Source organism: Phocaeicola coprocola (assembly GCF_041333015.1).
Taxonomy (GTDB): Bacteria; Bacteroidota; Bacteroidia; order Bacteroidales; family Bacteroidaceae; genus Phocaeicola; species Phocaeicola coprocola.
In genome coordinates this window covers 1,730,143-1,787,813 of sequence record NZ_JBGKGM010000001.1, presented here as the reverse complement: position 1 = coordinate 1,787,813, position 57,671 = coordinate 1,730,143, and the positions used below count along the sequence as shown (strand labels likewise).

General features: G+C 41.4%; 50 protein-coding genes and 2 tRNA genes (1 of these 52 running past the window's edge). 15 read left to right on the top strand and 37 right to left on the bottom strand.

Annotated features, from left to right (window positions below):
• Positions 1-207 precede the first annotated feature (207 nt).
• Entirely contained in the window at positions 208-531 is a 324-nt protein-coding gene (locus ACDG22_RS07390) for an FtsB family cell division protein (RefSeq protein WP_007566844.1), read from the top strand.
• Positions 524-868, top strand: coding sequence for a hypothetical protein (locus ACDG22_RS07385; protein WP_007566846.1), 345 nt, complete (start codon positions 524-526; stop codon positions 866-868). Before ACDG22_RS07390 ends, ACDG22_RS07385 begins: the two co-directional genes overlap by 8 nt.
• A gap of 144 nt (positions 869-1,012) precedes the next feature.
• Here the strand turns inward: ACDG22_RS07385 and ACDG22_RS07380 are convergent, their stop codons facing one another.
• Together ACDG22_RS07380 and ACDG22_RS07375 are read right to left on the bottom strand one after the other, a co-directional pair.
• The gene (locus tag ACDG22_RS07380; RefSeq protein ID WP_270243075.1) at positions 1,013-3,175 is read right to left on the bottom strand and encodes a S46 family peptidase; all 2,163 of its coding nucleotides are present in this window, start codon (positions 3,173-3,175) and stop codon (positions 1,013-1,015) included.
• A complete protein-coding gene (locus tag ACDG22_RS07375; RefSeq protein WP_007566851.1) occupies positions 3,175-5,340 on the bottom strand; it encodes a S46 family peptidase in 2,166 nt (721 codons plus the stop codon). The genes ACDG22_RS07380 and ACDG22_RS07375 overlap by 1 nt, the downstream gene beginning before the upstream one ends.
• A gap of 192 nt (positions 5,341-5,532) precedes the next feature.
• Here ACDG22_RS07375 and ACDG22_RS07370 point away from each other — a divergent pair, with 192 nt between their 5' ends.
• Positions 5,533-6,231, top strand: coding sequence for a DUF4369 domain-containing protein (locus tag ACDG22_RS07370; protein WP_270230695.1), 699 nt, complete (start codon positions 5,533-5,535; stop codon positions 6,229-6,231).
• A gap of 252 nt (positions 6,232-6,483) precedes the next feature.
• Here the strand turns inward: ACDG22_RS07370 and ACDG22_RS07365 are convergent, their stop codons facing one another.
• Genes ACDG22_RS07365 through ACDG22_RS07345 form a run of 5 tightly spaced genes read right to left on the bottom strand, consistent with a single transcriptional unit; the run spans position 6,484 to position 11,420 of the window.
• The gene (locus ACDG22_RS07365; protein ID WP_022124887.1) at positions 6,484-7,239 is read right to left on the bottom strand and encodes a lysophospholipid acyltransferase family protein; all 756 of its coding nucleotides are present in this window, start codon (positions 7,237-7,239) and stop codon (positions 6,484-6,486) included.
• A 23-nt stretch (positions 7,240-7,262) separates the two neighbouring features.
• Positions 7,263-8,414, bottom strand: coding sequence for a metallophosphoesterase (locus ACDG22_RS07360; RefSeq protein WP_007566859.1), 1,152 nt, complete (start codon positions 8,412-8,414; stop codon positions 7,263-7,265).
• A gap of 7 nt (positions 8,415-8,421) precedes the next feature.
• Complete coding sequence (locus ACDG22_RS07355; protein WP_007566862.1) at positions 8,422-9,327, bottom strand: vitamin B12 dependent-methionine synthase activation domain-containing protein; 906 nt, start codon at positions 9,325-9,327, stop codon at positions 8,422-8,424.
• Between the two features lie 3 nt (positions 9,328-9,330).
• The gene (locus ACDG22_RS07350; RefSeq protein WP_007566865.1) at positions 9,331-10,674 is read right to left on the bottom strand and encodes a dihydroorotase; all 1,344 of its coding nucleotides are present in this window, start codon (positions 10,672-10,674) and stop codon (positions 9,331-9,333) included.
• Between the two features lie 2 nt (positions 10,675-10,676).
• A complete protein-coding gene (locus tag ACDG22_RS07345) occupies positions 10,677-11,420 on the bottom strand; it encodes a polyprenol monophosphomannose synthase (RefSeq protein ID WP_007566867.1) in 744 nt (247 codons plus the stop codon).
• A 119-nt stretch (positions 11,421-11,539) separates the two neighbouring features.
• Here ACDG22_RS07345 and ACDG22_RS07340 point away from each other — a divergent pair, with 119 nt between their 5' ends.
• Positions 11,540-13,411: a DNA polymerase III subunit gamma/tau gene (locus ACDG22_RS07340; RefSeq protein WP_022124890.1), complete on the top strand. Its 1,872-nt coding sequence runs from the start codon at positions 11,540-11,542 to the stop codon at positions 13,409-13,411.
• 91 nt (positions 13,412-13,502) lie between these two features.
• On the opposite strand, the gene queF is transcribed toward ACDG22_RS07340, so the two are convergent.
• The 3 genes from queF to ACDG22_RS07325 are packed head-to-tail and all read right to left on the bottom strand — an operon-like array spanning position 13,503 to position 15,340.
• On the bottom strand, positions 13,503-13,958 hold the full coding sequence (gene queF, locus ACDG22_RS07335) for a preQ(1) synthase (RefSeq protein ID WP_007566871.1): 456 nt from the start codon (positions 13,956-13,958) through the stop codon (positions 13,503-13,505).
• 34 nt (positions 13,959-13,992) lie between these two features.
• A complete protein-coding gene (queC, locus tag ACDG22_RS07330) occupies positions 13,993-14,652 on the bottom strand; it encodes a 7-cyano-7-deazaguanine synthase QueC (protein ID WP_007566873.1) in 660 nt (219 codons plus the stop codon).
• Between the two features lies 1 nt (position 14,653).
• The gene (locus ACDG22_RS07325) at positions 14,654-15,340 is read right to left on the bottom strand and encodes a queuosine precursor transporter (protein WP_007566876.1); all 687 of its coding nucleotides are present in this window, start codon (positions 15,338-15,340) and stop codon (positions 14,654-14,656) included.
• Between the two features lie 155 nt (positions 15,341-15,495).
• On the opposite strand from ACDG22_RS07325, the gene corA reads away from it, so the two are divergent.
• Complete coding sequence (gene corA / locus ACDG22_RS07320; protein WP_270230693.1) at positions 15,496-16,545, top strand: magnesium/cobalt transporter CorA; 1,050 nt, start codon at positions 15,496-15,498, stop codon at positions 16,543-16,545.
• A gap of 41 nt (positions 16,546-16,586) precedes the next feature.
• On the top strand, positions 16,587-17,234 hold the full coding sequence (gene nth / locus ACDG22_RS07315; protein ID WP_007566880.1) for an endonuclease III: 648 nt from the start codon (positions 16,587-16,589) through the stop codon (positions 17,232-17,234).
• 6 nt (positions 17,235-17,240) lie between these two features.
• Here the strand turns inward: nth and ACDG22_RS07310 are convergent, their stop codons facing one another.
• The 3 genes from ACDG22_RS07310 to ACDG22_RS07300 are packed head-to-tail and all read right to left on the bottom strand — an operon-like array spanning position 17,241 to position 19,936.
• Positions 17,241-18,017, bottom strand: a complete 777-nt coding sequence (locus ACDG22_RS07310; protein WP_270230692.1) for an MBL fold metallo-hydrolase — start codon at positions 18,015-18,017, stop codon at positions 17,241-17,243.
• A gap of 17 nt (positions 18,018-18,034) precedes the next feature.
• Complete coding sequence (gene murB / locus ACDG22_RS07305) at positions 18,035-19,045, bottom strand: UDP-N-acetylmuramate dehydrogenase (RefSeq protein WP_270230691.1); 1,011 nt, start codon at positions 19,043-19,045, stop codon at positions 18,035-18,037.
• 33 nt (positions 19,046-19,078) lie between these two features.
• Complete coding sequence (locus ACDG22_RS07300; protein WP_040311814.1) at positions 19,079-19,936, bottom strand: DUF4348 domain-containing protein; 858 nt, start codon at positions 19,934-19,936, stop codon at positions 19,079-19,081.
• Between the two features lie 156 nt (positions 19,937-20,092).
• On the opposite strand from ACDG22_RS07300, the gene pheS reads away from it, so the two are divergent.
• Both pheS and ACDG22_RS07290 read left to right on the top strand, forming a co-directional pair.
• Positions 20,093-21,112 (top strand): phenylalanine--tRNA ligase subunit alpha, encoded by a 1,020-nt coding sequence (gene pheS / locus ACDG22_RS07295; RefSeq protein ID WP_118483328.1) that lies wholly within the window; start codon positions 20,093-20,095, stop codon positions 21,110-21,112.
• A 109-nt stretch (positions 21,113-21,221) separates the two neighbouring features.
• Positions 21,222-22,421 (top strand): MFS transporter, encoded by a 1,200-nt coding sequence (locus tag ACDG22_RS07290; RefSeq protein ID WP_270230690.1) that lies wholly within the window; start codon positions 21,222-21,224, stop codon positions 22,419-22,421.
• A 12-nt stretch (positions 22,422-22,433) separates the two neighbouring features.
• On the opposite strand, the gene ACDG22_RS07285 is transcribed toward ACDG22_RS07290, so the two are convergent.
• From ACDG22_RS07285 to folD, 4 genes are all read right to left on the bottom strand, one after another.
• Positions 22,434-23,564, bottom strand: a complete 1,131-nt coding sequence (locus ACDG22_RS07285) for a hypothetical protein (RefSeq protein ID WP_270230689.1) — start codon at positions 23,562-23,564, stop codon at positions 22,434-22,436.
• Between the two features lie 104 nt (positions 23,565-23,668).
• Positions 23,669-23,742, bottom strand: a tRNA-His gene (locus tag ACDG22_RS07280).
• 29 nt (positions 23,743-23,771) lie between these two features.
• Positions 23,772-23,845 (bottom strand) — tRNA-His (locus ACDG22_RS07275).
• A gap of 123 nt (positions 23,846-23,968) precedes the next feature.
• Entirely contained in the window at positions 23,969-24,850 is an 882-nt protein-coding gene (gene folD / locus ACDG22_RS07270; protein ID WP_270231179.1) for a bifunctional methylenetetrahydrofolate dehydrogenase/methenyltetrahydrofolate cyclohydrolase FolD, read from the bottom strand.
• A 228-nt stretch (positions 24,851-25,078) separates the two neighbouring features.
• Here folD and ACDG22_RS07265 point away from each other — a divergent pair, with 228 nt between their 5' ends.
• Positions 25,079-26,296 carry a transposase gene (locus tag ACDG22_RS07265; RefSeq protein WP_007566665.1) on the top strand — a complete coding sequence of 406 codons (1,218 nt, stop codon included), beginning with the start codon at positions 25,079-25,081 and terminating at the stop codon, positions 26,294-26,296.
• A gap of 219 nt (positions 26,297-26,515) precedes the next feature.
• On the opposite strand, the gene ACDG22_RS07260 is transcribed toward ACDG22_RS07265, so the two are convergent.
• Together ACDG22_RS07260 and mtaB are read right to left on the bottom strand one after the other, a co-directional pair.
• Entirely contained in the window at positions 26,516-27,538 is a 1,023-nt protein-coding gene (locus tag ACDG22_RS07260; RefSeq protein WP_040311836.1) for a glycosyltransferase family 2 protein, read from the bottom strand.
• Positions 27,538-28,854, bottom strand: coding sequence for a tRNA (N(6)-L-threonylcarbamoyladenosine(37)-C(2))-methylthiotransferase MtaB (mtaB, locus tag ACDG22_RS07255; protein WP_007566904.1), 1,317 nt, complete (start codon positions 28,852-28,854; stop codon positions 27,538-27,540). The genes ACDG22_RS07260 and mtaB overlap by 1 nt, the downstream gene beginning before the upstream one ends.
• A 302-nt stretch (positions 28,855-29,156) precedes the next feature.
• Between mtaB and ACDG22_RS07250 the strand changes: the two genes are divergently transcribed.
• Positions 29,157-29,357, top strand: coding sequence for a PG1828 family lipoprotein (locus tag ACDG22_RS07250; protein ID WP_022126018.1), 201 nt, complete (start codon positions 29,157-29,159; stop codon positions 29,355-29,357).
• A gap of 569 nt (positions 29,358-29,926) precedes the next feature.
• Here ACDG22_RS07250 and rplI read toward each other — a convergent pair.
• From rplI to rpsF, 3 genes are read right to left on the bottom strand one after another with little or no spacing between them, the layout of a single operon-like run.
• Positions 29,927-30,376: a 50S ribosomal protein L9 gene (gene rplI / locus ACDG22_RS07245; protein WP_007566912.1), complete on the bottom strand. Its 450-nt coding sequence runs from the start codon at positions 30,374-30,376 to the stop codon at positions 29,927-29,929.
• A gap of 19 nt (positions 30,377-30,395) precedes the next feature.
• Positions 30,396-30,665: a 30S ribosomal protein S18 gene (rpsR, locus tag ACDG22_RS07240; protein ID WP_005841178.1), complete on the bottom strand. Its 270-nt coding sequence runs from the start codon at positions 30,663-30,665 to the stop codon at positions 30,396-30,398.
• A gap of 2 nt (positions 30,666-30,667) precedes the next feature.
• Positions 30,668-31,015, bottom strand: a complete 348-nt coding sequence (gene rpsF, locus ACDG22_RS07235) for a 30S ribosomal protein S6 (protein WP_007563184.1) — start codon at positions 31,013-31,015, stop codon at positions 30,668-30,670.
• 185 nt (positions 31,016-31,200) lie between these two features.
• Here rpsF and ACDG22_RS07230 point away from each other — a divergent pair, with 185 nt between their 5' ends.
• On the top strand, positions 31,201-31,647 hold the full coding sequence (locus tag ACDG22_RS07230) for a MarR family winged helix-turn-helix transcriptional regulator (RefSeq protein WP_007566914.1): 447 nt from the start codon (positions 31,201-31,203) through the stop codon (positions 31,645-31,647).
• 103 nt (positions 31,648-31,750) lie between these two features.
• The gene (locus ACDG22_RS07225) at positions 31,751-31,927 is read left to right on the top strand and encodes a hypothetical protein (protein WP_007566915.1); all 177 of its coding nucleotides are present in this window, start codon (positions 31,751-31,753) and stop codon (positions 31,925-31,927) included.
• Between the two features lie 81 nt (positions 31,928-32,008).
• Here ACDG22_RS07225 and rprY read toward each other — a convergent pair whose 3' ends face one another.
• The 5 genes from rprY to ACDG22_RS07200 all read right to left on the bottom strand — a co-directional run bounded on the left by rprY (position 32,009) and on the right by ACDG22_RS07200 (position 40,929).
• Positions 32,009-32,707: a response regulator transcription factor RprY gene (gene rprY / locus ACDG22_RS07220; protein ID WP_021970280.1), complete on the bottom strand. Its 699-nt coding sequence runs from the start codon at positions 32,705-32,707 to the stop codon at positions 32,009-32,011.
• Position 32,708: 1 nt separating this feature from the next.
• Complete coding sequence (locus ACDG22_RS07215; protein WP_022126016.1) at positions 32,709-34,247, bottom strand: sensor histidine kinase; 1,539 nt, start codon at positions 34,245-34,247, stop codon at positions 32,709-32,711.
• Positions 34,248-34,514: 267 nt separating this feature from the next.
• The gene (locus ACDG22_RS07210; protein WP_007566918.1) at positions 34,515-36,674 is read right to left on the bottom strand and encodes an elongation factor G; all 2,160 of its coding nucleotides are present in this window, start codon (positions 36,672-36,674) and stop codon (positions 34,515-34,517) included.
• 256 nt (positions 36,675-36,930) lie between these two features.
• Positions 36,931-38,967 (bottom strand): M13 family metallopeptidase, encoded by a 2,037-nt coding sequence (locus ACDG22_RS07205; RefSeq protein WP_370858827.1) that lies wholly within the window; start codon positions 38,965-38,967, stop codon positions 36,931-36,933.
• Positions 38,968-38,988: 21 nt separating this feature from the next.
• On the bottom strand, positions 38,989-40,929 hold the full coding sequence (locus ACDG22_RS07200) for an ABC-F family ATP-binding cassette domain-containing protein (RefSeq protein WP_022126014.1): 1,941 nt from the start codon (positions 40,927-40,929) through the stop codon (positions 38,989-38,991).
• Positions 40,930-41,118: 189 nt separating this feature from the next.
• Here ACDG22_RS07200 and ACDG22_RS07195 point away from each other — a divergent pair, with 189 nt between their 5' ends.
• Positions 41,119-44,172, top strand: coding sequence for a DUF6298 domain-containing protein (locus ACDG22_RS07195; protein WP_270672926.1), 3,054 nt, complete (start codon positions 41,119-41,121; stop codon positions 44,170-44,172).
• A gap of 77 nt (positions 44,173-44,249) precedes the next feature.
• Here the strand turns inward: ACDG22_RS07195 and ACDG22_RS07190 are convergent, their stop codons facing one another.
• The 5 genes from ACDG22_RS07190 to ACDG22_RS07170 form a co-directional block, all read right to left on the bottom strand.
• Positions 44,250-45,521: an adenylosuccinate synthase gene (locus ACDG22_RS07190; RefSeq protein ID WP_007566922.1), complete on the bottom strand. Its 1,272-nt coding sequence runs from the start codon at positions 45,519-45,521 to the stop codon at positions 44,250-44,252.
• A 23-nt stretch (positions 45,522-45,544) separates the two neighbouring features.
• Entirely contained in the window at positions 45,545-46,006 is a 462-nt protein-coding gene (locus ACDG22_RS07185; protein WP_007566923.1) for a Fur family transcriptional regulator, read from the bottom strand.
• A gap of 94 nt (positions 46,007-46,100) precedes the next feature.
• On the bottom strand, positions 46,101-46,769 hold the full coding sequence (locus ACDG22_RS07180) for a DNA alkylation repair protein (protein ID WP_178269870.1): 669 nt from the start codon (positions 46,767-46,769) through the stop codon (positions 46,101-46,103).
• 59 nt (positions 46,770-46,828) lie between these two features.
• The gene (locus ACDG22_RS07175) at positions 46,829-48,787 is read right to left on the bottom strand and encodes a dipeptidyl-peptidase 3 family protein (RefSeq protein WP_178269871.1); all 1,959 of its coding nucleotides are present in this window, start codon (positions 48,785-48,787) and stop codon (positions 46,829-46,831) included.
• Positions 48,788-48,951: 164 nt separating this feature from the next.
• Positions 48,952-49,422 carry a helix-turn-helix domain-containing protein gene (locus tag ACDG22_RS07170; protein ID WP_007566926.1) on the bottom strand — a complete coding sequence of 157 codons (471 nt, stop codon included), beginning with the start codon at positions 49,420-49,422 and terminating at the stop codon, positions 48,952-48,954.
• Between the two features lie 214 nt (positions 49,423-49,636).
• Here ACDG22_RS07170 and recQ point away from each other — a divergent pair, with 214 nt between their 5' ends.
• Complete coding sequence (recQ, locus tag ACDG22_RS07165) at positions 49,637-51,457, top strand: DNA helicase RecQ (protein WP_040311837.1); 1,821 nt, start codon at positions 49,637-49,639, stop codon at positions 51,455-51,457.
• Positions 51,458-51,697: 240 nt separating this feature from the next.
• Here recQ and ACDG22_RS07160 read toward each other — a convergent pair whose 3' ends face one another.
• Positions 51,698-52,519, bottom strand: coding sequence for a tetratricopeptide repeat protein (locus ACDG22_RS07160; RefSeq protein ID WP_022126010.1), 822 nt, complete (start codon positions 52,517-52,519; stop codon positions 51,698-51,700).
• Between the two features lie 114 nt (positions 52,520-52,633).
• Here ACDG22_RS07160 and msrA point away from each other — a divergent pair, with 114 nt between their 5' ends.
• The gene (gene msrA, locus ACDG22_RS07155) at positions 52,634-53,119 is read left to right on the top strand and encodes a peptide-methionine (S)-S-oxide reductase MsrA (protein WP_022126009.1); all 486 of its coding nucleotides are present in this window, start codon (positions 52,634-52,636) and stop codon (positions 53,117-53,119) included.
• Positions 53,120-53,233: 114 nt separating this feature from the next.
• Here the strand turns inward: msrA and leuB are convergent, their stop codons facing one another.
• The 4 genes from leuB to leuC all read right to left on the bottom strand — a co-directional run.
• A complete protein-coding gene (gene leuB / locus ACDG22_RS07150) occupies positions 53,234-54,295 on the bottom strand; it encodes a 3-isopropylmalate dehydrogenase (protein ID WP_007566931.1) in 1,062 nt (353 codons plus the stop codon).
• A gap of 257 nt (positions 54,296-54,552) precedes the next feature.
• Positions 54,553-56,097, bottom strand: a complete 1,545-nt coding sequence (locus tag ACDG22_RS07145) for an alpha-isopropylmalate synthase regulatory domain-containing protein (RefSeq protein WP_007566935.1) — start codon at positions 56,095-56,097, stop codon at positions 54,553-54,555.
• Positions 56,098-56,110: 13 nt separating this feature from the next.
• Complete coding sequence (gene leuD / locus ACDG22_RS07140) at positions 56,111-56,707, bottom strand: 3-isopropylmalate dehydratase small subunit (protein WP_007566937.1); 597 nt, start codon at positions 56,705-56,707, stop codon at positions 56,111-56,113.
• Positions 56,708-56,728: 21 nt separating this feature from the next.
• Positions 56,729-57,671, bottom strand: the 3' portion of a protein-coding gene (gene leuC, locus ACDG22_RS07135) for a 3-isopropylmalate dehydratase large subunit (protein ID WP_007566940.1). The gene runs 455 nt beyond the window's last position; the window shows 943 of its 1,398 coding nt (coding positions 456-1,398); its start codon lies beyond the right edge, outside the window — the gene reads right to left on this strand; it ends in the stop codon at positions 56,729-56,731.

Here is a 57,671-nt window from a genome sequence, read left to right as displayed (position 1 = left end):
TGCATAATTATAACATAAAGAAAGATTCTATTCTTTACAAAGTTCTTTATTTCTTCATTCAATTTACAGAAAAGAAAACAGGAGGTTTCATAAGATTATAAAAACGGAAACAACCTTACATCGACAGTTCTGAAAAAATAAAATCAACGAACATATATACTTCATAGATTATCACTATCTTTGCCTGTAAATCATTAAGAACATCATATGAGCAAACTGAAAAAAGCATGGGAATATATCCGTCAGCATAAATACCTTATTACAATACTTGTCTTTTTGCTGATAATCGGTGTATTAGATGAAGAAAACAGTCTGATACAGCGCTTCTCACACTGGCGTGAAATCCAGACATTAAATACGGAAATAGAGCATTACCGTAAACAATATGAAAGGGACAGTCGCGAACTAAAAGAACTGACTTCAAATCCGGAGGAACTGGAAAAAGTTGCACGCGAAAAGTACTTGATGAAGAAAGAGAATGAAGATATTTATATTTTTGAAGAAGATTTGAAAAAGATCAAGGATGAGTAAATACTATTCTGCTATAGCTACTGTAGGGGCAGTAGCACTACTGTTGGGAGCTGCACTGCAAATCACCCAACTGGCATGGGCTCCATACTTATATCTGATAGGAGCCATTATGTTTGCCTATGTACAAGTAATGAGCGGTTACGAAGGGAAAAACATCATTATCCGCCGCCTGCGCCGCCAGCAAATAATCGGAGCAACTTTACTGGTTGTTGCCGGAGTAATGATGATTCTCTGGAAACGAAATGAATGGGTAGTATGTCTGACTATTGCTGCCGTACTGGAAATGTACACCGTATTCCGTATTCCTCAGGAAGAGGAAAAAGAAAAGAACAAATAATCCGGTTCAAGAGCATATACACAAAACAGAGTAAGTTTTTGATAGCACAGTAACCGGTTACTATTAAAATATAAAAGCCATATCAAACTCAGTATCGAGTAATGATATGGCTTTATTTTATCACCGTGATTTTATAAACATGAATCAACGGACAATGGTCAGTTCATCAATCAAATGCTTGGCTCCCGCATATTTATCGATGACAAACAACACATATCGAATGTCAACACAAGCAGCACGCTGCAACTGCGGATTGTAAGCAATATCTCCTGTCAGTCCTTCATAGTTACGGTCGAAACCTACTCCAATCAATTCACCTTTTGAGTTGAACACCGGAGAGCCAGAGTTACCACCCGTATTGTCAGTCGCTGTAACAAAACATACCGGCATACGTCCATCAGCCATAGCATATGGTCCGAAATCTTTCTTCTCGTACAACTCTTTCAGCTTAGGAGATACCACAAATTCAGGATTTTCCGGATCTTCTTTTTCCATTACTCCCTTCAATGTAGTATAGTACAGACATTCTTTGCCATCGGCTGGTTCATACGAACCAATCTTACCATAAGTCAATCGCAAAGTAGAGTTGGCATCCGGATAAATAGCCTTTCCTTCCTTTTGCTTCAAGGCAAGCATACCTGCCACCCATGTCTTATGTGCACGGTTGTAAGCATTGGTTTCTGCCTTCATAGCCTCATCCGTAGCCTTATACCCTTCTTTTACAGATTTAGCATATTGCACCATCAGATCTTTCTTCAGTTTGTCAGCGCTCGGATTCTGCAAGAACGCAGCCAAAGCTTTAGAACTTCTAAAGATAGAACGATCGAAGCAAGCATCAACAAAAGCATCTGTACTGCCAGCAAACTGTCCGTCTATTACTTTAAAAATACTGATACGTTGTCCGGCAGGAATCAGTTGCGCATATAAAGCAAGCAATTGTTTAGACACCTTACGGTCGACTATCGTACTGTAATCCTTGTTAAAGAATTTCCTTCCCTGTTCCTGCAAAGCAGTAATGGCAGCCTTGATACCCTTCTTGTCATTCTTTTCCAAAGCTTCCAACAGCTTATCAGTATCAGGTATTTTAGAAAACTCTGTACCCAGCATCAAAGCTTCATAAATGGCCTGCTGATGATATACAGCGTCATGGCGTTTTGCAACAATCTGCTTGATACTTTCATAAGCCTGACGATAAGATTCATTTCCTGTTTCGTCGCCAAAAGCCAGAAGACGTTTCTGCTCATCTTTCTTACGATCGAGTACCTTGAGCGATACAAGTCCTTCGTTCATACCGATGGCATTCTTCCAGTAATTGGCAGAAGAAGCATACTTGGCTGCATACTGGATGCGTGTCTTGGCATCTTTTGCCATTTCCTCACCCAACACACGCAGACGAACTCCGCGCACGGTATCACGCATAAAGTTGGTAGTCTGCATACGTTCCTCCACTTCATCACTGATCATGTAACGCCAGTTACGTCCGGGGAATCCCATTACAAAAGTAAAATCACCTTCCTTAATGCCATTCATATTGATAGCAAGGTGCTTCTTGACTTTCAAAGGAACATTGTCTGCCGCATAATTGGCTGGTTTACCATCTTTCGATGCATAAATACGGAAGATAGAAAAGTCACCACAATGACGCGGCCACATCCAGTTATCCGTATCAGCTCCAAACTTTCCGATAGAAGAAGGAGGAGCACCTACCATACGAATATCCTTATATACTGTCTTTACAAACAGATAATATTTATTAGCTCCGTAGAACGGTTTCAGTTCGAGAACAGCAAAATCGTCTGTCTTTATATTCTCTTTCTTGGCAAAACGTTTAGCCACAGTCGACAAGTATGAAGGAGAAAGATAATTCAATCCTTCAGGATCCTCATCCTTTTTTAACTGCTCCTGTACATAGTCAGTCACATCGAGGATGCGGTCGATAAACGTAATGGTCAGTCCTTCACAGGGAAGTTCCTGTTCACGGCTCATCGCCCAAAAACCATCCGTCAGATAATCGTGCTCCACAGCACTGTGCTGCTGAATATACTGATATCCGCAGTGATGATTGGTAAGCACCAGTCCCTCTGCAGAGATTACTTCGCCGGTACATCCTCCCCCAAAGTGTACAACAGCATCCTTCAGGCTGATGCTGTCGGGACAATATACCTTATCTATACTGATATCCAAACCCAAATCCTGCATCACGGCAGCGTTCTGCTTCTTCAGGTCTGTCAGCATCCACATGCCCTCGTCGGCATATCCGGCGAGAGAGCATGCGGCAAGCATAGAAAATAATATGGTTTTCTTCATTATTCTACGATAGTCATTTCGTCAATCAGGTTCTTGCAACCACCCAATTTTTCAACGATGAATAATACATAGCGAATATCTACAGCAATACAACGCTGGAGATTGTTGTCGAAATTAATATCACCCGAAAGTGATTCCCAGTTACCGTCGAATGCAGCACCAATCAGTTCACCATTACCATTCAACACCGGAGAACCAGAGTTACCACCGGTAATATCGTTGGTAGTAAGGAAACAAGTCGGCATTTCACCGTTAGGCAATGCATAGCGACCGAAGTTCTTTGTAGCATACAACTCTTTCAGCTTAGCAGGAACGACAAATTCCGGATTGCTCGGATCTTCTTTTTCCATTACACCCTTCAGCGTAGTGTAATATTTATAATGGATACCATCCTTCGGATCGTAAGATTTTACGTTACCGTAAGTCAGACGGATAGTAAAGTTTGCATCCGGAGCTTTCGGAGTTGGAGCATACATTTCACACAAGCCACGTACATATGTCTTATGCAACAAATCGATATTGCCGCTTACTGCATCATACTTTTCATTCAGTTTCTTCGACAATTCATTTTTGCTAGAAGAATATTGTACTGCAAGGTCGTTTTCGATAGCTTTAACGGTAGGGTTGCTGATGAAAGCATTGAAGTTTTTATCGTTAGAGAAAATGCTATTGTCATACAAAGCATCAATGTAAGCATCATAATTGCCTTTATACTTTGTCTGGATAGTCTGATAGAATGCAGGCAAAGCATCAGCTGGTACACTCTCTGCATACAGCGGAATCAAGACTTTAGCTACCTTACGGTCTACTTCATGATCATAATCCTTGTTGTGTACATCGGCATATGCTTCTTTCAGGCTGCTGATAGCTTTTTCAATATCTTTCTTTTTGTTCTTCTGCAAAGCAGTTTTCAAATCGTTGAACAAAACGTATGTAGCGCCAAACTCGATACCGCTTCTGAAAGTTTCACTGAAGTAAATCATCTGCTTGGTAATCGGAGTAGCCTTCTGAACATACTCGTCAATCTGGCTTACAACCTTAGCATAGTCGGCATTGTTCTGTTCTTTTGCAAACTGCGCAAACTTAGCTTCCTGTTCAGCCTTTGCTTCCAATACTTTATTGTCGACGATAGCCTTGTTCATACCGATAGAGTTTTTCCAGTAGTTGCTGGAAGAAGCGAACTTACTTGCATACTGGATACGTACCTTATCGCTGGCAGCCATTTCCTTACGCAATACGTTCTGACGTGCTTCACGAACTTCAATACGAGGAGTGTTTATTCCTTCCATACGCATTTTCACTTCACTTTCAGTCAGGTAACGGCTGGTGCTTCCCGGGAATCCCATAATCATAGCATAGTCGCCTTCCTGCAAACCTTTCAGCGAAATAGCAAGATGCTTCTTCACTTTCAAAGGTACATTGTCGGCACTATATTCAGCCGGGTTACCATCTTTATCGGCATAGATACGGAACATAGAGAAGTCACCTGTATGACGCGGCCACATCCAGTTGTCTGTTTCTCCACCGAATTTACCGATTGATGAAGGAGGAGCAGCTACCATACGCACATCGCTGTATGTCTTGATGAAGAACAGATAAAATCTGTTTCCTTCATAGAACGGAAGAGCTTCGGTAGAAATACCCGGTTTGTCCTTCAAATCACTATTCTTCAGTTCATCAGCAGCAAGCTTATCCAGATATTCTGCACCAAAAGAATTGATTTCAGTCACTTTTCCGTCTTTGATATCCTGGTTCACCTTGTCGGTTACATCTACAATTCGTTCTACAAACTTAAATGTCAACCCCGGAGTTGGAAGTTCTTCTGAACGGCTTTTTGCCCAAAATCCGTCAGTCAGGTAATCGTGTTCAACAGAACTATGCTGCTGGATAGCATCGTAACCACAGTGGTGATTAGTAAGAATCAGTCCGTCTGGAGAAATAATTTCACCGGTACATCCTCGTCCGAATATACCAACAGCATCTTTCAGTGTTACGCTGTTCGGATTGTAAATATCGGCAATATCCATTTTCAAACCTTGTGCTTTCATACGGTCGGCAAGGTTCTGCTCCTTCATCAGCTGAAGAAGCCACATTCCTTCGTCGGCTTTCACCGGTGAAAAGGCAGCACAAATCAGTGCCAATGCTAATACTTTAAGTTTTTTCATTGTTATGATATTTAAAAATAATAATTGATATTTTTTCGTTGTCAGCAAATAGCCAGCAAAGATAGCGAAAAATACGTTTTGAGTAGCTTAATTCAGTAATAATCCTCTATTTAGTTTAATTTTTGATAATTTATTTTCACGTCATTTCTAAACGTTATACCTTTGCCGCAGAAATTTCTAAAGGCTTATTGCATGTACAGATTTTACTTTTTTCTCTTTTGTGCCATTATTTGCGCTTCGTGCGGAAAGAAATATAAAATAGAAGGTATTTCTTCTGTATCGAAACTGGATGGAAAAATGCTTTTCATAAAAGTGCCGTCCGGAGATAAGTTGGTAAATATAGACTCGGCTGAAGTGGTACACGGGATATTCAAGATGAAAGGAAAAGTCGACTCTACCGTAATTGCTTCTTTGTATATGGACGACGACTGCATCATGCCGGTTGTCATAGAGGAAGGAAATATCAGTATCAATATCGACAAAGCAGGTTTTTCTGTAAAAGGAACTCCGTTGAACGACAGTTTCAATGAGTTTATCATAAAGAAAACTTCGCTGGAAGATCGTGCGTATGAAGTGGAAAGAATAGAAAGCCGTATGATTATGGACGGCAAAGATCCTAAATTTATCCAAGAAGAGATGGAAAAACAGCGTACCGCGTTAGGAAACGACATGGACGACCTTGCCAAGACATTTATCCAAGAAAATTACAACAATGTATTGGGAACAGGAGTCTTTCTGATGCTATGCAACGGATTTCCTTATCCGGTATTGACTCCGATTATGGAGGAAATAATAAACGATGCTCCCGATTCTTTTAAAAACAATCCGATGATAAAGGAATATGTATCGGTTGCACGCAGCAACATGGACAAGCTGCAAGCCGTACAATAAAACTCTTTTTCCTTTAGAAGTTCGCCATCTCAGAGAATCAAATAAAAAAAGAAGGTATAATTTTACGGAAAACATCAGCATGTTTTCCGTTTTTTTGTACAAATTTCACCCAACATTTCACGTTGTTTTTTCGCAGATATTAAATCACTCTGTTTCAAGCAATAACAAAGTTTACCCCTTTCATCTGACGCTATCATTCAACAACAAGAATGATCTTTTGTTTAAGCGAAAATGAAAGGGGTAAACTTTTTATTACTGATCGGGATTCTCCATCTTGCCTTTATATTTCTGAGGTAAATCTTTTTCGATAGCCTTATACGATTCAGCCATCAACATTTGCAGATTCTCTTCTCCCTTTTTTCCTAACGGATAAATAGGTTCGTGTATCGTCAGAGTCATCGGATGCCAATGCAAAAGCTTACCTGTGCGGGGAAGAATATCAAACGATCCGTCTATGGTAAGTGGAACAACAGGAAGTTGCAACTGGTCGGCAAGCAGAAAAGCTCCCTTCTTAAAGTTTGCCATATGTCCTGTAAACGTACGTGCTCCCTCGGGGAATACAACCAATGAAGTTCCTCCCTGCAATACTTTTTCCGCACTCTTTATTGTTTCGTATACCTTACGAGGACTAGATTTGTCGACAAAAATAAAGCCGGCAGATTCGCACGCCTTACCAACGAACGGAAGTTTACGAAGGCTTTTCTTCATCATCCATTTGAAGTTACGCCCCAAAAATCCATAAACCAAAAAGATATCGAATGAACCTTGATGATTGGCAACGAATACATAGGATGTTTTCTTATCCAGGTGTTCATGCCCCTTGACTTTTACCGGAAGCAAAAACAAAAAACATGTAAGCTGTGACCACAATTTGCCCGGATAATATCCCCAGAAATGTCCGTTACCCAACCAACATCCCAACATGGTAGTCAAAGCAGTAAGTATAGTTGCCACCAGAAAAATCGGCACCCCGATACAGATTTGATAAATAATGTATAAGAATCTCATTGCTTGTTATAGTTTAGGAATTATTATTTTCTTCGTAAAGTAATGACTGTAATCTCTGGCCATGCTCCCAGCCTCATCGGAAAGAGTACATAACCTAGCCCGATATTGACATAAAGTCCCCGCTGACCTTCCAGATACAGACCTTTATGCTCGGGATAAATAAACTGTGAAAATGAAAAGCCGAATAAGTTGATCTGCATATCGTGAGTATGTCCGGCAAGCATCAGTTGAATATCGGTATCCGGAAGAACGCTTCTTCTCCAGTGAGTTGGATCATGACTCAGCAAAACCCTGAACATACTTTCCGTGCCTTTCTGTGCCCGAGGTAAATCCCCACAATCGGGAAAAGGAGGTTTACCACTGTTCTCTACTCCTATTAAAGCGATAGAATCATTTCCACGATGCAGTATCTGATGGTCATTCATAAGCATCTTCCAGCCCATCTGTTCCTGTCTTGCCAGAAGCGTATCAATATTAGCAAGACGGTCTGCTTCACTGTCCCACTGCACATACGTAGCATAATCGTGGTTTCCCAATACAGAAAATACCCCATCCTTTGCACGAAGTTTTGACAGAACAGGCATAAACTCCTTAATCTCATCGGCCCGACTATTTACCAGATCACCCGTAAACACGGCCAGATCAGGGTGCTGTGCGTTACAGATTTCAACAGCCCGACGGAGTGCTTCAGCATTACCTTTCCAGCTTCCGGCATGTATGTCGGACAATTGAAGAATACGATATCCGTCAAAAGACTCAGGTAAATCGGGTGAAGAAAAGACAACTTGCTTAACCTGGAAATATTCCTTTCCTTTAATTGCTCCGAAAAGCAGATAAGCAAGCGTGACAATTGCTACAACAGACGATACGGTTTTCCCAAACAACGGTATACGAAGAAACTTACGCAACACCTTCATCAGGATATCACATAATACAAAAACCAGTTTGGGAACAGCAGCGCACAATGTAACAATAAGATAAATGCCAAAAGCATCGTGTAACGAATCATGTGCTACGATGAAAACAAGCAATACCATCAGCAACAAAACTGTGGGCAGCCAATATAATCTTTTTTGCCATTTATGCTGGATATACTTTATATATACCTTATATATATACCAGTCGGGCAACAGTAACAACACGATAAAAAACAACGAAACTCTCAGCAATATCATAATCCTATTATTGTTGCAGGTTAGCTACTAAGTATTTTCTGATTTCACTTACCTCACATCCTCGTCGGGCAGCATAATCGGCAAGCTGTTCTTCGTCTATCTTCCCCACAGAAAAATAACGAGATGCAGGATGGGCAAACATCAACCCACATACTGAAGCATGAGGCTGCATCATACCGTTTTCAGTGAGTTTGATACCGATACGCTTCATATCGAGCAGCTCATCCAATAAAAAACTGACCGATATATCAGGAAGAGACGGATATCCTACAGCAGGACGTATACCTTGATAATCCTCATTGAGCAATTGTTTCATGGTGAGATGTTCATCCTTGGCATACCCCCATACGCTTTTCCGGATAGTTTCATGCACCTTTTCGGCCGCAGCTTCTGCCAGACGCTCGCCCAAGGTTTTGACAAGCATCAATTTATAATCATCGCCCTCGAACGGTTGTTCCATATTCTCGTCGATGGTTGTAGCAAAAGCTCCTACTGTATCTGGTATCCCCGATGACAACGGACGCACGAAATCGCTCAAGCATAAAAACGGATCGTCCGGACGAACTCGCGTCTGCTGCCTCAATAGCGGAAAGCGAGTTCCTTCCAACAGCAGGTTATCACCATCCGAATTGGCATTCATGAGCCGGTAAATGGCATATACCTTATATTTTCCGTCCACACTGTTCAGCATACGGTTTGCCTCCTTATGAAGCTGCATAGCCCCGGCAGCTTTAGCCCTATCTTCCACGGGAAAAGAGGCAAGCCAGCTCGCTCTGCAAGCATCGCACCCATGAATATCTGCAATAGCCGCAAAACGAGGCTGAAATCCCCATGCATGAAAAAAATAAATCCAGTTAATATACTCTGTCAAATCGTGTATATCGTAAACTACTGTCGTAATGTCTGTCTGCATTTCTTATCGGTTAAAAGCAAGCGGCTCTCCCCGGTGAAGAGTATCCACCTTGCCGTCGCTGTAAACTAATGTTCCGTTTACAAATGTCTTTTCTACTTTCGCATGGAAGCGTCTTCCTTCCATCGGACTCCATCCACACTTGCTCAAAACACAATCTGACGTTACTTCCCATTCGCTATCCGGGTTAACCAGAACCAGGTCAGCTTTATATCCCGGACGGATATATCCACGCTTTTCTATTTGGAATAACTCAGCAGGAGCATGACACATCTTCTGTACCAGCTGCTCTACGGTCAAAACGCCTTCATGTACAAGTTCCATAATGCTGACCAGAGAGAATTGCAGGCTCGGCATACCAGATACAGCCTTCAAAGCTCCTCCCTCTTTTTCTTTCAACAAATGAGGAGCATGGTCTGTACCAATGACATCAATGCGATTTGTTGTCAGAGCCCGGCGCAACATATCACGGTCGTTCTTTGTTTTAATACTTGGATTGCATTTAATGCGTGCTCCTAACGTTTTGTAGTCTTCATCGCAGAACATCAGATGTGAAACACATGCTTCCGAAGTTATCTTCTTTTCAGATATCGGTTTATCTTCGAAAAGTTCCAGCTCGCGTGCTGTACTGACATGGAGAATATGCAAGCGTGCTCCTGTTTCTTTAGCCAGCTGTACAGCCAACGAAGACGAACGCCAGCAAGCCTCTTCGCTTCGTATGCGAGGATGGAAGAGAATATCCACATCTTCTTCACCATACTTTGATTTTACAAGTTCCGTGTTCCATCGAATTATAGTCTGGTCTTCACAGTGAGCAGCAATCAGTATACCTGCTTCCGAAAAGATTTTCCGCAAGGATTCAATACGGTCAACAAGCATATTCCCTGTACTGGCTCCCATAAACAGTTTTACACCGCACACATGTTTCTTGTCCAGCTGCTGCAACAACTCCGTATTGTTATTGGTTGCTCCGAAATAAAACGAATAGTTTACGATACACTTGTTTGCAGCATCGGCAAACTTGTTTTCCAGAGCTTCCAGAGTTGTTGTCTGCGGATTACAGTTAGGCATATCCATAAACGAAGTTACTCCTCCTGCTGCCGCAGCCGCAGTTTCACTTGCCATGTCAGCCTTATGCGTCAATCCCGGATCACGAAAATGTACATGATCATCTATAACTCCAGGGATGAGGTAACAACCGCGGGCGTCGATTTCGGCATCGCAAGGTACAGAAGGGCGAACTTCTCCTTGTAGCACTTCACAGATAGTATCATCTTCAACGACAACAGAACCGGCAAATTTTAATCCTTCGTTTACAATCGTTGCGTTATAAATCCATGTACGTTTCATATTTACTTATTTTTTAGATAACTTTTAAACCAACTGTCCCATTTCAACCGTATCACTCCGAACACGGCCTCACCAAAAATACTGCTATTCATCTTAGAAGTTCCCAGTTCACGGTTGACGAAAATAACCGGAACTTCCACTACTTTAAAGCCACACTTATAAGCAGTAAACTTCATTTCTATCTGAAAAGCATATCCCTTAAACCGAATATTGTCTAAAGGTATCGTTTCTAAAACCCTACGTTTATAACACTTGAATCCTGCTGTTGTATCATGCACAGGAATACCTGTTATAAACCGTACATATTTCGATGCGAAATATGACATCAATACACGTCCCATAGGCCAGTTCACCACATTTACACCACTTATATATCGTGAACCGATAGCAACATCAGCTCCTTCATCGTGGCAAGCCTTATACAAACGAGGCAAATCATTCGGATTATGGCTGAAGTCCGCGTCCATCTCGAATATATAATCGTATTGATGTTGAATAGCCCATTTGAAACCTGCAATATACGCTGTACCCAAGCCTAATTTTCCTTTTCTTTCTATCATGAAAAGGCGTTCTGGGAATTCAGCCTGCAATTTCCGTACAATATCAGCAGTACCATCGGGAGAATTATCTTCAACAATCAGAATATGAAAACATTTCTCTAAACCGAAAACTGCACGGATGATATTTTCGATATTTTCTTTTTCGTTATAAGTAGGGATAATAACGATACTGTCACTTGTCTGCATAACTTACTTTATTTTGTGACAAAGATAAATATATTTCAGGTCAAGCCCATGAGAAAACCGAGATTTTATGTACTTTTGTATTTCCGAACATAAAAACTATTAATCACTTATATCGGCATATGGAAAATTATATCGTATCGGCACGTAAATATCGTCCCGCAACATTCGATACTGTTGTAGGACAGCGCGCCCTGACGACCACCCTGAAAAATGCGATTGCCAATCAAAAGCTGGCACATGCTTATCTGTTTTGCGGTCCACGAGGAGTCGGAAAAACAACATGTGCGCGAATATTTGCAAAGACAATCAACTGCCTGCATCCTACTGCCGATGGAGAAGCATGTAATGAATGTGAGTCATGCCGTGCTTTCAACGAACAGCGTTCGTATAACATTCATGAGCTGGATGCCGCATCCAATAACTCGGTAGAAGACATACGCTCGCTGATCGAACAGGTACGCATCCCGCCACAAATTGGAAAATATAAAGTATATATCATCGACGAGGTACACATGCTTTCTCAGGCAGCTTTCAATGCCTTTCTGAAGACATTGGAAGAACCGCCTCATCATGCTATATTTATTCTTGCCACAACCGAAAAGCATAAAATTCTTCCTACTATTCTGAGTCGATGCCAGATATACGATTTCAATCGTATCAGTGTGAACGACACGGTAGAACACTTGGAAAATGTAGCCAGAAAAGAACATATTGAAGCAGAACCGGAGGCTCTGAACGTTATTGCACAGAAAGCTGACGGTGGCATGCGTGATGCCTTGTCTATTTTCGACCAGGTTGTAAGTTTTACCAACGGGCATATCACTTATCAAAGTGTAATAGAGAACTTGAATGTGCTGGATTATGAATATTACTTCAAACTGACGGATGCCTTTTTAGAGAACAGGGTTTCCGACTGCCTGCTTACATTCAACGAAGTTCTGAAAAAAGGCTTTGACGGCAACCATTTTATAACAGGATTAACTTCACATTTCCGCGACTTGCTGGTAAGTCGTGATGCTGAAACATTACAGTTATTGGAAGTAGGTGCATCCATACGCGACCGCTATCAGGCTCAGGCTCAGAAATGCAGCCCGCAGTTCTTATATAAAGCCATGAAATTGTGTAACGACTGTGACCTGAATTACCGAGTAAGCAAAAACAAACGTCTGCTGGTAGAGTTGACCTTAATTCAACTTGCCCAGCTAACAGGCGACAATGATGTTCCTGGTGGGGGGCAAGGCCCTACCAAACAGACCTTAAAACCAGCCTTTAATCAGGGACAGCCATCTTCTTCATCCTCTCAGGCCTCAAACAGCCAGCCTTATCCGCAGGCTACCCATGAGGTATCAGGCAACTACGGAAGTACAGCTCCCAAGCAGCCAGCAAAACCATCTGCTCCTAATGGATCAGCTGCGGTACAGCAGCCAGCGGCTCCAACTACCAACGTTTCTGCTGCGGCACATCCCAGTCCGATACCTAAAGCAAATACAGAAAAGAAAATTCCTGTAATGAAAGCAGGAAGCATAGGTATATCAATCCGGCGACAAGCTGTCCAGCCACAAGCTGCAAACAACGGACCGGTAAATACAGCTGCAACTGTACCGGCAGACCAGACCTACGAGGATTATATCTTCAATGAAAAGAATCTGAACTATTACTGGCGGGAATTTGCGACTCGTCTGCCCAAAGAGGAAGCAGCCAATGCTGCACGTATGATGAACATGCAGCCTCACTTGCTCAAAGACCAGACAACATTTGAAGTGGCTGTAGACAACGATATGGTACAGAAATACATGTCGCAACTGGCCCCACAAATAGAAACACATTTACGCCAGCAGTTGCACAACCGAAAAATAAAGATGACAGTCCGTGTAAGTGCAGCCAATGAAAATCTCCGCGCCTACAGTCATGTAGAGCGTTTCCAGATGATGAGTAAAAAGAATCCTAGTCTACTGAAATTAAAAGAGGCTTTCGGACTGGAATTATCTTAAATATTGGAATTATCTTAAAAAAACAGAGGAATGAAAGACGGTTGAAACTAAGTCCGTTTTTCATTCCTCTGTTCTAATATATCTTTACGATTTACAAATCGTGATTCTGCATACGATATTCTGCCAGTTTCTCATATTTCGTACCAGGACGACCGTAGTTACAATACGGATAAATGGATATTCCACCACGAGGAGTAAAGATACCTGTCACCTCAATGTATTTAGGATCCATCAGCTTAATCAGGTCCTTCATGATAATATTCACACAGTCTTCATGAAAATCACCATGATTTCGGAAACTAAACAGATATAATTTCAAACTTTTGCTTTCTACCATTTTCACATCAGGCAAATAACTGATTCGAATTTCTGCAAAATCAGGTTGCCCTGTAATAGGACAAAGACTGGTAAACTCAGGGCAATTGAAACGTACCCAATAATCATTTTCAGGATGTTTGTTTACAAATGCTTCCAGAACTTCAGGAGCATAATCCTGTTTATAAACTGTATTCTTTCCTAATATTGTCAGTTCGTCTTTTCTTTCCATAGCCGTTTATTTATACCGAATAGAGTATCATCTGTTACTTATTCTTTATTGCCAAATATTTTTCAAGTCCCTCACGGCGCAATTTGCATGCCGGACAATGTCCGCATCCATCTCCGGGAATGCCATTATAGCATGTCAACGTTTCATTCCGCACCAGATCAAGAACACCCAGTTCATCTGCCAGTGCCCATGTCTGAGCCTTATCTATCCACATCAACGGAGTATGAATGACAAACTGTTCCTCCATGGCGAGATTCAACGTAACATTCAACGATTTGATAAAAGCATCACGACAATCCGGATATCCACTAAAATCGGTCTGTGATACTCCTGTCACAATATGATTGATACCCCGTTCACGAGCATATACAGCAGCAATACTCAAAAAGAATAAATTACGGCCGGGAACGAACGTATTCGGAAAAGTACCTTCTGGCTTTTCTTCATCCATATGAATGGAAGTATCGGTTAATGAGTTTTTACCCAAATGGCCGATAAAAGAAACATCCATCACATGAAAATCAACTTCTGCCTTGCGAGCTATCTCACGTGCCAGTTCTACTTCTTTCACATGTTTCTGTCCATACAGGAAACTCAAAGCATATACCTTTTTAAAATGTTTCTTCGCCCAGAAAAGACAGGTCGTAGAGTCCTGTCCTCCGCTAAAGACAACAAGTGCAGCATCTTTATTCATATCAAATCTCCTTTATTTTCAACACATTGTAAGAAATATGTTCATCGTACACGTCACAATCGTCTACATGCTTGATGTATTTCACTACTCGAATAGTTATAGGCAGAATAATTATTTCGTACATTGTCTTAAGAACAACCTGAACCAACATCATTTTTCCTAATTCAGAGATAGGCATCAGTCCTCCAAAAGCCAAAGGGAAAAAGATCAGCGAATCAGCACTTTCACCAAATACAGTAGAAAGGATGGCACGCGCTGAAAAATTCTTCCCATGCGAAGCAATCTTCATACGGCTCATCACATATGCATTGATAAACGAACCAACTAAAAATGCAAGCAAGCTGGCTACAGCAATGCGTGGCGCCATACCAAAAACAAAGTTAAAGCTTTCTTCTCCCTCCCAAAAAGGAGCTGCTGGCAAAGCTACTGCTATCTGCCCCAAGGCAACTACCATAAAGTTCATCAAGAATCCCATCCAAATGATAAGACGCGCTTTACGGAAGCCCCAGACTTCAGCAATACAGTCATTGATAATGTAAGAAATAGGAAAAACAAGCAGTCCGGCAGTAATAGAAATCGGACCTAGTTGAACTACTTTGGTTTCTAAAAGATTGGCTGCCACTAAGCAGACACAAAATACAATGCCCAAAACCATAAAAGGCACTGATACGAGGTTGTCTTTTTTCATCGCTCCTGTTTTTTACGTGGTGTTCTAGAATACACGACCGCTATTCACGGCATCGCATGTTAATGTTCTCTTTTTTAATTTGGCTGCAAAGGTAGGAACTTTTTGCCAATTTACAAATAAACCGTTATATTTGTACATATCAAATTCATTCAGACATGACGAAAAATAACCTGCTCAGCGAAAAACTGAATTACATAGGAGAAAGCGAAACTCCTACCCATTTGCATGTTTCCAGCTACAACGCTGAACAAATCCAGACTTTTCGAGGACACGATATAAAAGATATACAGCCCTTAATAAAAGAAAACTGTATCAACTGGATACAAGTGCACGGATTACAGAATACAGAAACCATACATGAAATATGCAACTATTTCAACATTGATTTCCTGACCATACAAGATATCCTAAACTCAGAGCATCCAACTAAAATAGAAGAACACGATACTTATAATCTGGTTATTCTAAAACAGTTATCGAATACTGACTGTAATGAATTCGTACCACAACAACTCTGTATCGTGCAAGGGAAAAATTTTGTACTTACCTTTACCGAAAAAGAAACTGATTTCTTCAACGAAATCAATACAGCACTTGAAAAAAATGTCTTGAGGATACGTAACCGCCAATCCGACTTTTTACTAAGTGTAATCCTGAACAGCGTAATGGCAAGTTTCATGTCTATCATTTCTAAAATGGAAGATGGTCTGGAGGATCTGGAAGAACAATTCTTATCGCCTCTTTCTCCCATACCCGAAAAACAACCGGGAATAGAAGAAATACAGAGATACCGCAGAAATTACCGGCTGATTAAAAAAAGCATATTTCCTCTGAAAGAGCAAATCAATAAATTACTTCACAGTGAAAACCAATTATTGAATAAAGCGAACCGACCTTTTTTCAGTGATGTAAACGACCACCTGCAATTTGTATTGCAGACACTGGAAGGCTGCCGTGATCTGCTTTCTGCAATGGTAGATCTTTATTTGGCAAACAACGACCAGCGAATGAACAGCATCATGAAACAGCTTACCATTGTTTCTACCATCTTTATCCCACTGACGTTTTTAGCCGGGATATGGGGAATGAACTTCCAATGGATGCCTGAACTGGGATGGAAATACGGTTATTTCTTTGCCTGGGGACTGATGCTTGTTGTAGGGGGTATCGTATATTTCTACTTTAAGCATAAAAGATGGTATTAATAAAAAATACTAAATAAGACTTATCTTCAATCTGTAAACACATGAAAAAACAAGAATTATATAAACAAGTAATAACTTATTTTCAACAGGCAATTCCGGTAGCAGAAACAGAATTGCATTATGAAAATCCTTTTCAGTTGCTTATAGCTGTGATATTAAGTGCGCAATGTACAGACAAGCGTGTCAATATGATAACTCCTCCTCTTTTTTCGGCATTTCCAACTCCCGAAGCTCTGGCAAACACCACCCCTGAGGTAGTTTACGAATACATACGTAGTGTAAGCTATCCGAACAACAAAGCCAAGCATCTGGTAGGAATGGCTCAAATGCTGGTAAAAGACTTTCAGAGTGAAGTTCCAGGAACTTTGGAAGAACTGGTAAAACTCCCCGGAGTAGGAAGAAAAACCGCAAATGTAATTCAAAGTGTGGTATTCAACAAAGCTGCAATGGCAGTCGACACCCACGTTTTCCGTGTCAGTCATCGCATCGGACTTGTACCTAAAACATGTACTACCCCTTTAGCAACAGAAAAACATCTGGTAAAATATATTCCTGAGAATTTAATACCGACGGCTCATCACTGGCTGATTCTTCATGGAAGATACGTCTGTACAGCACGCAACCCCAAATGTGAAGAATGCGGACTCAACGGAATATGTAAAGAGTCTTTGAAAGCAAAAATCAAATAGCTTCAATTATTGTTCTACAACCAGTCCGTCGTATGCCATATGCACATGCGGAGGAAGTTGCTTTTCGACCTCTGCATGCAATCCCATATGATGACTCATGTGTATGAAATAAGTTTCGCCAGCTCCGATACGTGAAGCTTGCTCCAAAGCCTCAGCCAGCGACTGATGTGTCCAATGCGGCTCTATCCGTAATGCATTTATAAACAGATAATCCAATCCTTGTAAAAATTCAAACGATTCATCAGGCATTGTAAGCATATCTGTTATCCAAGCTACCTTACCCACCCGATAACCCAATATCGGCAGTTTACCATGCATTACTCTAAAAGAAACAACCTCCAGCGAATGTCCGGACAAGTTTGTTACCTGAAACGGTTTATACGGCTCGATGACAGAAAGTGGAATACTGGGAACTCCCGGATACGGATGTTCTACAAAACAATAAGGCATACGTCTTTGTAAACGCTCGGCAGTATATCCTTCCGCATAGACAGGTACATCCCGGAAACTGCAAAAAGGACGAAGATCATCCAACCCACCCACATGGTCATAGTGCTCGTGAGTTATCAATACCCCGTCAATAGGACGAAAATCGTTCATTCTAATACATTGTTCTCTGAAATCAGGACCGCAATCTATCAAAATGCGCACTCCTTCCATTTCAATCAATCCAGAACAACGCAAACGGTTATCGCGCGGATCGGTACTTGTACATACCGGGCATCCGCATCCCACTTGAGGCACTCCCGTAGATGTTCCACTTCCTAATACAGTAACTTTCATTATATAATCAAGTAGTCTTAAATGTAATTTACTTCCGGATGGATATCAATACCAAACTTTTCCTTTACCGAAGCAACAACTGCTTCTGCAAGAGCCATGATTTCCTTTCCGGTAGCTCCCCCCAGATTGACAAGGACCAACGCCTGACGGGCGTGTACTCCTGCACGTCCCAACGATTTTCCTTTCCATCCGCAACGGTCTATCATCCATCCGGCAGGAACTTTCACGCAATCTTCGCCTGCCGGATAAGAAGGCATATCGGTATATATGGACTGTAAATCAGCAAACTGCTTTTTAGGAATGACCGGATTCATAAAAAAACTTCCGGCATTTCCCATTTGAGCCGTATCAGGAAGTTTTTCTTCCCTGATACGAATGATGATACGACGCAGATTGTCTAACGTCAACGGACAAGATGCTTTATCCAGCTCTGTACGGATATTACCATAATCTAAATGCCATACCGGAACTTTACTCAAACGGTAAGTGACATGCGTGACAATATATTTGCCCTTCAGTTCTTGCTTAAATATACTTTTACGATATGCATAACAGCATTCCTCATTCGAGAACTGCCGTAATTCTCCGGTAGAAACGCAAACTGTATCTACACTTACTATCAAATCTTTAGCCTCAACTCCATAGGCTCCGATATTCTGTACGGCAGAAGCTCCAACCTCTCCAGGTATCAAAGACAGGTTTACAGCCCCATACAGATTTTTCTGCACAGTATATGTCACAAAGTCATCCCATACTTCGCCGGCTCCTACACGCACATCTACAGTATCTGACGTTTCACTTACTACCTCATAACCTTTTATCAAGGAATGAAGCACTGTTCCTTGATAATCGCCCGAAAAGAGCAAATTACTTCCCCTTCCAATATGTAATAATGGAAGTTCATAATTTTTCTGCTTCAAAAAAGCACAAAGTTCTTCTACTGATTCATATTCAACAAAATGTGCAGTACGCACATCCATGCCAAATGTGTTATGATATAAAAGAGAATAATCTGTCAGTTCTTTCATTTTATATTACTATTCTATGCTGAACGGAGCAACCTAGTCGCTCAAATCTTCAAATTTCATCAATATCCATTTACCTCCGTGATATTCAAAATAAAGCGTATTGCTAAAGCCATTACCAAATCCTTTAAATTCAATAATTTTCTGATTGGCATCAGGCATTTCCTTCTGTCCGTAATGGACATTAGTCAAACGCTCTTTAAGCATAGGAGGACGAAATGAAAACCACTGTCCTTCATCCAATGTAGTTTCGAGAATCTGAAATTCATCTTCAGGATCTACAGTTACAAAACTCAATGGGCGATGTAAACGTTCAAGCTGGAATATGGAATCGTTGACAAAATGGTTATAAAAATCGAAAAAATCTTCACGACCATTCGCATCAGAGGCAAGCTTCTCTTTATTTATAGCTTCCAGATACCAGCAATCTGAAACTCGCTCAAAATAATACCGTTTTACTTTTCTCTCTTTCAGATAAATCCAGTCCACCTGTACACTATGCACAGCTGTATCTTTTTCCATCTCCATATCTTCTTCCTTATCGAAAAGGACAGTATAAACCGGTTCACGACTGAACATTGGATCGTATATCCATTCGTTCTTTGCCATTCGTACTACCTGTTCACCTTTGTAATAAGAAATAGGAAACTTCACCCGAGAACGTTGGAAGTGTTCATCGGAAGCAAAATTATAAAAGAAATCGGCAAAGCTTTCATCGGCCGTAGCTGGAACTATTTCTTCTACAACCGGAGCTTCTCCCTGCAATGTGTCATGCCCAACTGTCAGCGAGTCAATTTGTTTAGTTAACGTTTCAAAAGGGTCTACATTCTTTTTTCCTCCCCCACAAGAACTGACCAGCATACATACACAACACCCAAATAAAATTTTTTTCATCTTAGTGCTTCTGAAAAATCATGTGCAAAAATACGTCTTTTTTTCTTTTGGCGAATAAAACATTTACAGTTTTCTTTTTTATGAGCATAAAAAGACAAAATTTCAGTTTAAATCCTTACCTTTGTGCACTAGAAAAAAATAATAATATAGGAAAATATGTTAGCAAAAATAGAACAGTTACTTCAGGAAGTGGAGAACTTAACTGCTTCGAATGCAGAAGAGCTGGAGGCTCTGCGCATAAAATACCTAAGTAAAAAAGGTATAATCAATGCGCTTATGGCGGATTTCCGCAATGTACCCGCTGAACAGAAAAAAGAAGTCGGCATGAAACTGAATGAATTGAAGAATCATGCTCAGGAGCGTATTAATACACTGAAAGAAGCTTTCGAATGTCAGGATAACAGCGCAGCTGAACTGGACCTGACTCGTACAGCTTACCCGATAGAGCTGGGTACACGTCACCCGTTAAGCATCGTACGTAACGAAATAATCAATATTTTCAACAGATTGGGATTCACTATTGCTGACGGTCCGGAAGTGGAAGACGACTGGCATGTATTCTCATCTATGAACTTCCCCGAAGATCATCCGGCACGTGACATGCAGGATACTTTCTTCATAGAAAGTCACCCTGATATTATCTTACGTACACATACTTCATCTGTACAGAGCCGCGTAATGGAAGTTTCTAAACCTCCTATCCGCGTAATCTGTCCGGGACGTGTGTATCGTAACGAAGCTATCAGCTATCGTGCACACTGCTTCTTCCATCAGGTAGAAGGATTGTATATCGATAAGAATGTTTCATTCACAGACTTGAAACAAGTTTTGCTTCAGTTTGCACAAGAAATGTTCGGTCCTGAAACAAAAATCCGTCTGCGCCCTTCATACTTCCCGTTCACTGAACCTAGTGCGGAAATGGATATCAGCTGCGATATCTGTGGTGGCGAAGGATGTCCTTTCTGTAAATATACAGGATGGGTAGAAATTTTGGGTTGCGGTATGGTTGACCCTGCTGTACTCGAAGCTAACGGTATCGACAGTAAAGTTTACACTGGTTATGCATTCGGTATGGGAGTAGAACGTATTGCCAACTTAAAATATAAAGTAAAAGATTTGCGTATGTTCTCGGAAAACGATACTCGTTTCCTCGAAGAATTCGAAGCAGCAAACTAATTTTTTATTATATATAAAGAAAACGCGGATTAACGCAGGCTCTTTATAGATTCAACCTTAAAGAATTCTGTAAAAGTCTATGTTAATCCGCGTTTTGCAAATTTCAAATATGGAAAAGGAACGTCTTATTACACCAAGCTATTGTTGTATACTGGCAGCCAATTTCCTTTTATATTTCGGCTTTTGGCTATTGACTCCAGTCCTTCCGTTTTATCTTTCAGAGATATTCGAGGCTTCAAATACAACAATAGGTATAGTGCTTTCCTGCTATACCATTTCCTCTCTTTGTATCCGTCCGTTTTCCGGATATTTTCTCGATACTTTTGCCCGTAAACCTCTCTACCTGATTGCCTACTTTATCTTTACACTGATATTTGCCGGATATATGGTAGCTGGCTTGCTGGCATTATTCATTATATTTCGTGTGATACACGGTATATCATTCGGTATGGTTACAGTTGGCGGAAATACGGTAGTAATAGACATTATGCCTTCCAGCCGTCGCGGAGAAGGTTTAGGATATTATGGACTGGCAAACAATCTGGCTATGTCCATCGGACCGATGTTCGGATTGTTCCTTCATAGCGGAGGAGCTTCATATATCACCATTTTTTCTTATTCACTGGTCTCTTGCATATTAGGCTTTCTGGCAGCTACCATGGTGAAAACACCCTATAAACCTCCCGTAAAAAGAGAGCCGATTTCATTGGACCGGTTTATTTTGTTAAAAGGACTTCCTGCCGGATTCAGCTTATTACTGTTATCTATTCCCTACGGCATGACAACAAACTACGTAGCAATGTATGCCAAGCAAATAGGTATCACTGCAGAAACAGGATTCTTCTTTACTCTTATGGCTGTAGGAATGGCTATCAGCCGACTCTTCAGCGGACGCCTGGTAGACAAAGGAATGATCACACAGGTCATCCCTGCCGGGTTATACCTTGTCTGTATCTGCTATTTCGGCCTGACAGTCTGCGGATGGCTTATCAATTGGAACAGTTCATTTACTATTATTTTATTCTTCCTTATCTCCCTATTGCTTGGAATCGGGTTTGGAACAATGTTTCCCGCTTATAATACCTTATTCGTCAACCTTGCCCCCAACAGCCAACGAGGAACGGCTACAAGTACTTATCTGACCTCATGGGATGTCGGATTAGGAATAGGAATGCTGAGTGGAGGGTACATTGCAGAAATAGCTTCTTTCCGAGCAGCCTATCTGTTTGGAGCCTTTCTGACTGTAGTTTCTGTTATTTACTTCCATTTTAAAGCCGGTCCGCATTTCCTGAAGAATAAACTCAGATAAACCAAGAATCTCCTATTCTTTATAGGTAAAAACAAATATATGCGAAAGCTTATTGTTTACATTCGTAATTTGGACTGATAAGATAAACGAACGGAATAATTCTACATGATCATAAATAAACGCAGGTAGATAATTTTTATATGCACCCAGATTCTGCGCCAGCTTATCTACATCTGCCACCATAATAAAGGATGCATCGCGCGATAGATTCGAAACACACTCATCAAACAACGTGTGTTGCGGAACAGACAATACTTGCGAAATGCAGGAATCCACCTTTTCCTGACCGGAAAGGATGAGCACACTGTCCTCACGAAGAGGCTGAATGGACTTTAACCGTTCTTCTACCCTATATAGGCATGAATCGGAAGCATACATAGAGCCACTCAGATAAAACACTTCACTATTCAAATGAATATCAAATTCACTCCAACAATCAGTATTTTCTTCTGCCAGTAAAGGTATCGACGCTGTATGTCCGTATAAAGTCAAAAAATTTGCCGTCTTAGTATGAGCGATAGAAGTAAATCCGACATCCTGGCGCAATGACTTTTCGTCTTTCTCGGCATCTATTACTTTTTCTATCAGATTCTTCTGATAACTGACAGCCAAAAATCCCTTGCCATTGTAACAAGATATGAAATCATTATTACTTACGGGGTAAATCTCTATCGTTTTTCCTCTATAAGTTTCTTTTTTAGCTGAAAAAGAAAGTCCCTTTCTGGTTATCATTTCGCGAATGAAGTTCCTTCCAGATTCATTTGTACGGAAATACATAACCAAATTACGAGAAGAAATCGGAGCATGAAAACTCACCATCATATAATTCATCTGATTATGTAAATCGTGAGCATTCTCTACGATGTAAGGAATCATGCCTTCTCCCACAACAGAAAAAAGTCCACTGCTTTGAAGTGTATCAAGCTGTCCTGCATAAGCAGCCTGTGGAAACTCATTGACCATAAACTCAATATTATCAGTTTCCAAAAGTCCGATACAATCAGAAGGAACAACAGCAAGCAAATCAGCACCCTTTCCACTTTCTGCAAGACTCAAACGAGCAAAGCTATAAAGCCCTACTCCTATGCAAAAAAGTATAACAGAAAGTATTACACCTAATTTACCAACTGTACGCAATTTCATAGTTATTTATATTTTTATGCAAATATAAACAAATAATAAAGAAAAGCAAACTGGAAACACAAAAAAAGCGACCTTCATTTGAAGATCGCTTTCATTTTCAGAAGGGTGACTAGTGGGACTCGAACCCACGACATTCAGAACCACAATCTGACGCTCTAACCAACTGAACTATAGTCACCATATTAAAAATGGTTGCTTCTATGAAAGGGTGACTAGTGGGACTCGAACCCACGACATTCAGAACCACAATCTGACGCTCTAACCAACTGAACTATAGTCACCATGTTGATTACCCTTTCAAAAGCGAGTGCAAAGATATATGTTTATTTTGAATTTGCAAACACTTTTGAGAAAAATCTTTCATAAAAGTTCATTTTATGCTGTAAAACCTTCTAGAAGGAGCATTATTTATATATAGCCTTCTTACCAGCCAGCAATGTATTCTTCATCAACGATACAATTGTCATCGGTCCTACACCACCGGGAACTGGAGTTATATATGAGCATTTTGGAGCCACTTCATCAAATTTCACATCTCCGGTAAGTTTAAATCCTGATTTTTTTGTTGCATCGGGTACACGAGTTGTACCGACATCAATTACAACAGCCCCTTCCTTAACCATATCTGCCTTTACAAAATCAGGCTGTCCCAAAGCTGCTATAATTATATCCGCTTCACGACATTCTTTCACCAAATCCTTACTACGGCTATGGCAGACTGTTACGGTAGCATCACCCGGATATGCTTTCTGCATCATCAGCATTGCCATTGGTTTTCCGACAATATTACTTCTTCCAAGTACAACACATTTTTTACCCTGGGTTTCTATATTATAGCGTCGAAGCAGTTCCAAGATACCATTGGGAGTTGCAGAAACATAACAAGGAAGCCCGATGGACATACGGCCTACGTTTATCGGATGGAAGCCATCAACATCTTTACGATAGTCGATTGTTTCTATGACTTTCTGTTCTGAAATATGTTTAGGCAAAGGCAATTGTACGATAAATCCATCCACATCGGGATCATTATTCAGCTCTTGCACTTTCGCTAGAAGTTCTTCTTCGGTCACATCACTTTCGTAACGAATAAGAGTAGATTTGAAACCGCAAACTTCACAAGCCTTTACTTTTGCTGCAACATAGGTTTCACTACCCCCATCGTGCCCTACCAAAACCGCAGCCAGATGTGGACGCTTACCGCCACGGGCAACTATATCGGCAACTTCAGCAGCAATTTCCTGCTTTACTTGTTCCGAAACCTCTTTTCCATTAATTAATATCATAACAATACTTCGGTAAATTTTTACCGAAAGATTAAAAGTTAAACAACAGAACCGGCAAAAGCTGGTTCGGAAACACTAAAGAGGTCATTGAAATGTTGTCAAAAACGAATGGTTAAGCATGAAGAAATGTGCTGAAAAAAGAGAGCTAACCTGCTGATAATAAAGGAGGAAAGTATTGCATAATTCGTTATTTCTTAGTAAATTAGAAGTCTCTGAACTCTTCTGATTATGACTAAAGAAACACTCCTTATGCAATACCAATCCGAGTGCCTGTCGGCTCTCAAATCAGTAGCGAATATACACAAACCTTTTGAAAAAGCATTCATGGACACCATGAAATTATTCATGGCCATCCCGGATCGTATAAATTTCCTTCAATTGGGCAGATATGGCTGTTTCTCAGAACAGACTTATCGCAACCTTTTTGAGCATGAAACTTTCGACTGGTTTGCGTTCAACGGATCTATCATCAGCAAGTATCTCACAGGCAAAAGAAAAGCCATCGCCATCGATCCTTCCTATATTCCCAAATCAGGCAAGAAGACACCTTGGATAGGTTACTTCTGGTCCGGTTGTGCAGGAGAATACAAGCGTGGACTGGAAATCATGGGCATCGGTGTCATTGACATCGACAACCATGAATGCATGACTTTAGGTTCCATTCAGACGCCGGATTGTAAGACCTTGGATAATATGGACAAGAACCTTGTTGACTGGTACAGCTGCTATCTTATCAGCAGAAAAGACAAGCTGCAAAGCATATCCAAAACGGTGGTTGCAGACGCATTCTTTTCCAAGGAAACTTTCGTAACACCTATGTGTGAGAACGATTTCCATGTCATCAGCCGCTTTCGGAATGACGTAATCCTGTACTATCCGACATTGGAACAGAAAACAGGAAAACGTGGCCATCCCAAGTGGTTTGACGGCAGGATTGACTTTGCCAATCTGGATTTGACCCGGTGCAAGGAATACGAGGTGAACAAGGGAAAGCTATACGGATTGAGGGTATATGCAAAAGCTCTCAAAAGGTATGTTTCCTTAGCCATCTGGTATCCGATGGACGGGAGGACAGACAAGTGGCAGCTTTACTTCTCTACAGACGATTCCATGGATGGACGTGAGGTGCTGGATTATTACAGAACCAGGTTCCAACTGGAATTTTGCTTTAGAGATGGCAAGCAGCATGCAGGAATCACCAGCTGCCAGTCTACCGACTTCAGGAAATTGGATTTTCACTTCAATGCATCGCTTGCTGCTGTCAACTTGGCCAAAGCGGCATGTAAGAGGCTCGGAATAACCTATTCCATATCCTCCTGCAAGTCTTTCATACACAATGCTTATATGCTTGAACGATTTATTTGCGTGTTTGGGATTAGCCCAGACCCGCAAGTTATTGACAAACTTTTCAAAGAACTCATTTTATTTACTGCCAGAGCCGCTTAGGCTTGGCGAATTTTTAACGAACTATTGATCATAATATAAACTGCAATTATTAGGTTATCTGTAGTATTAACAAATGTACAATTTTTCAGGGATGCTTAACCGAGAAAAAGAACGGTTTATGTTTTATTAACACTGATTCAGTTTGTATTCTACCCATCTATCAGTGGGTACGACGAGGTTTCCAAGAGCGAGAAACAAGCCTCAAAACAAAAAAACTTTTTATTTCACAGGTAAATCTGCATATTTTTTTCTACCCAGCAGTTTCGACTGCCACAGGATGCTGAATTTAAAATGCTCTGGAATATCTGCGAGAGCAGTCTTATCCAAATTCTCCTGACGAGCTGAAGCAAATTCCGGACGTAAACGAAGAAATTCTTTTCTAGCCTGAAGTACCGCACGAAAATTAGAAACATCTCCTTTAAGCAGAAAGAACAAGGCTGCGAGATAGTCCAAGCATGTACGTATCCGCATTACTGAAACAAGCTCTTCAGCCGGAAGATTTTTATAAAGCATAAGCAGGTTATTGCGAAAGTTCAAGAACGTCTTCCGAGGATTTTCTTTCTTCAATGTGGCCCCACCTACATGATAGACTACGCTTTGAGGCAGGCAAACCAGCTCATAGCCACGGCTGCGCAAACGCCAGCACAAGTCTATTTCTTCCATATGTGCAAAGAAACGTCCGTCGAGTCCCCCTGCTTCCCGATATTTGTCAAGCCTGATAAATAAAGCTGCACCCGTAGCCCAGAAAATGGAAACCGGAGCATCATATTGTGCAATATCCTTTTCTACCGTATCAAACACACGGCCGCGACAGAACGGATACCCATATCGGTCGATAAATCCACCAGCCGCCCCTGCATATTCAAAATATTCTTTATTTTTCCAGTCGAGAATTTTAGGCTGGCAGGCTGCAACCTCCGGATGCAAATCCATATATGATACCATTACTGACAACCAGCCTGATGAAACTTTCACATCGCTGTTAAGCAACACAACATATTCAGCATCAACCTGTTCCAATGCTTTATTATATCCTTCTGCAAAACCATAATTCTCAGGCAGACGAATCAGACGGACAGAAGGGAACTCTCCTTCTACTATCCGGCAGGAATCATCAGATGAGCCATTATCGGCTACACAAACCTCTATTCCCTCTCCTTGCGAACACGAAATGACAGAAGGCAAAAAACGGCGCAGCATATCTGCGCCATTCCAGTTTAATATAACGACCGAAACTTTTATCATAATATAATACCTTTCAACGCGGTTCCGTCATCATTAAAATCACCTAAACGTACGCGTATTAACTGATTGTCTAAAGCATCGTTCTGCTCCAGTTCTACACGGATATAATTATCGGTGAACCCATGCATAGGACAACCTGGCTTGGAGTGTTCCATCAATACAGTTGCTTCCTGACCAATATGACGAGCATAAAAACTTCTTGTCTTTTCGTCCGATAATACCAGTAAACGCTGACTTCTTTGATATTTATCATCGGGAGAAACTACATAATCTATTTTCAAAGCCTGAGTACCAGGGCGTTCCGAATAACTGAACACATGAAGCTGGGTTACATCCAACCCTTGTATAAACTCATAAGCCTGTTCAAAGTATTCGGGCGTTTCTCCTCTTGTACCGACAATCACATCTACACCGATAAAGGCATCGGGCATCAGAAACTTGATTTTATGTATCTTGGAAGCAAAAAGCGCAGTATCATACCGGCGACGCATCAATTTAAGCACCTCATCACATCCTGACTGCAACGGAATATGGAAATGAGGCATAAAACGACGTGACCGTGCTACGTACTCTATAATCTCATCGGTAAGCAGGTTAGGCTCAATGGAAGAAATTCGATACCGCTCAATGCCTTCCACCGCATCAAGTGCCTTTACCAAATCGAAGAAACTTTCTCCTGTAGTTTTTCCGAAATCACCTATATTTACTCCAGTAAGTACAATTTCTTTTCCACCTTCTGCTGCCACCTGACGAGCTTGCTCTACCAGATCAGCAATTTTACCATTACGGCTTCTCCCTCGCGCAAAAGGTATAGTACAATACGAACAAAAATAATCACATCCGTCTTGTACCTTCAGGAAATAACGGGTACGGTCACCTCTAGAACATGAAGGAACAAAGGTACGTATATCCTTTGTGGCAGTAGTGATAGCTTCACCATGCTCATGCTTCTCCAAATTTCCCAAATATTTCATCAGATCGCCTTTCTGTTCAGCACCCAAAACCAGATCGACTCCCTCAATATCTGCTACCTGTCCAGGCTTCAGCTGCGCATAACATCCAGTCACTACGATAAAAGCTCCCGGATGCTCTTTCGCCAAACGATGAATAGCCTGACGGCATTTTTTATCTGCCATTTCAGTGACCGAACAGGTATTAATTACACAAATATCAGCCTGCTCACCTTTACGTACGGTACGGACTCCTACTTCCTTAAGCATTTTTCCAATGGTAGAAGTTTCCGCAAAGTTCAGTTTACAGCCTAATGTATAATAAACAGCCTTTTTATTTTGAAAAATAGTTGTATCTGTCATACTTTAAATATAATAATTTGAATGCAAAGTTACGTATTATTATCGGAACACAAAGATAAGGAAGAGAGCTTTCACCACCGAAAAAACATCTCCCCTAAAAACATGCAGAAAAATCGTTTAAATATACGAATATTCTCCCATATTCCCATATCCGAAAAGATCTTTTATGAAGAAAAGTATTTTAAAACATATTTTTTTTGAAAAAAAATGCCCTAAAGAGAACAACGTATTAAAAAAGTCTATATCTTTGCATCGTTTTAAGAAAACAACATAAGTATTACAGATTTTAAAAAGCAAAGAAAATGAAAAAATTAGTATTTTTGTTCGTAGCATTCGCTGCTGTATCTTTCGCATCTTGCGGTAACAAAGCAGCTAACAATGAATCAACAGTTGACTCAACTGCAGCAGTTGAAACAGTAGAAGAAGCAGCTCCAGTTGTTGATTCTACAGCAGTAGTAGCTGACTCAGCAGCAGTTGATTCTGCAGCAGTAGTAGCTGAATAATTTCGAACAACATTCGAGAGAATTGAAAGTCTGGCATGCGAAAGCATTCAGACTTTTTTTATGCCCTTTTATATCCTCTAATGAGCGATAAGAAATATTTCCTTTACCACCTTTCCCTATATTTACGTAGTAAATTCTCTACCAATCATATTCTTTCACCAAAAACATGCTCTTGTTTACTTCTCTTTTTGTACAAAAGAGAAAGACATTCGTACAAAAATTTCAAAAATATCCTGATATTTTTCCAGACTCTTGAGGAAGAATAAATCAGTATATCCACAAATTTCTGTAACACCCCATCTATTCCACTAGAGAAACAAAAAAAATCCAGCCCCTCATTTAGTAAAAAGAAAAACACTATAAATACTACCTTTTACAAAACCCCTTCTATTCTTTACCACCTCCTTAAAAATAATCACTGGTCATTACTTCAACCAGCAAGATCCACCAGCATAAACATAACCAACAATCAAGCAATTTTGAATATACTTATTAAGATAATAAAAAAAGAAATCCCGAGCAGATTTTCATCTACTCGGAATCCTATCAAGTATTTACAGACTGCAAAATTAAGCTTCTTCTGCAACAACTTCGAAAGGAATTTCAACAGAAACTTCCTTGTGAAGTTTAACGACTGCTTTGTAATGACCAACTTCTTTTACAGAATCCTTAACAACGATAATCTTACGATCGATGTTGTGACCCAATTTAGCCAATTCTTCAGCAATCTGAATATTACCAACTGAACCATAGATAACGCCAGTTGCGCTAACTTTTGTAGCGATCTTCAAAGATACATCTTTCAAAGATTCTGCTACTGCTTCAGCATCTTTCTTAATCTTTTCCAATTTATGAGCACGCTGTTTCAATTCTTCAGCCAACATTTTCTTTGCAGCTGGAGAAGCGATAACTGCTTTGCCTGTCGGAATAAGATAGTTACGACCATAACCTGACTTAACGGTTACAATATCATTCTTGTAGCCCAAGTTAACTACGTCTTCTTTCAAAATAATTTCCATACTCTTACTCCTCCTTTAATTATTTCATCATATCAGTTACGAAAGGCAGCAAAGCCAAGTGACGAGCTCTCTTAACAGCCTGCGCAATACGACGCTGGAACTTCAATGAAGTACCTGTAATACGGCGCGGAAGGATTTTACCCTGTTCGTTCAAGAATTTTTTCAAGAATTCAGGATCTTTGTAGTCGATATACTTAATACCACTCTTTTTGAAACGGCAGTATTTTTTCTTCTTAACGTCTACTGAAGGCGGAGTTAAATATCTGATTTCTGATTGTTGCTGTGCCATGATTAGTTTTCCTCCTTTTTAGTTGATTTTACATTTCTTCTCTTAGCAGCGTATTCTGCAGCGTATTTGTCCATCTTGAAAGTCAAGAAACGGATAACACGTTCGTCACGACGGTAGTTTACTTCAAGTTTTTCAATAACCGACGGTTCTGCTTTAAATTCAATCAGTTGATAGAAACCTGTAGATTTCTTCTGAATTGGGTAAGCCAATTTCTTCAATCCCCAGTTTTCTTCATTAATGATCTCCGCACCCTCCTGTGTAAGGATAGCTTTGAACTTCTCTACCGCTTCCTTCATCTGAACATCAGACAAAACGGGAGTTAAAATGAAAACGGTTTCGTATTGATTCATACTATACGTTAATTAAATTATTAATAATAAATTTTTTAAATGCGGCGCAAAGTTACGACTTTTTCTCTAATATACAAACCATTGCATTCTTTTTATATGATAAAGAATGTTATTTTGAGGCATTTTCATATACCATATATAGTAAAAGTATCGTATATTTGCGTAGTTGTTTAAACAATAATTACATGATAGAACAGTTTAACTTTGACATACAGCTCATTTTTGCGATCCTAAACGGAAAGGTTTCTGCTGCAATCAACCGTAAGCTAAGCCGTAATTTCCGACAGAATGGAATGGAGATAACCCCTGAACAATGGACCGTATTATTGTTCTTATGGGAAAAGGACGGAGTTACCCAGCAGGAGTTATGTAATGCGACTTTTAAGGACAAACCTAGCATGACTCGTCTGATAGACAACATGGAGCGCCAGCATCTGGTAGTACGTATATCGGATAAAAAAGACCGACGTACCAATTTGATACATCTTACAAAAACAGGAAAGGAACTGGAAGAAATGGCACGCTTTATAGCCAACAAAACATTAAAGGAGGCTCTTCACGGGCTGACATTGGAGGAATTAAGAGTGAGCCAGGAAGTTCTACGCAAAATCTTTACCAATACAAAAGACTAAGAGTAAGCTTTTTTATTTTTTTTCATCAAATAATTTCTTCAATACAAGAATTATCCTTTAATTTGTAACCAAGAAAAAATAAACCATAAAATAGAAGACACACATGAAAAGCTTATTAAAGAACTTAGGATTGTTACTGGTTATTATCGGAGCAGTAATCCTGATTATTTGCTACTATGGAGGCAACGTAAACGACAATGCGATTTTGGCAACTTCTTTGGTTCTCATTATCGTTGGATTAATTTCTCATATCGTTCTGAATAAACGTATTGCCGATTAATATTGAGCTAACAAAAAAGAGAAATAAAAAAGCCTGGGTTTTATAAACTCAGGCTTTTTTATTTCAGTTATCAGTTATTTCTTATTCTTGCTCTGGGGTAATCAATTTATATCCTTTACCATGGATATTGATAATCTCGATAGAATCATCATCTTTCAGATGCTTACGCAATTTAGTGATATACACATCCATGCTTCGTGCGTTAAAGTAATTATCATCTATCCAGATAGTCTTCAATGCAAAGTCACGCTGAAGAATTTCATTAGCATGAGCGCAAAGCAATCCTAACAATTCAGACTCTTTAGTTGTCAGTTTAGTCTGCTTATCGCCAATAGACAAAATCTGTTTCTGAGTATCGAATGTGAAACGTCCGATTTTATACATATTGCTTTCCTTATTGCGTTTTCCACGTACACGACGTAAAATAGCTTCGATACGGAAAGTCAGCTCTTCCATACTGAAAGGTTTAGTAATATAATCATCAGCACCAATCTTGAATCCTTCCAGGATATCTTCCTTCAGTGTTTTAGCTGTAAGGAAAATAATAGGAATTTCAGCATTTGCCTGACGTATTTCCTGTGCCAAAGTAAAACCATCTTTCTTAGGCATCATTACATCAAGTACACACAAATCGTATTTATTTTTCAAAAAGGCCTTGAAACCAGCTTCACCGTCAGGAAACAACTCTGCCGAATATCCTTTTGCCTGCAAATATTCTCTTAAAAGCATGCCAAGATTCTCATCATCCTCGCACAACAAAATACGCAATTTTTCGTCCATATCAATCTTCTTTAAATAAAGGTAATACAATAATAAATTTAGTTCCTACATTCAGTTCACTTTCGGCACGTATAGTTCCCTTGTGATCTGTAATTATCTTCTTTACATAGGCCAAGCCCAAACCAAAGCCTTTCACATCGTGTAAGTTGCCTGTATGAACCCGGTAGAACTTTTCAAATATTTTTTTCAGGTTTTCTTTCTTTATACCGATACCATTATCTTCTATCGATATATGAAGCTTGCCTGATTCATTCCAAGTACGGACTTTCAGATGAATATTAACATCCGGTTTCTTATATTTCAATGCATTATCCAAAAGATTGAATATTACATTCGTAAAATGCATTTCATCTACATAGATGAACGGATCGTCGGCATCCAGAGCAACATCCAAAGTTCCGTTACAGTTTTCCACTTTCAGGCGGAATGTGTTGGTTACACCGTAAACCAGTTCATTGGCATCAACCTCTTTTTTCTTCAGTGTTGCCTTTTGTCGTTCGAACATAGACATCTGCAAAACCTTTTCTACCTGGAAACGCAATCGTTTGGTTTCATCATTTATAACCCCAGAAATATGCTTAAACATGGCAGGCGATTTACCTACGGCCGGATCATTCAACATCTGGGCAGCCAAAGAAATAGTAGAGATAGGTGTCTTGAATTCATGAGTCATATTGTTAATGAAATCATTCTTTATCTCTGTCAGTTTCTTCTGACGGAAAATGATGTATATGGTAAAAATAAAAGTCACCAACAATACCAGCGTAAAAATAATAGATGGTATCATGAACCGTACAGAACTGAAAATGTAATTGTCCATTGTCGGGAAAAAGACATTTACAAATCCCATCTTTGCGGGAGGATCTTTTTCGAACAGCAACCGAGAGTAAACCTTTTCGTTATCGTATTCATAATCAGAGCAACGATAAATTTCTTTATTATCACGGTCTGTTACCGTAAAATGATAAGGTATGTCTACCCCGTTATTCTTTAATTCCGAATTCAGAAAATAATCCAGCTGTTTGAAATTTACTCGTTCTTTCAACGGCTTATCACTCGCCGTATAAAGAATATTGTAAACTACCTCATTCAACAAAGCACGCTGGTAAATATAACGTTCTTTTACGATCTCCTGCAACGTACGTGAAGTCTGAGGAATATTCTTTCCGGTTGAAATAATCTCTTTAGGAATACTAGAAGGACGATTTATCACAGTTTTCCACTCGAAAGTAGAAATCGTACTTCCATCGGAAGAACCGATCAACACACTTCCACTAGACTGAGACTGATGTTGACCTTGAAATTGTTGAGAAAGCTGTGCAGCACGTTCAGTGGCCGCAACATCTTTTTCAAGATATTTTTTCGTTTCCACCAACTCTAAGTTATGAACAGCCTGAGCAAGACTCCGTCCTACATTCTCTTCGAACTGCTCCTTGCGCATCTTGACCATCTCTTCTATATAACTTACCTGCAAATAGAGCAAGCTAAGAAAAGAGAGTCCCATTACAATACCTAATATCCAAATAGTTGACTTTTTCATGAAGGCAAAATTAAACAGCTATCACTTACAAGATACTCTGCTTAACATGTTTTAATCCGTGATTCTCTTATATTAACGAAAAGCGGATATTTACATGTTATTTTAAAAACTTTACGCCACACATTACTCTGCTTTAATGCAAAAATAATAAAATTTTAAATTAATAACAAACAAAGTATGCTAATTGTTTAAGCTTCGTTAAATAAAAAAGGCCGCATTTTTAAGAAATGCGACCTTTGCAACCTATAAAAACAACAACTAGAAAGTTTATACCTCTTCTTTTTCTTGTTCTTCGAATTCTTTCATCAACTTATTCTGAACATCAGTCGGCACAAGTTCATAACTTGCAAACTTCATAATGAACGAAGCGCGTCCTCCTGTAAGTGAGCTCAATGCTGTAGAATAATTAGACATTTCTTTCAAAGGTACCTTTGCAGCAAGCTTTTCATAGCCTTTTTCACTGCTCATACCCATAATCATACCTCTACGGCCTTGCATATCACTCATAACATCACCCAGTTTATCACTTGGTACGAATACTTCTACGTCATAAATAGGTTCCAGAATCTTCGGACCAGCATTTTTAAAGGCTTCACTGAAGGCCTGGCGTCCGGCCAGCATGAAAGAAATTTCATTTGAATCTACCGGATGCATCTTACCGTCATAAACAATTACACGTACGTCACGGGCATACGAACCGGTCAAAGGTCCCTGTTCCATACGGCTCATGATACCTTTCAAAATAGCCGGCATGAAACGAGTATCAATAGCACCACCTACTACACTGTTAACAAATACCAATTTACCGCCCCATTCCAGATCAATTGTTTCTGTACTCTTTACATTCATCTTAAATTCCTGGCCGTTGAATTTATACAGTTCAGGAGCAGGCATTCCTTCATAATAAGGTTCTACAATCAGATGAACTTCACCAAACTGACCAGCTCCTCCCGACTGTTTCTTGTGGCGATAATCGGCACGAGCAGCTTTTGTAATAGTTTCACGATATGGAATCTTAGGTTCATAGAACTGTACCTGAAGCTTTTCATTGTTTTCCAGACGCCATTTCAAGGTACGCAAGTGGAATTCACCCTGACCATGAACCAAAATCTGTTTCAACTCTTTAGACTGTTCTACTACCCAAGTCGGATCTTCCTCACGCATGCGGTTCAATACAGCCATCATCTTTTCTGTATCAGCTTCATTGACCGGCTTAATAGCACGAGTATATTTCGGATTCGGATACTTAATAAAGTTAAAACGATTTTCGCAGTCTTTACCATTCAAGGTATTTCCTGTCTTCACATCTTTCAGTTTCACTGTACATCCGATATCTCCCGCACGAAGTTCGTCTACCTTTTCACGGTTAGCTCCGGCACACACATAAAGCTGTGCCATGCGTTCTTTAGAACCACGATCGGCATTATTCAAATCATCACCTTCGTGTACAACTCCACTCATAACCTTGAAGTACTGTACATCTCCGATATGTGGTTCAACTGCTGTTTTAAAGAAATACAAAGAAGTAGGTCCGTTTGCATCAGGAGCAACAGGAACACCACGTGTATTATGTACAGTAGGCATTTCATCAACAAATGGAACGACATTACCCAAGAATTCCATCAGTCGGCGAACTCCCATATCTTTACCTGCACATACACAGAAAACAGGGAACATACCACGTGCAGCCAATCCTTTACGAATACCTTCACGCATTTCGTCTTCTGTAAGCGATTCAGATTCGAAGAATTTCTCCATCAAAGCTTCATCATGTTCGGCAGCAGCCTCTACCAGAGTCTTATGCCAAGCCTGAGCTTTTTCCATTTCCTCAGCAGGAATTTCTTCGATAGTCGGTGCTCCACCGTCAGGACCCCATGAATATTTTTTCATCAAAAGTACATCGATCAACGAATTGAAGTCTGGTCCTGTAGCCAACGGATACTGAACCGGAACAACTTTAGAACCGTAATTTTCCTTCAACTGTTCCAATACATGATCGAAATCACATTTTTCACTATCAAGCTGGTTTACCAGGAAAATCACAGGTTTTCCCAACTTTTCAGTATAACGGAAATGATTTTGTGTACCTACTTCGGGACCATACTGGCCATTCAACAATAAAATAGCCGTATCCGTTACGTTCAATGCTGTAATAGCAGCTCCCACAAAGTCATCACTTCCCGGACAGTCGATGATATTCAGTTTTTTGCCATTCCACTCTACATGATAAACGGTAGAGAAGACCGAGTAACCATACTCCTGCTCTACCGGAAAATAGTCGCTGACTGTATTTTTGGCAGTGATTCTGCCGCGACGTTTTATAATACCACTCTCATAGAGCAGCGCTTCTGTGAGGGTGGTTTTACCTGATCCGTCATTGCCAAGCAGGGCAATGTTTTTAATTTCGTTGGTCTGATATACTTTCATGGTATTTCAAGATTTAATTATTGAACAAAAGGATATGCTTTTCATATCTCTAACATAGTGATGCGCAAATTAGAAATTAATGAGCAGAAATGCAACAAATTTATTCGTGTTACTAAACTATGTTTTTAGACAGAAAACGTCAAGATTCATCTTTTTCCCCTCTACGGCATCAGACTAAATACAATAAAAAAGGCCATGCCACGGCAAACCCAAATTGCCTTGACATGACCTTTTCTAAGATATATAAAGAACTGTATTACCAGATATTTACACGGTTTTCAGGAGCAATATACATCGGACTTTCCGGAGTGATATTGAAGGCATCATACCAAGCCTGAATATGAGGCAGAGCACCATTTACACGCCATTCGCCCAATGAATGAGGATCTGATTTTGTACGAGAACGCATATCTTCTTCACGAGTATTGGCAGCCCATACAGTTGCATAAGCCAAGAAGAAACGCTGTTCCGGAGTAAATCCGTCTACATCACCCAGAGGATTTTCTTTCATTGCATTCTGGAATGCAAGATATGAAACATTCAGACCTCCATGGTCAGCCAGATTTTCACCCAAAGTCAGTTGTCCGTTAGCTTTCAGTCCCGGCAATACTTCGATATTGTTGAAGAAATCAACCATCACTTTTGCACGAGCATCGAAACGTTCTGCATCACCTTCTGCCCACCAGTCGGTCAGGTTACCATTCTTGTCATACTGACGACCCTGATCATCGAATCCGTGAGTCATTTCATGACCGATTACTACACCGATAGCACCATAGTTGAATGCGTCATCAGCGTTCATATCGAAGAACGGATATTGCAGGATACCTGCCGGGAAGCAGATTTCGTTAGTAGAAGGATTATAATAAGCATTTACTGTCTGTGGAGTCATCAGCCATTCATCCTTATCAACAGGTTTTCCCAGACGGTTGTACATGTCATCCAATCCCCATTTGTTTGCACGGCAAGCATTAGCCCAATAAGAGTCCTTCTTGATGTCCAGATTTGAATAATCTTTCCACTTGTCAGGATATCCCACCTTAACATGGAAAGTAGACAGTTTTTCCAAAGCAACCATCTTCGTACTGTCACTCATCCATTCCTGAGCCTTAATACGTTCTCCAAGAGCATCCTGTAAATTCTTAACCAGCTTAACCATACGTTCTTTGGCTGCTGCAGGGAAATATTTTTCTACATACATTTGTCCTACAGCTTCACCCAGCATGCTTTCTACAGCGCTAACGGCACGCTTCCAGCGAGGAGAGTTCTGCTGACGTCCAGACAATACCTTTCCATAGAAATCGAAACGAGCTGTTACAAAGTCATCGCTCAGATAAGGAGCAGCAGCGTCCAGCAAATTATACTGTAAATAAGAGATATGTTTTGATACAGGAAGTGTGTTGATCAGTTTTTCAACTTCTTTCAGAGGTTCTATCTGCATCACGTTCAATTCAGTAACTTCCTTGATGCCCAAGCCTTTCAAATAAGTATCCCAGTCAATACCAGAGAAAGTCTTTTTCAGATCGGCATACGACATCTTATGGTAGTTAGCCTCTGGATTACGTTGCTGTACAGCGTTGAAAGCTTCCTTAGCGATAGAAGTTTCTATTTCCATTACATCAGCCATTTTCTGCTGAGCCTCAGCTTCAGAGAATCCTGCCAGAGTAAAGAGTTTAGCAATATATTTCTTGTAATTTTCACGCACATTTACAGTTGCGCTGTCATTGTCGAGGTAATATTCTTTCTCACCCAAGTTAAATCCACCCTGAGCAATCTGGAACATATTGACATCACTGTTTTTCGGATCTGCATAAACAAAGCTTGAGAAATAAGTTCCGATACCACAGTTCAGCAGTTCTACTACCATAGGGATAATTTCTTTTTTATCCTTCAAAGCAGCAATTTTATCCATTTCTGCCTTTACCGGAGCCATGCCCTCTTTGTTAAGAGTCACGCTATCCATTGCCATGTTATACACATCCCCGATCTTCTGAGCCAGCGAACCCGGTTCATTCTGCTTAGAAGCCAGTCCTTCGATAAGTTCCTGCAATTGTTTGCGGTTGTTTTCAATCAGCACTTCAAATGTTCCATAACGAGAATACTCGTCTGTGAGAGGATGATTCTTCATCCAGCCGCCACATGCATAACGATAGAAATCCTGACTAGGAGCAACTGTAGTGTCAAGATTTTCCAAGTTGATACCGGAAGTAGTTTTAGCTTCCTTTTGTCCGGCACAACCTGTCATGGCAGCAGCAACCAGCACTGCCATAGCAGCAAAAAGTTTTGTTTTCATAATCAATTATAATTAGCAGTTTTAACTTTTAAGTTCTTCCAGTTCAAGAGAAACATTCTCCCATTCTTCTTCAGCATCCGAAATCTGTTTTTTGAGTTGCTGATGCTGTTCGTATAATTTCATATCCGATGCCCCTTCTGGAGTAGCCATCCGTTCTTCCAGTTCGGCAACTTCTTTTTCCAGACGTTCAATAAGCGTTTCACAATCCGCAACCTGTTTTTCCAGTTTACGGATTTTTTTGTTCTGCTCTTTCTGTGCTTCGTACGAAAGTTTATTGTCACTGGCCTGTACCGGTTCTTCTTTCTTCGCAGCAGAAACAGTAGGCGACTGAGAAAGCTGAAGTTCATTGAGGTTTTCCATTTTCTTTTTCTGCAAGAAATCGTAAATCCCTCCAATATGTTCTTTCACTACACCTCCTCCAAACTCATAAACCTTTGTAACCAGTCCGTCCAAAAATTCACGGTCGTGAGAAACTACTATCACCGTACCGTCAAATTCACGGATAGCCTCTTTCAGCACATCCTTGGAACGCATATCCAAGTGGTTGGTAGGTTCGTCCAGTATCAGGAAGTTTACCGGTTCCAGCAACAGTTTTATCATCGCCAGTCGGCTCCGCTCCCCTCCCGAAAGCACCTTTACTTTCTTGTCGGAAGCTTCCCCGCCAAACATAAATGCCCCCAATATATCGCGTATTTTCAAGCGTATATCTCCTTTGGCTACAGAATCTATCGTATCAAAAACAGTCAGATTTCCATCAAGCAGCTGCGCCTGATTCTGCGCAAAATAGCCGATCTGTACATTGTGTCCTATTACCAGCTTTCCTTCGTATGGAATTTCATCCATGATACATTTCACGAGAGTTGACTTACCTTCACCGTTCTTTCCAACGAAAGCAACTTTCTCTCCACGATTGATAGTCAAGGTTACATCATGAAACACAACATGGTCGCCATATGCTTTCTTTACCCCTTCGCAAATTACCGGATAATTGCCGGAACGCATGGCAGGAGGAAATTTCAAACGAAGTGCTGAGTTATCTTCTTCATCTATTTCAATAGGAACTATTTTCTCCAGTTGCTTGATACGGCTTTGTACCTGAACGGCTTTTGTCGCTTTATAGCGGAAACGCTCTATAAAGTCTTCAGTATCTTTTATCTCCTTCTGCTGATTTTCGTACGCACGCAACTGCTGTTCGCGACGTTCTTTACGGAGGACGACAAATTCATCGTAAGCAACCTTATAGTCATAAATACGTCCACAAGATATCTCGATAGTCCGGTTTGTTACGTTATTGATGAAAGCACGGTCGTGACTGACCAGCACAACAGCACCGGGACTCATTTTCAGGAAGTTTTCCAGCCATTGAATACTTTCAATATCCAAATGGTTGGTCGGCTCGTCCAGCAACAATACATCAGGGCGGCGTAACAACAGCTTTGCCAGCTCAATACGCATACGCCATCCTCCACTGAACTCACTGGTAGGACGATCAAAATCAGACCGGCTGAATCCGAGTCCGACCAAGGTACGTTCTATTTCCGCTCTGTAATTTGTACCGCCCATCATCAGGAAGCGTTCGTTATCGTGAGTAAACCGATCTATCAGCTCATGATAACTTTCCGAATCGTAATCCGTACGGTCGGCAAGTTCCTGATTCATTTTTGCCAACTTATCCTGTAACTCGAATATATGTTCGAATGCCATTTCGGCCTCAGCCATTACCGTACGCGTATCACTCAGAATCATCACCTGAGGCAAATATCCGATTGTCACTCCTCGCTGTACAGCAACATTACCTTCAGTAGGTTGTTGCAGGCCTGCCAGAATCTTCAGCATGGTCGATTTTCCCGCACCATTTTTACCTACTAATGCTATACGGTCTTTCTTATTTATAACAAATGAAACATCCTCGAACAAAGGAGTAACTCCAAACTCAACTTTCAGTCCTTCAATAGAAATCATATATTCGTTCCAACTTTACAAAGTGCAGGCAAAGGTAGCATTTATTTCCTTTTATTTTATACATTTGCTTATACAAATCAATCATTATATTACTTATTTATGAAAAACGCGACAAAAAAATTTCTTCTATTATCCGCCGGCATATGTATTTGCTGTCACTCAAGCGGACATTTTAAAACACATCCGGGCATGCCTATCCACATAACGGAAGAAGGAAAAATCGTATATTATGCTTACCCTAACGGCGACCGGGTTCCTGATTTTTCATATTGCGGATATCAGCGATCGGAACATCCCATTCCTTATATAGAAGCCAAAGTTTATGTTCATCCGCCTCAAGGTGATGCAACAGCCGTCATCCAGCGGGCAATTGATTATGTCAGTTCTCTCCCCTTGCAGGATAATCAGTTCCGGGGAGCTATACAGTTGCTTCCGGGCATATACCACATCGAAGGACAGTTATTGATACGCAAAAGTGGTATTGTACTACGTGGTAGCGGATGCAACGCTTCAGGAGGAACAGTTTTGCAAGCAAAAGGATTTACAAAAAACGAATTAATCCGTATACTGGGATATGACAATGCCGAAACATCCGACAGCCTGAAAGTTTCCGACAAATATGTTCCTGTAAATGCAACTTTCATTCCTTTAGCTTCGGCCGACAAGCATTTAAAGGTTGGAGATAAAATACGAGTAATACGCCCGTGTACTCCCGAGTGGCTTGCAGAGCTAGGAACAGACCGTCTGGGTAACCAGCAGGAGTACAACTTTTCGAAATGGCAGCCCGGACAGTATACAATGGCATGGGAACGTAATGTCACTCAAGTCAGTAAGGAAGGTATCGAAATAGACGTGCCAATTACCATGAGCCTTGATCCTGAATATGGAGGAGGATATGTCACTCCCCTGAAATGGACCGGACATATATATAATATAGGTATAGAAAACTTATGCTGCATTTCCGATTTTGATGCGGCCAATCCCAAAGATGAAAATCACCGCTGGCAGGCTATTACTTTCAATCACATACAAGACGGATGGGTAAGAAGAGTAACAGCCAAGCATTTTGCCGGTTCGGCAGTGATGTTGCTGGAAGGAAGCAGCCAGATAACCGTAGAAGACTGTAAGTTTCTGGAGCCGGTTTCAGAAATAGCAAATCATAGGCGGTATGCCTTTCACACTCTCGGCCAGCAAACACTTTTCCAGCGTTGCTATTCCGAAAACGGCTATCGTGATTTCAGTGTCGGAAAAGGTGTGCCGGGGCCCAATGCCTTTGTACAATGTCATTCGGAATGTCCTTACAGTTTCAGCGGGTCTACCGGAGGATTTTCGAACGGTATTCTGATGGACAAGATTACCGTATCCGGGGGAAACCTGGAGTATGGCTATCGCGACATATCCGATCAGGGAGCAGGATGGACAGCCGCCAATTCTCTTTTCTGGCAAGGTCGGGCTTCACAGACTCACTGTGTTACCCCTCCGACAGCACACAACTGGGCTTATGGTATGTGGACTCAGCCTTACGGCAACGGATATTATCAGTTATCCCATACATTCATAAAACCGGAAAGCATATTTTACGCACAGCTGACAGAACGTACAGGGAAGAAACAAGAGCTGGAAGAAAATAAGATTTTTGTCTATCAGACACTCGAAACAGCCAAACCTACGGTAGAATATGCAGCATGGATGTCTAAGCAATCATTACATCCTGATATCCGAATGGATAAATGGATAGACAGCATGATTGTGTCATACCCAATAGATTGCAGCATACATGACATTCCGGAAGTTTCACAAGTAAAATATAAACCGAGAAAAGAACATACTGATGCCGTAAAGTCTGCTCCACTCACTATCCGCAACGGATGGGTGACACGAGGAAGTCAGATTATGACCAGAGGCACTTATCCACATAAGTCGGAACCGAGAACAACAGGATGGCAGGGCATTGGTTCACTCACACTTTTTTATCCGGGAAGAACCGGACACGGATATACGGAAGAACCGGACAGCATTGCCCGGCAACTGGAAGCATCGGGAAGCCATGTGTTGCACCACCGCACGGGATTATGGTACGAACGCCGGCGAAACGATCATGAACGGAACATGCAGGCTGACTCGGAGGTCTGGGCTCCTTTCAACGAATATCCATACAGTCGCAGTGGAACAGGAGAAGCGCAAGACCGACTGAGTAAATACGATTTAAATAAATTCAATCCCTGGTATTGGTACAGACTCAAACAGTTTGTCGACCTTGCCGACAGAAAGAATCTGTTACTCTGGCACGACCATTACAACCAGCATAATATCATAGAAGAAGGAGCGCACTGGTGTGACTATCCCTGGCGTTCGGCAAACAACATCAACAATCTTGGATTCCCCGAGAAAACATTGTTTGCAGGCGACAAGCGTGTATATATGGCCGAACAATTTTATGACATCACCCGTCCGGTTATCAGAAAATATCATCAGTTGTTTATCCGACAAAGCGTTAATACGTTCCACGACAACAATGGAGTCATACACAGCATCGGAATGGAATATACCGGTCCGTTACATTTCATGAAGTTCTGGCTGGAAGAAATCGCTTCCTGCCCCAACCATCAACTGGTAGCTCTGACTGCAACCAAGGATGTGCAGGATGCCGTTCTGCAAGATTCTCTCTATAAGAAAATGGTAGACATCATCGACATCCGGCAATGGCACTATCGTAACGACGGAAGCTTGTATGAGCCCCAAGGAGGATGTAGTCTGGCTCCCCGACAGTGGGCACGACTCATCGATCCCGGTACAACGTCTTGTGAAAGCATTTATCGGGCTGTATACGAATATCGTTCCCGTTATCCGGAAAAAGCGGTAACCTACAACGCTGCCATGCCACGCAACGTCGAAGGTAATGCAGCCAACTGGGCTGTTTTCATGGCAGGCGGTTCACTGGCAAAAGTTCCTCCTATCGAAGCTATGGATGTATATACACTGGCTTCAAAGTTTCAGCCTGTCGCTTCACTTACGGAAAGCAACCGGCAATGGGTGATGGGAAAAGCCCAAAAGGGATACCTCGTATATTGTCTTGAAACAGATATCCACCTGGACCTGAGTCATGACCGGAAGACATACAAGATAGTATGGATCAATCCGGTAAACGGAGAAATATTCAGAAAAGAGCAGACACGTCTAAAAGGAGGAAAAGTAATCTCCCTGAAAGCACCACAGAAATACTGTGTATGCCTGCTTTATTAGAAAGATAAAAACAAAGCCCGTCGGAATATTACCAACGGGCTTTCGTTATATTATTTATTATATCTCAGATTTCCGAATCAATCTTCAACGTAACGTTCGATAGTCTGTGCACGGTCCGGACCTACAGACACAATCTTGACAGGAGTTTCCAACTGTTCTTCAAGGAAAGCAATATAAGCATTGAATTCTTCTGGGAATTCATCTTCACTTGTCATCTTAGTCATGTCGGTCTTCCAACCCGGCATTTCTACATATACAGGTTCAACTCCTTCGGTAATATCGAATGGGAAGTAATCGATTTCTTCACCATTAACCTTATAAGCTACACAAGCCTTGATGGTTTCAAATCCATCGAGCACATCGCTCTTCATCAGAATCAGCTGAGTAACTCCATTCACCATAATAGCATAACGCAAAGCTACCAGGTCAACCCAACCGCAACGACGTTCACGACCAGTTACTGCACCATATTCGTGTCCCAGATCGCGGATAGTCTTACCTGTTTCATCGAACAATTCTGTTGGGAACGGTCCTGCTCCAACACGTGTACAGTAAGCTTTCATGATACCATACACTTCACCGATTTTATTCGGGCCAAGACCCAGACCTGTACAAGCACCGGCACAAATTGTGTTAGAAGAAGTAACAAACGGATAAGAACCGAAGTCAACATCCAGCATTGTACCCTGAGCACCTTCACACAACACACTCTTGCCTGCTTTCAGCAAATTATTGATTTCATGTTCGCTGTCTACCAAATTAAACTGACGTAAGTATTCAATACCTTCCATCCACTGTTTTTCCAGTTCGGTAATGTCATACTCATAGTTCAGGCTTTTCAGAATCTGTTCGTGACGAGCTTTAGCTGCTGCATATTTTTCTTCAAAGTTATGCAGGATATCTCCTACACGAAGTCCGTTACGGCTTACCTTATCAGTATAAGTAGGACCGATACCCTTACCTGTAGTACCTACTTTAGAAGCTCCTTTTGCAGCCTCATAAGCAGCATCCAGAATACGGTGAGTAGGCAAAATCAAATGAGCCTTCTTTGAAATGTGCAAACGTTCTTTCAAAGGATGACCGCTTGCTTCCAGCGCTTCGGCTTCTGCCTTGAACAAAGACGGATCAAGAACAACACCGTTTCCGATAATATTTACTTTATCTCCCTGAAATATTCCGGAAGGAATAGAGCGGAGTACATATTTCTGACCTTCAAATTCAAGAGTATGACCTGCATTCGGTCCTCCCTGAAAACGAGCAACAACATCATAGCGCGGAGTCAAGACATCGACTACTTTCCCTTTTCCTTCGTCGCCCCATTGTAAACCTAGCAAAACATCTACTTTCATGATTTCCAACTTTTATAATAAGTTTATTTACTTTTCTTACGTTTAGCCGCCATACACTTGTTGCACAACCCGTATATGTACAAGGAATAGTGCGAAGCATGAAAACCTTTCAACTTTGTGTCGGCAATAGCCTGCTTCAAAGTTTCATCTTCAAATTCAGACACTTTCCCGCACGAGGTGCATATCATGTGATGGTGGGTTTCATTGTTGTACGAACGTTCGTACTGTGAAGTATTGCCGAACTGATGTTTGATCACCAGCCCCGCATCAATCAGGAGTATGATTGTATTATAAAGAGTAGCACGACTTACACGGAACTTTTCTTTTTCAGCCATATAGGAATAGAGCATATCTATATCAAAATGTCCCTTTATGGTATAGATTGTATCGAGTATAGCATAACGCTCGGGTGTCTTCCGATGCCCGTTCTTCTGAAGATAATCCGTCAGAATCTGTTTTGCTTTATCTTTTATATTCTCTTCCATCCGGTAATTCGTTCAGGGTTCAAAGTTAATCTTTTTTATGCAATTAAGAAAAACAATAAAAGAAAAATTTCTCTAATCAGGGATCTCTAAAACATCAGAATTCCAAATCTGCCTTAATCTCTTCTGCCAATGCCCTGACAGCCGGCTTCTCCGATTTTGCCCAGATACCCAACTGCTTGCTTACGGTTCTTTTATTGTCACGCGACTGGTGTGCATACTTGCGCAATGCCACGGATGCCGCCTTCTGAACCGGACCGCAATCTCCTTCCACAGCCGTACAGGCCTGATCCAGAAATTCAGCCTCAGCACGCTCATTCAGTTTTTCTCCTTTCATCAACAAACGTGCCATCAGTAAAAAGCCACAAAGCTGGAACATCTCGCGTTCATCTGCCATCCAACGGAACACAACTTCCGATGCATAAGGCAAACGCTGGAACAGATTCATCACCGTATATTCTGCCAGTTCAGGATAGTCCATACCCTCTATCCAGATATCAGCTATTTCCTGATAAAACGTATCTGCCGGCTGAAGCAGACCTGCCAGAATCTTACATTCTCTGATATTTTCCTTCCACAGTGCCTGAGCCAGTTCATGATCGGGCTCATATCCCGCAGCTATCTCCTTGATACGGGGATATTCAATACCGAAATTCAGTTTGTACTCCATCCCTTTTTCACGCATGCTTTGCGAAACCATGCCGTTCATGAAAAGACGGAATTTCGATTTGATATCTTTAATTGTTTCGTGTATATTATTGTCCATAATAAAAAGCAATCATAAAATCCTCCGTTGCAGATTTCGTATTCTACAACGGAAGTATATTATAAATTAGAATAATCTCCGCTATATCGGAGCATCTGCTCTGCATACCCTTCCGAATAAGAAATATGCACATCGGTAATGTTTCCCTCCGCATCGGTTTGTGGCGTATACACCGGATTGACAAAACCTTTATAAGGAGCCAGATGCAGACTGCGATATCGTTGCAAGACTTCGGCATGCAATACCGGATCTACTTGTACGGCATACGTTTCAACCAGCTGACGGGCTGCCTCATAATCTCCCTCGCTCTTGATGCGCTGAATTTCGGCCAGCAGTTTACCAAACAGCATACGCAACTTGGCATAATCGTTAATACGTACGTAAGTTTTTCCGTCACGGTTCACCATTTCCACCACATGCTCTGCCTGTCCATGTTCCAGTGCCCAGCGAGCTATCAGCTGACGGTTGCGCATATGTGCCTCTTCTACCGTACACCCGGGCTCTATACGTACCAGCTGCGTCATCAAGCCGTTCATCATGTACGAATAATATTCAGCCTTATAAGCCTCAGCATCCGGCACAAGTCCCAGTTCTATCATTTTAGCGTCGGGCAAATAGTAAAGACCGAACAAATCGGCACGTGCTTCTTCAATCGTAGAACCATGCGCTTTCAAAGCATCCGGATCTACTCCCGGAAGCAGTTTTCCTGAACCATGCCCTAGACATTCATGCAAATCAGTATGCAAGTCGTCGGTTATATCGGCATACTTCTCAAGCAACTGGCGTTCTGTTTCACTATATACAAATTCTTCGCGGAAACCATTACCTCGGGCAGCTTTGTTATAAGCATCGGTCAGATTGCCAATCGTCACCGACTTCGAGCCATGTACACTACGAATCCAGTTGGAATTCGGGAGATTGATACCGATAGCAGTCGACGGATATAAATCGCCGGCCAGAATAGCTGCTGTAATAACCTTTGCCGAAACGCCTTTCACTTCTGTTTTCTTGAAGCGGGCATTTACCGGCGAGTGGTCTTCAAACCACTGGGCATTACTGCTGATGGTTTCTGTACGGTGAGTAGCTTCCATATCCTTAAAGTTGACAATCGATTCCCAACTTGCTTTCATTCCCAGCGGATCGCCGTAGCTTTCGATAAAGCCATTCACAAAATCCACCAACGAGTCAGTATCCTTCAGCCAGGCTATGGAATAAGCATCAAACAGTTTCAGATCTCCTGTGCGATAAAACTCTATCAACAGACGGATAACTTCGCGCTGTGCGTCATTTTCTGCTACATCTTCAGCTTTTTGCAGCCACGAAATAATTTTTTCAATGGCAGACGAGTACATTCCTCCAACTTTCCATACCTGTTCGTACACGTGTCCGTTTTCTTTTACCAGACGACTGTTCATACCATACATTACCGGTTCCTGATCGTCTGCTTTCTTTTGGGCTGCATAAAAGGCTTCTGCTTCCTGCTGAGTAATCCCTTCATAATAATTGGCAGCAGAAGTGAGCACCAGGTCTTCGCCATCCGACTGGTTCACCCGCTTGGGCATAACGCTTGGATCGAAGATTACCGGAAACAGCTTATCGCACATAGCCTGACATGTTTCACCTTCTTCGAGCGGAAGCACCTCTTCAGGCAGTGAGTTGACAACCTCTTCCAGGTAATCAGACGTAAATGCCGGTACGAACTTGTCGCATGCATAATGATGATGAATACCGTTTGCAAACCATACACGTTTCAGATAAACTTCCAGTGCAAAAAACTGCTCATTGGTACGGTCACCTTTGAAATGTATATAAACAGCTTCCAGCAGACGACGAATCTGCAAGTTGTATTTTCCGTTCTGATCGAACAATATATCTCTTCCTTCAAGAGCAGCCTGAGATAGATAATAAATCAACTGCTTGCGCCGTAAGGGCAAGTTTTCAAATCCGGGAACCCGGTAACGCAAAATCTGCAAATCCGCAAACTGTTCTACTGTATATGAAAATGAATCTTGCAACATATATATTCTTCTTTTTTATAACCATCCATTATCTACTTATAAAAAGCCCTCAAACTAAATGTCATTCTAAACGAAAAGAAAGTATACTCGGAAAAGCCTTGCATGTACTTTCTCCCGTTTAGAATGACATCTGTTGTTTTTATAAGTTCTATTTTCTTTAACCGTTACCTATTATTTTCCAGTTTTCGTCTTCTATAGTTATTAGGTGTTTCGCCAACATTCTTATAAAAAGCCGCATAAAACGACTGACGGTTGGCAAAACCGACCATTGCACTGATTTCTTCTACATTCTTTTCCGCATAACGCTTGTCGATCAACATATGCAAAGCGTCCTTGATTCGGTACTCATTTACCAGGCATGAATAGTTCATTCCGAAGCGGGAATTGATGACAGCCGACAAGTAACGAGTATTGGTTTTAAGTTCTTTCGCAAGATCTTTCGCCGAATAATTAGGATCCTTGTATTTCTTCTGAAGAACAATAATGTTCATAATTCGGTCATACAATTCATCAGCCAGTTCGGCACGAATCATGTTACGGTAAGGTGCGTCCTTTATCTTCCTCTCCCGAAGATTATAGGGCTTTTTTTCTAAAACTTGACCTTGCTCGGTCATTAATTTCTCCTCTTCTCTCATCTGTCTTTATATTTAGATAATGGTTGTTTCTTCTCCCCGAAATACTATAATTATACAAATTTGCTAAGACTTTTTGTATTTTACAACATATTTACGAGTTTATTTTTCTAGAATATCATTTTTTTACATTTAAAACAGGCTAAAAATAAAAGATAACCGATATTTTAAAAGATTGAACTATCTTTGCCCGCTAATTACATAAATATAGAAAATGATACTAAAAACGCTGAAATCATACTTCGGATACACTCAATTCAGGCCACTGCAAGAAGAAATCATCACTCAAATTTTACATAAAAAAGATACACTTGTACTCATGCCTACCGGCGGCGGAAAATCTATTTGCTACCAGCTTCCGGCTCTGCTCATGGAAGGAACTGCCATTGTAGTTTCCCCCCTGATATCGCTGATGAAAGACCAGGTGGAAAGCTTGCAGGCAAACGGCATCATTGCCCGTGCCCTGAACAGCACGAACGATGAGACCACAGATGCCAATATCCGTTTCGAATGCAGGCAGGGAAGGGTCAAACTGCTATATATCTCACCGGAAAGACTCATGGGCGAGGTCAACTTTCTGATGAAGGATATCCGCATTTCATTGTTCGCCATCGACGAAGCACACTGTATCTCACAGTGGGGACATGATTTCCGTCCGGAGTATACACAGTTGAAAATACTTCGCCAGCAGTTTCCGGATGTTCCGGTCGTTGCACTGACTGCTACAGCCGATAAAATTACACGACAAGATATCATCAGACAGCTGGCAATGAAAGACCCTCAAATTTTCATCTCTTCTTTCGACCGTCCGAATCTGAGTCTGGACGTCAAGCGAGGTTTTCAGCAGAAAGAAAAAATGCGTACGATATTCGATTTCATTGCACGACACCGCGGAGAAAGTGGAATCATTTACTGCATGAGCCGCAGCAAAACCGAAAAGGTGGCGGAAATGCTGGAAGAGCATGGTATTGCAACTGCTGTCTATCATGCCGGACTCAGTACTGCCGCACGTGAAGCTGCACAGGATGATTTCATCAATGACCGTGTTCAGGTGGTCTGTGCAACGATTGCTTTCGGCATGGGAATAGACAAATCGAACGTACGATGGGTCATTCACTACAACCTTCCTAAAAGTATCGAAAGTTTTTACCAGGAAATTGGACGTGCCGGACGCGACGGACTTCCCAGCGATACCCTGCTGTTTTACTCTTTCGGCGATATCGTCCTGCTCTCGAAATTTGCAGCCGAAAGCAACCAGCAGGAAATCAATATGGAGAAACTGAACCGCATGCAGCAATATGCTGAAACGGATATCTGCCGGCGACGAATCTTACTGAACTATTTCGGTGAAACAATGGATCACGATTGTGGTAACTGTGACGTATGCCGTAATCCTCCCGAACGTTTCGATGGGACAATTATTGTACAAAAGGCGTTGAGCGGCATCGCACGTGCCGACCAGCAAGTATCTATCAACACGCTGATAGATATTCTGAGAGGTGCAGCCACACAGGAAATCATCGAACGGGGATACGATAAGCTGAAAACTTACGGCGTAGGACGGGATATTCCGGCACGCGACTGGCAGGATTATCTGCTGCAAATGTTGAACCTGGGATATTTTGAGGTTGCCTACAACGAAAAGAACCACCTGAAGATAACCGAAGCCGGAAGAAAAGTACTGTTCGGGCATGAACGAGCCCTGCTGGTAGTTATTAAGCGTGAAGAATACGCTGCCAAAGGAACGAGAAAAAAACAAAAACAGCCCCTTGCAACAGAAGCACTGTTCCCTACCCCTATGGTATTCGACAACGAAGACGAACAGCTGTTCGAAGAACTTCGCCAGTTACGAAAAAAACTTGCCGACCAACAGGCTATACCGGCTTACATTGTTCTTTCGGACAAGACGCTCCATCTCCTGGCTTCTTCACGTCCTACTACGGTAGAAGCTTTCGGTGAAATAAGTGGTATCGGTGAATATAAAAGAGATAAATACGGAAAAGACTTTATTGAGGTCATCCGGAAGTTTACCAGATAACCCATACAACTATTTGCCAGTATTTTTTACCGACAAAACAACCTGAAAAGTTAATGTCCGAATAAAAATTTTCTCCACCTGACCGCACATCATATCTGACATAAAAAAGACAGGGATGCATTATAATAAAACGTCAGCATATCTTTTCCAAAATATGCTGACGTTTTACCGAAAATCTCTGCATGTTTTTTAAAAATATCATGCAAAATTTTTGTAAACTGACAAATTATTCGTTTTCAACTACTTACACTTTTTCAATTTTTCCATCAGTTCCATACGAGGAACACCTAGCGAAACAGCCTTCTCATAAGCCTCACGTGCCTCGTGTTTCTTCTCCATCTGTAAATAAATATCTCCCATCATCACATGCGTATCAGCATCACGGGCATCCAGTTTCAAGGCTTCTTCCAAATCGAGCAAGGCAGCATCGGGCAAGTTCTGCTCCAGTTCCAGATTAGCTCTCATCTTATATAGGGAAGCATCTTTCGGATAGTCTTCGATAAGCAGGTTCATACCATCGCGTGCCGCGATATACCGTCCTTCTTTCTGATCCAGCATAGCCAGTCCCAGACGGGCAGCCTTATGTTTGGCATCTATTCCCAGTATCACATTATAGTCGATGCGTGCTTCCTTATACTGTCGCCGTTTCATATAGATATAAGCACGAAACAGACGAGCCTCCTTATCGTTCGGCAAGAGATCGATTACATTGCAATAGTCCAAATAGGCTTTTTCCGTCAGATTCTTTTCCATATAAAGTGTGGCACGATTCAGCAGAATGGCAGTTGCATAAGGAGTAATGTTCAGTGCCATCGTATATGAATCTATTGCCTCGTCTATCTTTCCCTGACGTTTCAGCACGGTTCCCAAGTTAGAAAAAAGCAACGCATTCCGGGCATTGTAAGGATCGAGCCGCAAAGCCTCACGAAAGAGTTCCTCAGCTTGTTGCAGACTATCCTTGAAAGTATAGTCCATAGCTTTTTCCACCAGTTCATTATACGATTGTGCCTTACTGCCCAGCAACGAGAAAATACATATCAAACACAGGAGTATTCTTTTCATCCGGATATAATTTTAATTAAATTCGAAAGCAAAGGTAATGGAATAATCTGTGGAGTGGGATGTATATTAAAAAGTTTTTGTAAGTTTGAACAATCATTATAAACAAGAACTATCATGAAACTGGAAAAAGCTATATTTGCCTGCGGATGTTTCTGGGGAGCACAGTATCAGTTTGAACATGCCAAAGGAGTGGTACGCTCCACAGTAGGCTACATAGGCGGACACAAGGAACATCCGGCTTATGAAGAAGTAAAGGCACACACTACCGGACATGCAGAAGCAACACTGGTAGAATTTGATGCAGAACAAACATCGTTTACAGAACTGTGTAAACTCTTTTTTGAGATTCACGATCCGGCACAGACCGACGGACAAGGTCCTGATATCGGTCCGCAGTATCGCAGCGAGATATTTTATCTGAATGACAAGCAAAAAGAAGAGGCAGAAGCTGTCATCGCCCTGCTAAGGGAAAAAGGATATGAGGTGAATACGAAACTCACTCCCGCCACAACGTTCTGGGAAGGAGAAGAATATCATCAGCACTATTACGATAAGACAGGAGGAGAACCTTACTGCCATATCCGAGTTAAAAAATTCTGACCCGATTCATCAGCAACAAACGTATCCGAACTATAAAAAAACAGAACCCCGAAAGTCAGCATAAAAACTTTCGGGGTTCTGGGTATCAAACAATAGCTGATACGATTCTTACTGTCATGCTTTTTTAATGTAATCGACCACCCATGCACCAACTTCCTTGGTTCCGTATTTAGGCTGTCCCTCTACCTGAATTTCAGGAGTACGCACATAAGCATCGAGTGATGCATCTACTGCCTTGCGGATCAGTGCACCTTCTTCTTTCAGATCGAAATATTCGAAAAGCATTGCCACCGACAGAATCTGTGCCAGCGGATTGGCAATGTTCAACCCCTTAGCCTGCGGCCATGAACCATGGATAGGTTCGAATACCGGAGTGCTTTCGCCTGTAGAAGCTGAAGGAAGCAATCCCATAGAACCACTGATTACTGATCCTTCGTCTGTAAGGATATCTCCGAAAGTATTTTCTGTCACCATTACATCGAAGAACTTTGGTTCCTGAATCATCTTCATAGCTGCATTGTCAACAAACATATAGTCTGTAGTAACTTCCGGATACTGAGGAGCCATTTCCTGAGCAATCTGACGCCACAAGCGAGAAGATGCAAGTACGTTTGCCTTATCGACTACGGTAAGGTGTTTGCGACGCTTCATGGCATATTCAAAACCGACCTTCAATATTCTTTCAATCTCAGGACGTGTATACATATTTGTATCGTAAGCCTTATCGTTGTCCTGATACTTCTCACCGAAATACATACCTCCTGTCAACTCACGGATGCAAAGGAAGTCTGCACCGTCAACAAGTTCTGCCTTCAACGGAGATTTGTGTACCAGACATTTGAATGTCTGAACCGGACGGATATTGGCAAACAGTCCCAGTTTCTTACGCATGGCTAACAATCCTTGTTCCGGACGGACCTTTGCTGTCGGGTCATTGTCGAATTTAGGATCACCTACGGCAGAAAACAATACAGCATCTGCATTCTTACATATTTCATAAGTTGCTTCCGGAAACGGATCGCCTACTTTATCAATTGCATCCGCACCACACAAAGCATATTCGTAACTTACCTTATGACCAAATTTCTCACATACAGCCGACATTACATCTACTCCCTGAACAGAGATTTCAGGACCGATTCCATCGCCAGCCAACACTGCTATCTTAAAATCCATAATTATTGTTTATTCTTTAGTAAATAGTCTATTTATCTTTAAATCTTCTATTATACATATTATACAAATAATGTATAATAATAAAACACCCAGTCAGAAAAGATGCTAATACCAAATTCACCAATAAATTTCCATCTTTTATATCATCACAAGGAATCACCCTGCGTAAAAAAACAATCAAAGTAAACGACACGGTAAACACCAGGATATACCTTTGCCAAGACTTCATTTTATTCATGATTTAACTTGATAAAAAATCAATTCGAATTGGAATATTCATCTTCAATCATATTAAGCATCTTCATTGTTGCTTTGATAGCTGCTTCTGTCTGGTCAGCATCAAATCCACGGGTGCGGAACTCTCTGTCACCGTAATTCCAGGTAATAACTGTCTGAACAAAGGCATCGGTACGTCCTCCGGGAGGAATTGTTACCGCATAGTTGACCAGCATCGGGAATGTACGTTCCTGTGTTCCTTTGTAAATTTTACGCAACGCCCGTACAAAGGCATCATACTGTCCGTCGCCGGATGAGCTTTCCTGATAAACCTTTCCGTTGATCTCTATACTCAATGTAGCCATCGGTTTAAGACCTTTTGCCAAGGTTACAAAATAGCTCAAAAGTTTTACCTTATTTTCTGCTGTATCGTGCTTCAGCACATCAGATATAATATAGGGCAAATCTTCTTGTGTGACCTGCTCTTTGCGGTCTCCAAGCTCGATGATACGGTCGGTTACTTTCTTCATCGACTCTTCATCCAGCTCAAGTCCCAGACTCTCCAGATTTTTCCGGATATTTGCTTTTCCGGAATTTTTACCTAACGCATATTCGCGTATTCTGCCAAAACGCTCGGGAAGCAAGTCATTGCAGTACAAGTTATTTTTATTATCACCATCGGCATGTACACCGGCTACCTGAGTAAAGACACTGTCGCCCACTATCGGTTTATTTGCCGGAATGGTAACTCCTGAATACGATTCGACCAGTCGGCTCACTACATTCAGACGACTTTCATCGATATTGGTGATTGCATGGAAATGGTCTTTCAAGATAGCTTGTACACTGGCAAGCGGTGCATTTCCGGCACGCTCTCCCAAACCGTTGATAGTAGTATGCAAGCCTTTTACTCCACTCAGCACGGCAGCCAGCACATTACTTACAGCCAAATCATAATCATTATGCGCATGAAAATCGAAATGCAAGTCGGGATAGCATTTTTTCATCTTCCTCATGAACTCGATTACCTGTAACGGATTCAGTACCCCCAAGGTGTCGGGAAGCATGAAACGTTTTATTCCGCAATCTTTCAGTCCATCTACCAGGCCAAACACATAATCGGGAGAATCTTTGATTCCGTTGCTCCAGTCTTCCAGATATACATTGACATCCATTCCTTTTCCATGAGCATAACGGACTACACCCAGAATATCTGCCAAATGCTGGTCTAATGTTTTCTTCAACTGAAACGTACAATGTTTTTCAGATCCTTTTGTCAGCAGATTGATAACCCGGCATCCTGCATTGTAAATCCAGTCGACAGACATGTTTCCGTCGACAAAGCCCAACACTTCTACCCGAGATAACATTCCCCGACGAGCTGCCCAGTCGCAAATCATTTTTACTGCCTTCGCCTCTCCTTCGGACACACGTGCCGAAGCTATTTCAATACGGTCGACCTTCAGGTCTTCCAGCAGCAAACGGGCTATCATTAATTTTTCATGTGGTACGAATGACACTCCGCTGGTCTGTTCACCGTCGCGGAGTGTGGTATCCATGATTTCTATTCTCGGATGATTGTTCATTGAATTTATCTAATTAGTTACGAGCTTTTTCGTAAGCCTCTATTTTATCTTTATTCTCTACCAGAAAATCGATGTCATCGAGTCCGTTCATCAGGCAATGTTTCTTGTATGCATTAATCTCAAACTTTTCAGACTTGCCTGTCGCTTTATTGGTAATGGTCTGTTCGGGTAAATTGACTTCGACTTCTGTTTTTGGATCGGCATAAATAGAATCGAACAATTCTTTCAGGAAAGCCTCGCTGACAACTACCGGCAATACGAAATTGTTCAGTTCATTGTTTTTATGAATATCGGCAAAGAAGCTCGATACGACTACGCGAAAGCCATATCCGGCAATAGCCCATGCAGCATGTTCACGACTGGAGCCACTACCGAAATTCTTACCGGCAACCAGAATCTGTCCGCTATATGTAGGATTGTTCAGCACAAAATCTTTATTCAGCGAACCGTCCGGATTATAACGCCAGTCGCGGAAGAGATTGTCGCCAAAGAATTTTTCATCGCGGGTAGTTGCTTTCAGGAAACGTGCCGGAATAATCTGGTCTGTATCCACATTCTCCAAAGGCAAAGGAATACAAGTACTTGTTATGATGTTGAATTTCTGTTTCATAATGATGCACAATTTTACGAATTACATAAGTGTTCTGGGGTCGGTTATTACTCCGGTCACAGCAGCGGCGGCTGCAGTCAGCGGACTGGCAAGCAAGGTGCGAGAACCTGGTCCCTGACGTCCTTCAAAATTTCGGTTGCTGGTAGATACGGAATATTTTCCTGCCGGAATCTTGTCATCATTCATGGCAAGACAAGCCGAACATCCCGGCTGACGGATTTCGAAACCGGCTTCTTCCAAAACTTTATCCAAACCTTCCTGACGAATCTGCTCGTCTACCATCCACGAACCAGGAACAAGCCATGCTGTAATATTGTCGGCTTTCTTACGTCCCTTTACGATAGACGCAAATGCCCGGAAATCTTCGATACGTCCGTTTGTACATGCTCCGAGGAATACATAGTCCACTTTCTTACCAAGCAAAGATTCACCTGCCTGAAAGCCCATATACTGCATGGATTTTTCGAATGAGCCTTTCTCTACATCACTCATACCTTCAGTAGTAGGGATATGATCGGTAACAGCCATTCCCATTCCCGGATTGGTTCCATAAGTAATCATCGGCTGAATATCGGCAGCGTCGTAACGAACTTCTTTATCGAACACTGCATCTTCATCGCTCTTCAGCGTTTTCCAGTATGCGAGAGCCTTGTCCCATTCAGCCCCCTTCGGTGCATACTCACGTCCCTTGATATATTCAAAAGTTACTTCATCGGGAGCTATCATACCTCCACGTGCTCCCATTTCGATACTCAGGTTACACAAAGTAAGACGTCCTTCCATGGTCAGGCTGCGAATAGCTTCTCCTGCATATTCCACAAAATATCCGGTTGCACCGCTTGTTGTCATTTTCGACATCATATAAAGTGCCACATCCTTGGCTGTCACACCTTTGCCCAGTTTCCCGTCGATGGTAATACGCATAGTCTTGGGGCGAGCCTGAAGAATACATTGAGAAGCCATT

Bases quoted from the DNA above. Each gene is read 5' to 3' on its own strand.
- leuB (WP_007566931.1), bottom strand. From the start codon at position 54,295: ATGGATTTTAAGATAGCAGTGTTGGCTGGCGATGGAATCGGTCCTGAA.
- ACDG22_RS07365 (WP_022124887.1), bottom strand. From the start codon at position 7,239: ATGAGATTCTTATACATTATTTATCAAATCTGTATCGGGGTGCCGATT.
- ACDG22_RS07205 (WP_370858827.1), bottom strand. From the start codon at position 38,967: ATGAAAACAAAACTTTTTGCTGCTATGGCAGTGCTGGTTGCTGCTGCC.
- mtaB (WP_007566904.1), bottom strand. From the start codon at position 28,854: ATGACAGATACAACTATTTTTCAAAATAAAAAGGCTGTTTATTATACA.
- ACDG22_RS07355 (WP_007566862.1), bottom strand. From the start codon at position 9,327: ATGCAGACAGACATTACGACAGTAGTTTACGATATACACGATTTGACA.
- corA (WP_270230693.1), top strand. From the start codon at position 15,496: ATGACGAAAAATAACCTGCTCAGCGAAAAACTGAATTACATAGGAGAA.
- ACDG22_RS07145 (WP_007566935.1), bottom strand. From the start codon at position 56,097: ATGAACAATCATCCGAGAATAGAAATCATGGATACCACACTCCGCGAC.
- ACDG22_RS07380 (WP_270243075.1), bottom strand. From the start codon at position 3,175: ATGAAGAAAACCATATTATTTTCTATGCTTGCCGCATGCTCTCTCGCC.
- ACDG22_RS07290 (WP_270230690.1), top strand. From the start codon at position 21,222: ATGGAAAAGGAACGTCTTATTACACCAAGCTATTGTTGTATACTGGCA.
- ACDG22_RS07185 (WP_007566923.1), bottom strand. From the start codon at position 46,006: ATGGAAGAGAATATAAAAGATAAAGCAAAACAGATTCTGACGGATTAT.
- ACDG22_RS07300 (WP_040311814.1), bottom strand. From the start codon at position 19,936: ATGAAAAAAATTTTATTTGGGTGTTGTGTATGTATGCTGGTCAGTTCT.
- ACDG22_RS07285 (WP_270230689.1), bottom strand. From the start codon at position 23,564: ATGAAATTGCGTACAGTTGGTAAATTAGGTGTAATACTTTCTGTTATA.
- rpsR (WP_005841178.1), bottom strand. From the start codon at position 30,665: ATGGCACAGCAACAATCAGAAATCAGATATTTAACTCCGCCTTCAGTA.
- ACDG22_RS07225 (WP_007566915.1), top strand. From the start codon at position 31,751: ATGAAAAGCTTATTAAAGAACTTAGGATTGTTACTGGTTATTATCGGA.
- murB (WP_270230691.1), bottom strand. From the start codon at position 19,045: ATGAAAGAACTGACAGATTATTCTCTTTTATATCATAACACATTTGGC.
- ACDG22_RS07345 (WP_007566867.1), bottom strand. From the start codon at position 11,420: ATGCAGACAAGTGACAGTATCGTTATTATCCCTACTTATAACGAAAAA.
- ACDG22_RS07375 (WP_007566851.1), bottom strand. From the start codon at position 5,340: ATGAAAAAACTTAAAGTATTAGCATTGGCACTGATTTGTGCTGCCTTT.
- ACDG22_RS07180 (WP_178269870.1), bottom strand. From the start codon at position 46,769: ATGGACAATAATATACACGAAACAATTAAAGATATCAAATCGAAATTC.
- ACDG22_RS07265 (WP_007566665.1), top strand. From the start codon at position 25,079: ATGACTAAAGAAACACTCCTTATGCAATACCAATCCGAGTGCCTGTCG.
- ACDG22_RS07170 (WP_007566926.1), bottom strand. From the start codon at position 49,422: ATGAGAGAAGAGGAGAAATTAATGACCGAGCAAGGTCAAGTTTTAGAA.
- queF (WP_007566871.1), bottom strand. From the start codon at position 13,958: ATGGAAAGAAAAGACGAACTGACAATATTAGGAAAGAATACAGTTTAT.
- ACDG22_RS07195 (WP_270672926.1), top strand. From the start codon at position 41,119: ATGCCTATCCACATAACGGAAGAAGGAAAAATCGTATATTATGCTTAC.
- ACDG22_RS07340 (WP_022124890.1), top strand. From the start codon at position 11,540: ATGGAAAATTATATCGTATCGGCACGTAAATATCGTCCCGCAACATTC.
- ACDG22_RS07390 (WP_007566844.1), top strand. From the start codon at position 208: ATGAGCAAACTGAAAAAAGCATGGGAATATATCCGTCAGCATAAATAC.
- rpsF (WP_007563184.1), bottom strand. From the start codon at position 31,015: ATGAATCAATACGAAACCGTTTTCATTTTAACTCCCGTTTTGTCTGAT.
- ACDG22_RS07175 (WP_178269871.1), bottom strand. From the start codon at position 48,787: ATGTTGCAAGATTCATTTTCATATACAGTAGAACAGTTTGCGGATTTG.
- ACDG22_RS07210 (WP_007566918.1), bottom strand. From the start codon at position 36,674: ATGAAAGTATATCAGACCAACGAAATTAAAAACATTGCCCTGCTTGGC.
- rplI (WP_007566912.1), bottom strand. From the start codon at position 30,376: ATGGAAATTATTTTGAAAGAAGACGTAGTTAACTTGGGCTACAAGAAT.
- ACDG22_RS07360 (WP_007566859.1), bottom strand. From the start codon at position 8,414: ATGATATTGCTGAGAGTTTCGTTGTTTTTTATCGTGTTGTTACTGTTG.
- ACDG22_RS07190 (WP_007566922.1), bottom strand. From the start codon at position 45,521: ATGAAAGTAGATGTTTTGCTAGGTTTACAATGGGGCGACGAAGGAAAA.
- ACDG22_RS07200 (WP_022126014.1), bottom strand. From the start codon at position 40,929: ATGATTTCTATTGAAGGACTGAAAGTTGAGTTTGGAGTTACTCCTTTG.
- ACDG22_RS07160 (WP_022126010.1), bottom strand. From the start codon at position 52,519: ATGAAAAGAATACTCCTGTGTTTGATATGTATTTTCTCGTTGCTGGGC.
- folD (WP_270231179.1), bottom strand. From the start codon at position 24,850: ATGATATTAATTAATGGAAAAGAGGTTTCGGAACAAGTAAAGCAGGAA.
- ACDG22_RS07350 (WP_007566865.1), bottom strand. From the start codon at position 10,674: ATGAAACGTACATGGATTTATAACGCAACGATTGTAAACGAAGGATTA.
- ACDG22_RS07230 (WP_007566914.1), top strand. From the start codon at position 31,201: ATGATAGAACAGTTTAACTTTGACATACAGCTCATTTTTGCGATCCTA.
- nth (WP_007566880.1), top strand. From the start codon at position 16,587: ATGAAAAAACAAGAATTATATAAACAAGTAATAACTTATTTTCAACAG.
- msrA (WP_022126009.1), top strand. From the start codon at position 52,634: ATGAAACTGGAAAAAGCTATATTTGCCTGCGGATGTTTCTGGGGAGCA.
- queC (WP_007566873.1), bottom strand. From the start codon at position 14,652: ATGAATAAAGATGCTGCACTTGTTGTCTTTAGCGGAGGACAGGACTCT.
- rprY (WP_021970280.1), bottom strand. From the start codon at position 32,707: ATGGACGAAAAATTGCGTATTTTGTTGTGCGAGGATGATGAGAATCTT.
- ACDG22_RS07310 (WP_270230692.1), bottom strand. From the start codon at position 18,017: ATGAAAGTTACTGTATTAGGAAGTGGAACATCTACGGGAGTGCCTCAA.
- ACDG22_RS07370 (WP_270230695.1), top strand. From the start codon at position 5,533: ATGTACAGATTTTACTTTTTTCTCTTTTGTGCCATTATTTGCGCTTCG.
- ACDG22_RS07325 (WP_007566876.1), bottom strand. From the start codon at position 15,340: ATGAAAAAAGACAACCTCGTATCAGTGCCTTTTATGGTTTTGGGCATT.
- ACDG22_RS07215 (WP_022126016.1), bottom strand. From the start codon at position 34,247: ATGAAAAAGTCAACTATTTGGATATTAGGTATTGTAATGGGACTCTCT.
- pheS (WP_118483328.1), top strand. From the start codon at position 20,093: ATGTTAGCAAAAATAGAACAGTTACTTCAGGAAGTGGAGAACTTAACT.
- ACDG22_RS07385 (WP_007566846.1), top strand. From the start codon at position 524: ATGAGTAAATACTATTCTGCTATAGCTACTGTAGGGGCAGTAGCACTA.
- ACDG22_RS07250 (WP_022126018.1), top strand. From the start codon at position 29,157: ATGAAAAAATTAGTATTTTTGTTCGTAGCATTCGCTGCTGTATCTTTC.
- leuD (WP_007566937.1), bottom strand. From the start codon at position 56,707: ATGAAACAGAAATTCAACATCATAACAAGTACTTGTATTCCTTTGCCT.